General features: G+C 46.7%; 34 protein-coding genes and 3 pseudogenes (1 of these 37 running past the window's edge). 10 read left to right on the top strand and 27 right to left on the bottom strand.

The annotated features are described in order from the left end of the window. The 3 genes in view from E0496_RS21745 to E0496_RS21735 are tightly spaced (at most 22 nt apart) and all read right to left on the bottom strand, a layout consistent with a single transcriptional unit that may run on beyond the window. Window positions 1-1,182: the 5' portion of a DEAD/DEAH box helicase family protein gene (locus tag E0496_RS21745; RefSeq protein WP_141503891.1), read on the bottom strand. The gene continues 1,257 nt to the left of window position 1, outside the view; the window shows 1,182 of its 2,439 coding nt (coding positions 1-1,182); the start codon lies at window positions 1,180-1,182; its stop codon lies beyond the left edge, outside the window. Beyond that, window positions 1,175-1,501, bottom strand: a complete 327-nt coding sequence (locus tag E0496_RS21740) for a nucleoside triphosphate pyrophosphohydrolase (RefSeq protein WP_141503890.1) — start codon at window positions 1,499-1,501, stop codon at window positions 1,175-1,177. Before E0496_RS21740 ends, E0496_RS21745 begins: the two co-directional genes overlap by 8 nt. A 22-nt stretch (window positions 1,502-1,523) precedes the next feature. Continuing rightward, window positions 1,524-3,389, bottom strand: a complete 1,866-nt coding sequence (locus tag E0496_RS21735; protein ID WP_206669832.1) for a DUF2075 domain-containing protein — start codon at window positions 3,387-3,389, stop codon at window positions 1,524-1,526. Between the two features lie 227 nt (window positions 3,390-3,616). On the opposite strand from E0496_RS21735, the gene E0496_RS36245 reads away from it, so the two are divergent. Further along, complete coding sequence (locus tag E0496_RS36245) at window positions 3,617-3,796, top strand: hypothetical protein (protein WP_206669831.1); 180 nt, start codon at window positions 3,617-3,619, stop codon at window positions 3,794-3,796. Between the two features lie 229 nt (window positions 3,797-4,025). Here the strand turns inward: E0496_RS36245 and E0496_RS21725 are convergent, their stop codons facing one another. Beyond that, window positions 4,026-5,729: a glycoside hydrolase family 2 TIM barrel-domain containing protein gene (locus E0496_RS21725; protein WP_141503889.1), complete on the bottom strand. Its 1,704-nt coding sequence runs from the start codon at window positions 5,727-5,729 to the stop codon at window positions 4,026-4,028. 119 nt (window positions 5,730-5,848) lie between these two features. Between E0496_RS21725 and E0496_RS21720 the strand changes: the two genes are divergently transcribed. Beyond that, window positions 5,849-6,676: an AraC family transcriptional regulator gene (locus E0496_RS21720; protein WP_161601516.1), complete on the top strand. Its 828-nt coding sequence runs from the start codon at window positions 5,849-5,851 to the stop codon at window positions 6,674-6,676. Between the two features lie 2 nt (window positions 6,677-6,678). Here the strand turns inward: E0496_RS21720 and E0496_RS21715 are convergent, their stop codons facing one another. The 4 genes and pseudogenes from E0496_RS21715 to E0496_RS21700 all read right to left on the bottom strand — a co-directional run bounded on the left by E0496_RS21715 (window position 6,679) and on the right by E0496_RS21700 (window position 9,700). Then, a complete protein-coding gene (locus E0496_RS21715; RefSeq protein WP_141503887.1) occupies window positions 6,679-7,557 on the bottom strand; it encodes a glycerophosphodiester phosphodiesterase in 879 nt (292 codons plus the stop codon). Window positions 7,558-7,666: 109 nt separating this feature from the next. Then, complete coding sequence (locus E0496_RS21710) at window positions 7,667-7,954, bottom strand: hypothetical protein (RefSeq protein ID WP_141503886.1); 288 nt, start codon at window positions 7,952-7,954, stop codon at window positions 7,667-7,669. Window positions 7,955-8,025: 71 nt separating this feature from the next. Further along, window positions 8,026-9,168 (bottom strand): annotated as a pseudogene (locus E0496_RS21705) (DEAD/DEAH box helicase); the annotation flags it as partial. 55 nt (window positions 9,169-9,223) lie between these two features. Next, window positions 9,224-9,700 carry a GCN5 family acetyltransferase gene (locus tag E0496_RS21700; RefSeq protein ID WP_141503885.1) on the bottom strand — a complete coding sequence of 159 codons (477 nt, stop codon included), beginning with the start codon at window positions 9,698-9,700 and terminating at the stop codon, window positions 9,224-9,226. Between the two features lie 476 nt (window positions 9,701-10,176). On the opposite strand from E0496_RS21700, the gene E0496_RS21695 reads away from it, so the two are divergent. Next, window positions 10,177-14,046, top strand: coding sequence for a glycosyl hydrolase family 18 protein (locus tag E0496_RS21695; protein ID WP_241674925.1), 3,870 nt, complete (start codon window positions 10,177-10,179; stop codon window positions 14,044-14,046). A gap of 66 nt (window positions 14,047-14,112) precedes the next feature. Here the strand turns inward: E0496_RS21695 and E0496_RS36940 are convergent, their stop codons facing one another. The 5 genes from E0496_RS36940 to E0496_RS21675 all read right to left on the bottom strand — a co-directional run bounded on the left by E0496_RS36940 (window position 14,113) and on the right by E0496_RS21675 (window position 24,588). Then, entirely contained in the window at window positions 14,113-14,235 is a 123-nt protein-coding gene (locus E0496_RS36940; RefSeq protein WP_256709976.1) for a hypothetical protein, read from the bottom strand. Window positions 14,236-14,381: 146 nt separating this feature from the next. Next, entirely contained in the window at window positions 14,382-14,963 is a 582-nt protein-coding gene (locus E0496_RS21690) for a GNAT family N-acetyltransferase (protein ID WP_139991844.1), read from the bottom strand. 375 nt (window positions 14,964-15,338) lie between these two features. Continuing rightward, a complete protein-coding gene (locus E0496_RS21685) occupies window positions 15,339-15,794 on the bottom strand; it encodes a macro domain-containing protein (RefSeq protein ID WP_141503883.1) in 456 nt (151 codons plus the stop codon). Window positions 15,795-16,031: 237 nt separating this feature from the next. Next, window positions 16,032-23,048 (bottom strand): S-layer homology domain-containing protein, encoded by a 7,017-nt coding sequence (locus tag E0496_RS21680; protein ID WP_161601515.1) that lies wholly within the window; start codon window positions 23,046-23,048, stop codon window positions 16,032-16,034. A gap of 289 nt (window positions 23,049-23,337) precedes the next feature. After that, window positions 23,338-24,588, bottom strand: coding sequence for an APC family permease (locus tag E0496_RS21675; RefSeq protein ID WP_161601514.1), 1,251 nt, complete (start codon window positions 24,586-24,588; stop codon window positions 23,338-23,340). Between the two features lie 187 nt (window positions 24,589-24,775). Between E0496_RS21675 and E0496_RS21670 the strand changes: the two genes are divergently transcribed. Next, on the top strand, window positions 24,776-25,753 hold the full coding sequence (locus E0496_RS21670; RefSeq protein ID WP_141503880.1) for a LysR family transcriptional regulator: 978 nt from the start codon (window positions 24,776-24,778) through the stop codon (window positions 25,751-25,753). Between the two features lie 38 nt (window positions 25,754-25,791). Next, window positions 25,792-26,004: a sensor histidine kinase gene (locus E0496_RS21665; RefSeq protein WP_241674924.1), complete on the top strand. Its 213-nt coding sequence runs from the start codon at window positions 25,792-25,794 to the stop codon at window positions 26,002-26,004. Window positions 26,005-26,059: 55 nt separating this feature from the next. On the opposite strand, the gene E0496_RS21660 is transcribed toward E0496_RS21665, so the two are convergent. The 3 genes from E0496_RS21660 to E0496_RS21650 all read right to left on the bottom strand — a co-directional run bounded on the left by E0496_RS21660 (window position 26,060) and on the right by E0496_RS21650 (window position 27,458). Further along, entirely contained in the window at window positions 26,060-26,452 is a 393-nt protein-coding gene (locus tag E0496_RS21660; protein WP_141503878.1) for an iron chaperone, read from the bottom strand. Between the two features lie 23 nt (window positions 26,453-26,475). After that, window positions 26,476-26,664: a hypothetical protein gene (locus E0496_RS21655; protein WP_139991829.1), complete on the bottom strand. Its 189-nt coding sequence runs from the start codon at window positions 26,662-26,664 to the stop codon at window positions 26,476-26,478. Window positions 26,665-26,804: 140 nt separating this feature from the next. Continuing rightward, window positions 26,805-27,458, bottom strand: a complete 654-nt coding sequence (locus tag E0496_RS21650) for a M48 family metallopeptidase (protein ID WP_141503877.1) — start codon at window positions 27,456-27,458, stop codon at window positions 26,805-26,807. A 590-nt stretch (window positions 27,459-28,048) separates the two neighbouring features. Here E0496_RS21650 and E0496_RS21645 point away from each other — a divergent pair. Next, the gene (locus tag E0496_RS21645; RefSeq protein WP_141503876.1) at window positions 28,049-28,288 is read left to right on the top strand and encodes a hypothetical protein; all 240 of its coding nucleotides are present in this window, start codon (window positions 28,049-28,051) and stop codon (window positions 28,286-28,288) included. Window positions 28,289-28,365: 77 nt separating this feature from the next. Then, window positions 28,366-29,820: pseudogene (locus E0496_RS21640) on the top strand (MDR family MFS transporter). Window positions 29,821-30,338: 518 nt separating this feature from the next. On the opposite strand, the gene E0496_RS21635 reads toward E0496_RS21640, so the two are convergent. The 3 genes from E0496_RS21635 to E0496_RS21625 form a co-directional block, all read right to left on the bottom strand. Then, complete coding sequence (locus E0496_RS21635) at window positions 30,339-36,848, bottom strand: S-layer homology domain-containing protein (protein WP_141503875.1); 6,510 nt, start codon at window positions 36,846-36,848, stop codon at window positions 30,339-30,341. Between the two features lie 453 nt (window positions 36,849-37,301). Further along, window positions 37,302-37,787, bottom strand: coding sequence for a GNAT family N-acetyltransferase (locus E0496_RS21630; RefSeq protein WP_141503874.1), 486 nt, complete (start codon window positions 37,785-37,787; stop codon window positions 37,302-37,304). Window positions 37,788-38,190: 403 nt separating this feature from the next. Then, window positions 38,191-38,484, bottom strand: a complete 294-nt coding sequence (locus E0496_RS21625; RefSeq protein ID WP_141503873.1) for a hypothetical protein — start codon at window positions 38,482-38,484, stop codon at window positions 38,191-38,193. A 350-nt stretch (window positions 38,485-38,834) separates the two neighbouring features. On the opposite strand from E0496_RS21625, the gene E0496_RS36615 reads away from it, so the two are divergent. The 3 genes and pseudogenes from E0496_RS36615 (at window position 38,835) to E0496_RS21615 (ending at window position 42,521) form a co-directional block, all read left to right on the top strand. Beyond that, window positions 38,835-38,969: an IS110 family transposase gene (locus tag E0496_RS36615; protein ID WP_241674923.1), complete on the top strand. Its 135-nt coding sequence runs from the start codon at window positions 38,835-38,837 to the stop codon at window positions 38,967-38,969. A 216-nt stretch (window positions 38,970-39,185) separates the two neighbouring features. Beyond that, a pseudogene (locus tag E0496_RS21620) lies at window positions 39,186-40,744 on the top strand (IS3 family transposase). Window positions 40,745-42,098: 1,354 nt separating this feature from the next. Beyond that, the gene (locus tag E0496_RS21615; protein ID WP_421924418.1) at window positions 42,099-42,521 is read left to right on the top strand and encodes a hypothetical protein; all 423 of its coding nucleotides are present in this window, start codon (window positions 42,099-42,101) and stop codon (window positions 42,519-42,521) included. A 403-nt stretch (window positions 42,522-42,924) separates the two neighbouring features. Here the strand turns inward: E0496_RS21615 and E0496_RS21610 are convergent, their stop codons facing one another. From E0496_RS21610 to E0496_RS21575, 8 genes are all read right to left on the bottom strand, one after another. After that, window positions 42,925-43,941, bottom strand: a complete 1,017-nt coding sequence (locus tag E0496_RS21610; RefSeq protein WP_241674922.1) for an S-layer homology domain-containing protein — start codon at window positions 43,939-43,941, stop codon at window positions 42,925-42,927. Between the two features lie 136 nt (window positions 43,942-44,077). Beyond that, a complete protein-coding gene (locus tag E0496_RS21605; RefSeq protein WP_141503871.1) occupies window positions 44,078-48,373 on the bottom strand; it encodes a LamG-like jellyroll fold domain-containing protein in 4,296 nt (1,431 codons plus the stop codon). A 305-nt stretch (window positions 48,374-48,678) separates the two neighbouring features. Then, the gene (locus tag E0496_RS21600) at window positions 48,679-49,953 is read right to left on the bottom strand and encodes an ABC transporter substrate-binding protein (protein WP_241674921.1); all 1,275 of its coding nucleotides are present in this window, start codon (window positions 49,951-49,953) and stop codon (window positions 48,679-48,681) included. Window positions 49,954-50,010: 57 nt separating this feature from the next. Then, a complete protein-coding gene (locus E0496_RS21595) occupies window positions 50,011-51,612 on the bottom strand; it encodes a response regulator (RefSeq protein ID WP_141503870.1) in 1,602 nt (533 codons plus the stop codon). Between the two features lie 20 nt (window positions 51,613-51,632). Further along, window positions 51,633-53,414, bottom strand: a complete 1,782-nt coding sequence (locus E0496_RS21590) for a cache domain-containing sensor histidine kinase (protein ID WP_277755873.1) — start codon at window positions 53,412-53,414, stop codon at window positions 51,633-51,635. Window positions 53,415-53,727: 313 nt separating this feature from the next. Beyond that, window positions 53,728-54,558: a carbohydrate ABC transporter permease gene (locus tag E0496_RS21585; protein WP_141503868.1), complete on the bottom strand. Its 831-nt coding sequence runs from the start codon at window positions 54,556-54,558 to the stop codon at window positions 53,728-53,730. A gap of 13 nt (window positions 54,559-54,571) precedes the next feature. Continuing rightward, window positions 54,572-55,489: a carbohydrate ABC transporter permease gene (locus E0496_RS21580; RefSeq protein ID WP_141503867.1), complete on the bottom strand. Its 918-nt coding sequence runs from the start codon at window positions 55,487-55,489 to the stop codon at window positions 54,572-54,574. Between the two features lie 90 nt (window positions 55,490-55,579). Next, on the bottom strand, window positions 55,580-56,896 hold the full coding sequence (locus E0496_RS21575) for an ABC transporter substrate-binding protein (RefSeq protein ID WP_141503866.1): 1,317 nt from the start codon (window positions 56,894-56,896) through the stop codon (window positions 55,580-55,582). Window positions 56,897-57,671: the final 775 nt, after the last annotated feature.

Below are 57,671 nucleotides of genomic sequence, written 5' to 3'. Positions count from 1 at the left end.
GCGGAATGGCGAAAGCCAGCCTTTTTGTATAGCCTCGATAAAATGCAACTGATAGGCGACGTTCCCATCACAAATAGCATAAACGTCCTTCCCATCCATACGATCAGGCGTTGCGGTTATGCCAAGAAGGAACTTGGGCTGAAAATAAGAAAGCACCGTCTGGTACGATTTTGCCGCCGCATGATGAAATTCATCGATTACAATGAGATCAAAAGCCGCTTGTTCAAAGCGCTCGCGATGCATCTTGGTACTTAACGTATAAATAGAGGCAAATATGAAATCCGTTTCGGTTTCCTTGTCTGAACCATTATATAATCCAGCCGTTTTGTCCGGCATAATATGCAGAAATGAATGTTTAGCTTGGTTAAGTATTTCTTCTCGGTGGGCAACAAACAGAACCCGCTTAAATCTTTCTTTGGCAAAAAAGCCAGCCAGGTACGTTTTCCCGAGTCCTGTAGCCATGACAACCATCGCTTTTTCATATCCCTCGGCATAGGTGTTATCAAGAGCTTCCAGCGCCCCTTGCTGGGCTGGTCTTGGAGATATGACGATTGAATCCCCATTAGCCCCAACATCCTCCTGCTTACTCTCCTTATGGGGGAGCATGAGCTCCGACTCTTCCATTTCCGTTATCACTTGAACGAGCTCTGGATATTTTTGATGATAAGCCTTATAGGCAGTTTCATAATAAGCTATCGTAGTTTCGTTTAAAGGCTGAGTAAACTCGTGATAGAAGTTTTTCATAAAGTTGTCCAGCGCCCGTCGGAACGTGAAGGGCTCGGCCTTGGCGTTTACAGCAAGGTTCCATTCCACGCCCATACGAAAAGCAGACAACGACAAATTGGACGAGCCCACAATGAACTGTCCTTGTCCGTCACCATAATCAAATAGGTATGCTTTTGGATGAAAGGAAGCCCCTTGGCTCCTCCATAATCTCGCTTCAATATCCGGGTGAATGTTCAACAATGATTTCAGGGCTTCCGGCTGCGAGACGAATAAATAGTCACCCGCCAGCAACTTGACCTCTGCTCCCCGATCCATTGCCTCCCGCAGATACGGCGACAAGAGCCTTACACCAGAATCCATTACAAATGAAGTCAAAATATAAATGCCAGATGCTTTTCCAATACTCGGAATCAGCTCATCCGCCAAATTTTCCGTAATGAGCTTTACGTCAGGCATCCTCCACCTCGATCAGAAAGACTCGCTCTTTAAAACCGCCTCGCTTGTCTGCTTTCTCTGCGCGTATTCGCTCCAGCTCTTCTACCGTCACGCCGTGAGCTTCTGCAAGTGCATGAAGGAGCTCCATTATATCTGCTAGCTCCTCTACCGCTTCAGCGCTGTTATTTGCTGCAAAGAACTCATATGTCTCTTCCCGAAGTTTTTTGCTTAGCTCCGAAAGATACTCATTAGAATCTAATATTCTTGTATCATAAGATAAACCTTGCTTCTGTATAATTTCCGGTATACGATCACGCACTAATTTATTATAGATTGGCATGGCTTGCCTCCCATTATTATTCTTAAATTAATGTCTGAGTAAACTTATCCATAAAGTATCTTTGAAGTGATTCATCCCTGCAGAATATGTAACATCCTTTCATTCCGCGAGACATAAGTACCTTATAAATATTTTTGACAAGAGCATTAAGTTTTTCTGGATTGTTTTTAAGACCTTTCTTTCCAGTTTTATCTTTATAGTCTGTATAATTAGAGCTTAATTCTCCAGACTCAACATTGTACTTTAAGTCGTAACCAATAATAACTCCAACGTAATCAAATTCAAGTCCTTGTGTTGTATGGACACAACCTACCTGATTAATACCATCGGGATGAATTGCCCATGACTCTCGGATTGCATAACCATTCCATGGCAATCTAAAATCATACTCGTCCAATTTAACATCCGATATTTGTCCGTTTGTATTTCCCTGCTTAGGCGCAGTCCAGTCCCATGCATAGCCTGCCAATATCCTTGCTTTATGACCTTTCATTTGTTTATCTTTAATGAGATCATACAACCGATGAGGAGAGTCTACCAATCGAAAATCAAAAGATTCTTGATCCCACCCATTAAAATTACCCGTATCTCGAATTTTCAGCAAATCATCAATCCAGTTTAAATAACCTTCTGCACCTGCACATCTAAACTGTGCTTGCAAAGTATATTCATGGATCTCACTATTCTCTTTCATAGCAATTCGTTTGATCTCTTCATTCGTACCGATATCATCTGGTCGAATTCTTTGATTGTCATCGATAAAAAAAACACTCGTTCTAGCGCTTTTTATGATATCCTCAACTTGATTTACTCCTCTATACATATAACTTCCTTTTCCCTTTAAGCGGTGTGCTTCATCTACAATTAATACATCGAATTGATTTTCTTCCGTTTCCACAAAACTACCTGAGCCCATAAACAAGCTTTTGGTTCGCATCTTTGACCTTGAACTCTGCTTTGTAAGCATTTCAACCATTACATTTCTAAATGATGAATTAGGTGCTACAAATTTGGTATTCAAGTTATTACGTAATAAGCCTCCAAGGGAATTCATAGATATAACTGACTTCCCGGTACCTGGTCCACCATTTATTATGATGGTTCGCTTCTTATCTTGCTTCTTTGCTAAAGATACAATTGTTTCATAAGCAATTTTTTGTTCGTCCAATAAAACAAACTCAGAATTACCTTCAAATAATGCATTTATATGATCAATTAATATTTTAGAAGGTGTTATCCTTCCAGCTTCAATATCATAAAGAAGTTGAACTCCATCTCCTCTACCCACATATTTAAAAATAAATTGTTGCAGCTTTTTTGTTTCGTGTTGTAAAAACAACGGAGCTTCCAGTATGGTCTTTTCATACTGTTCAGCCTTTAATGGTTCCGGTGTCTTCTCACGATAGTTATGCAAAAATGCCACGGAATGTGCGGTCACTTCTTTGTCGTATACAGCAGAATTCATATCCAGTATAAACTGTCTATATGACCAGGCTTGATAAGAAGGATGGGTTGTTTCTCTAATTCCACCATTTATAGAGGTTTTAACGATATCCTCTTTATCTGTAGACCATGCTTCCTCCCATTGCTTTAGTTCAACAATGATAAAATTTTTATGCTGCATCTCATCCTTACCTGCGATAATAAAGTCTACTCTTTTACTTGTACTTGGAATGTTATATTCAATCATAACCCCGCAATCGTCCGCAACATTTGAATTGCGTATGATGCGCTCCATAAATTGCATAGAATTGTTCCATGATCGCCATTCCGAAGGGGAAGGACGTTTACCTAATTTCTCAATGAATGCCAATTCAATGTTAATAGCGATTTGATTATCATCAACCGCTTTTTTAAATTCTTCAACAGAGCTACTGTATACAATCACCTAGTCACCTTCTTATGTTAGTAGATCTATTATTTAGTAGAGAGCAATATGAGAATATTAAACATATATATGGTATCTTTCGACAAACTAGGTACTGGGTCCTGCTTAAATAGTTTTCTCATAACCCCCTTACCCACAAAAAAAAGAAGCAGCCCCAGCTGCTCCTCCCTTAACGATTCCGAAACCGCTGAAGCAACAAATAGCCGCTTACATTGGACGTTTTTTTCTTGTACACGATTTTGAAATCGTCTAGCAAGCAGGCCAAAGCTGCGCTGAGCAAACCATTGGGCACTAATGTTGCTTTGCAGGGCTCAGCGCTGCCAATCACACGTACAGAAATTATTCTGCGTGCGGAGCCGGGGACAAGGGGATTTCTTGACCAAGTGATTAACACTAAATCAGGCTGACGAACAGCTTTTACACAAGCCATATCGAACACCTCATTCCTCTTAAACTTCTCTATATCAAATGCTAGAAGCTTGTAAATGGTGCTAGAGTAGAGGCGGAGATATGAAAACAGTTCAGCACAGAAAAAAGACTCATCCCCTAGAATGAGTCCCTACCGTCCCTACCTTCTTATCCCTATTCCCTTAATCTCTTATGCTCTTACGCTCCTAAGCTCGTACTCCCATCCCCTCACCGCTCCGACCGATAAATCTCCTTCACCAATCGATAAGCCAGCTTCGGCTTGCGATACTCGCTCAGCAAACCCTTGTTATTAAAGCTCCGCGCGCGATCGCGGAAGTAAGGCCTGTCGCTTCGCACATCAACGCGAATATCAGCGAAGTGCCAAATGAGCGTGCCGACAATGCGCGGATCGTCGCGGAATATTTTCAACGCACGCGTCACCACATCCGCCTGGTAGTCTTCGCTGAACAAGCGCGGCTCCCAGCCGGCATCGCCGAAGATCCCCGCCGCGCCGAACTCGCTCATGATGACAGGCTTGCCGCCAGCGCCTTGCTTCTCCGCATTCGTATAATAATTCTTCAGCATCGTGCTGAAGCCATCGACGCTGCCCTCGTACCAGCCATAATATTTATTAATGCCGATTACATCGAAGTAGGACAGCACGATATCCTCCTCCGGATGCATAGTTGCATAGGTGACGAGCCTGCTGCTGTCCATGCTGCGGATTTTGCCGACGAAGGCTTTCGTCAGCTCCAGCGCTTCCTCCATCCGCGTATCGATCTCATTGTGGGCGCCCCAGAAAATAATCGATGGGTGATGATAGTCACGGGTGATCATCTCCTCCAGCATATGGATGCCACGTTCGATAAATATCGGGCTGGCGAGCGTCTCCCTGCTCATAAAACAGCCCCACATCGGTATCTCGCTCCAGAGCAGCATGCCATGCTCATCGAGCAAGTCGATCCAGAACTGGCTCTGCGGGTAATGCGAGCCTCGCACGATATTGCAGCCCATGTCGGTCAAAATATCAAGATCCTTCAGCATCAGCTTCGGCGGGAACGCAAATCCCCACTCCGGATGCTCCTCATGCCGATTCACCCCTTGAAGATAGACCTTCTTCCCATTCAGCAGTATGTCGCTACCCTGCACTTCAACCGTGCGGAAGCCCGTCCGATCGATAAGATCGTCCTCCCCCGCCTGAACGGTGAACGTATAAAGCGCGGGCTCACCTACCTCCCACCTGCGAACGTTCTCCAGCTTCCCTTGAAGCGTCAGCGTAGCTGCATCTCCAGCAGCAACATCAACCTGCGACGAAAGAGAAAGTCCCTCTGTGGAAGCTTGAACCTCCACCTGGCAAGCTTCCTTGCTAAGTGATCGAAGCTGAACCTGCAGTTGAATATCTGCGGCAGCATCCTTTAGCTGATAATCGATTTTCATGGAATCGATGTACACATCCGGCAGCTCCTGCAGCTCAATAGAACGAATAATCCCCCCATAGGAATGCCAGTCCGCAATATCCGTCGGCAAGGTTTGCCAGTCAACCGTGTTATCTACGCGAATCACGAGCTCATGCTTGCCTTGAGCCAGATGGGGCAGAACGACAGAGAACGACGTAAAGCCGCCAAAATGATAGCCGATATGCTGGCCGTCCACGTACACATCCGCATGATGAAGGATGCCTTCAAACACCAAGCGAATATTCGCTTCCTGCAAGTTATCAAAATAAGTACGGTACCAAACTGCGCCAATATAATCATAAGTCCCCAATTCATTATTCCAACAGGATGGAACAACATGCTTCCTGGACCCTTCCGGAAATGATGAGGCCCAACCCTCTTCCATGCCTTTATTATCAGAATCGGTGATGAAATCCCATAATCCATCCAAAAGCCTTGTAGCCCGCAGACTATGCTGCTGAAAAGCTCGTATCACAACAATCAAGCCCCTTTCATGTATGCTTCGTAAAGCGTATCATAAATGATGAGCCTGCTTGAATGGATAAACCTGATCACCCTTTGTCAAAATCGCTACAAGGATGGTGTTCTTTTAACATGAATAACCACCGGCTTTACCATCATCGGCTTTCCTATGAGAAACCGCCTGTTCCGGGCTGGAAAGATATTCGCAACACGACGGATGTGCATTCGCTCTATTGGATTCAAAGCGGTGAAGGCGACTTTCTCCATGGATTTGAGGAGGAGCAGCTGCATGTGAAGGCGGGGGACTTATTGTATTTGAAGCATGGTTTTCCGCTAACGATGTTTTCCTCTGTGGACAAGCCGCTATGTATTCGGATGCTGCTGTTTGATGTGCTCGATATCCCTTATGAAATAGATCAATGGCAGAAGCCCATCCCTGTTGATTCGCTGCATGTGCCTTTCTATAAGTCGTACTCGCCTGAGCAGGCGGATTGGCTTGAATCGCAGTTCTCCCGCATCTGGTCGATCCAAGGGACCGATCCCCATGAGCGGCAAGCCGAATTCCAGTATGTGCTGTCGCGTTTGATTTATTTTATGAAAGATACGAACATATCCCAGAATCCTTACCTGAGAGCCTTCCAGAAAGCGAAGCTTTGGATGGAAACGAGCTATCATCAGCCGATTCGGCTGGAGGAGCTGGCCCGCGACCTTAGCATTTCCGTCTCCCAATTACGCAAAATGTTCATCAAGCATACCGGCCTCTCGCCCAAAGCTTATTTGAATAAGGTTCGAAACGAACAAGCGAAGACGCTGCTGCTCCTGACGGATGAGCCGATGAAGGTGATCGCGGATGCGTGCGGATTTGCGGATGAATTTCATTTTGGCAAAATGTTTCGCGTCTGGAACGGGATCGCCCCTGCTCGCTTTCGGGCCATGAACAAATCGGAGCGCCCGTCCTGACCTCACCCGGGATAATCCGTAATGACGCCATCGACGCCAAGCTGCTTCATCCGCACTAATTGCTCGTCGCTTTGGATCGTCCAAGCAATGACCTTCCGGTTGCGATCATGAATTTTCTTGACGATCTCTTCATCCAGCAGGTCTTGCGTGTAGTTGATATAAGCGGCATAGGAGGTAAGCTCATCGAGCACCTCATCAGACAGAGGATGCTTGTCCTCGTGGATCAGCGCTGCAACCGGAACGTCCGGCAGCAGGGAGTGAATCAGGCGCGTCGATTCGAAATCGTAGGACTCGATCATGATGGCGGCGGTGTTTTTCAGCTTCTTCATCCCATGAATGCTGCCCGCTTGGCCAAACGCGGTATAGTTTAAGCGGAACTCGTATTGACGCACCACGTTCGCGACCTTCTCTTCTACGCCCGGCTCATTCGGCGACTCCTTCACCTCAATGAGCATGCCCATTTTGCCTGCGAAGCGCTCCATGACGGCCTCGAACGATACGAGGTTCGTGGCCTCGTCGTCGGTATCCGTCGTTTTGCCTGCGGGCGCATCCATCTCTTCCAGCTCCCCAAGCGTATATTCATCCACTGGGCCTGTATGCTCTGTCGTGCGGTCCACGGTATCGTCATGTATGACCACGAGCTCCCTGTCCTTGCTCAGCTGCACGTCAAACTCGATGTAATCGGAGCCCAAACGTTCGGCCTCCTCAAAGGCGGCCATCGTATTCTCAGGCTCGTTGCCGGAAGCGCCTCGATGCGCAATGACAAGAAACCCTTCAGGCGTATTCGGATTGGCCGCGGAGACGATCAGCACCGCGCAGCCAGACACGATCAAGAGCAATCCTGCCCTGCGCCAAAAATAAGCTGTTTTTAGTCTGCTCATGCTTCCACCTCCTGTAGTCCTACTACTTTAAACACGCGCCGCTGCAAACGAAACAAAAAAAAGGAACAACCTCCGCATGGGGGTCATTCCTTTCTAATTGTGCACACGATTATTTCGCCGAATACTCCGATGTAGCTGTATCCAGCATCGACTGCCAGTTATCGAACTTCGTTTCTCTGGCTACGTGGCGGTCAAAGAGCTCATCCGGAATATCTTTAATATCCTCGCGTGTCTGAACTTGGAAGTTGCCCTTCTCCAGAAACTCGCCAAAGCTGTTCCAGTTCGAGTGCTTGCTCATGAACGCTCCGTTAAACAACGCCTCCAAGGAGACATGGTCCGGATCCTCCTGAATCGTTTTCTGACCTTGCAGCTCTTTCAATAAATCCTCAAATGACATTGGCTTTTGCTTTCTCAGACGATCACCCCTAGTTTTAGTTAAACTGTTCTTGCTATTGTAACGTCATCTTAGCTTATTAGCATCGGATCCGATTGGTCCGTCACTACGGGAATCGTTTTTTTGATCATTTTCTGAATGTCCTTCAAATATGGCAATTCCTCCGACTCGCAGAAAGAGATCGCGATACCGCTCAAACCGGCTCTGCCCGTTCTTCCAATGCGGTGAACGTACGTTTCCGGGATGTTCGGCAGGTTGAAATTGATCACATGGGAAAGCTCATCGACATCGATTCCTCTTGCTGCGATATCCGTGGCTACCAATACTCGTGTTGCTCCGCTTTTGAAGCTGCTTAGCGCATTTTGGCGGGAGTTCTGTGATTTGTTGCCGTGAATGGCTTGCGCCGTAATGTTCACTTTATTCAATCCGCGCACCACGCGGTCAGCCCCATGCTTCGTACGGGTAAATACGAGCGCCGACACGATGGAGGGATCCTCCAGCAAATGGTTCAGCAAGCCCTGCTTATCGCTTTTCTCTACATGATACACAGATTGAGCGATTCGATCCACCGTGGAGGAAGCAGGCGTAATTTCTACTTTCACGGGGTTGACCAGCAGCGCTTTGACCAGCTTGGAAATTTCCGGCGGCATCGTAGCCGAGAAAAATAACGTTTGTTTTTTGCTAGGCATTTTGGTGATAATTCTCTTCACGTCGTGGATAAAGCCCATATCGAGCATCCGGTCCGCTTCGTCAAGCACGAGAATTTGCACATGCTGCAGGTTCACAAACTTCTGATTGATCAGATCAATCAGCCTGCCCGGCGTAGCTATTATAACATCTGCGCCGCGTTCAAGCGACCGCTCCTGCGCTTTTTGTGAGACGCCGCCCACGATTGCGACCGAACGCAGATCCGTAAACTGGCTGTAGGCTTGAATATTTTCCAAAATTTGCAAAGCGAGCTCCCGCGTAGGCGTCAAAATCAGGGAGCGCGTACGGCGCACGCCTTGCGGCTTGCCCTGCTGCTCGCTCAGCAGCTGAACGATTGGCAATGAAAAAGCTGCCGTCTTCCCCGTTCCCGTCTGGGCGCAGCCGAATAGATCCTTGCCGGTCAATACGACTGGAATCGCCTGCTCCTGAATGGGTGTCGGTGAGGTGTAGTTTTCTTTGTCCAGCGCTTTTAATATCGCCGGTGAAAGCTTAAGGTCGTTAAATGTCATTTTGTCTCCTTCATTTTGCAACACACGAATTCTAATGCCTGTAGCCTGTTTTCACTTAATTAAAGGTCATCCATGCCGTTTGGCCGAGCACTTCAAAGCCTTGTTTATACCAAAAATTACGCGTTACACCTAGTGTGTATACGTACATTTTTTTGCCAGGATATTTCGCTTTCAGCCAGTTCGTAAAGGAGGCCGCATAGCCCTTGCCTTCATATTCCTTGAGCACATCCAGCGCTTCTATAAAAATAAAATCCTTCTTGTTCTTAATTTCGATATAGAAGTCCTTCTGCAGATATTTCTCATCATCGCTAAAATAGTCCTTCTCGGCCTTCTGGATGAGCTGCTTCCCGTTCTCGTACTCCCAGATAACGCCGTAGCCGACCATCGTCTCTTCAGCTTCTATGAGATAAATCTCTTCCGGCAGCTCCGCTTGCTCCCGCTTGCTCAGCTCAGCCGCATGATAAGCGGTGACGATCTCGCCAAGCGCGGCTTGCATTTCTTCATCAAAGGGTCTAGCTATAATCGTAGACATTCCTGATCTCCTTTTGCTTCTTGAAGCATATACCGTCTCTAAATAAAAAGAAGCAAGGGTACTGCTTCGTTCCCAGCTTCTTCTATTGGTTGTTGTATATTCTATTGTCCTTAGCCATCTTACCATAAATCAGCGCTGTCAACTAGTAAATATCGCTTCCATACGATCCCAGTCGTGCAAGCTATGGTCAAATTTTACCCCCTGTGAAATGGAAATATCCCCCTTCCCAACCTACGCGGTTCGACTCATGATTATAGTAGGTACACAAAATCTTAATAAATCTCGCAAGGGAGGTGCAGATTCAACGAAGCTCTATCGCCATAAGGATGGACTTTTGCTGCTATCCATTTGCAGCCCCGCAGCACCCCACCATGATCAAACACCGGCACCCAGACCTTTATTCCCAAAGGCTACTGCAATGTTCGAATATGAATAATTGAGGTGATATGGTGAGTTTTTTGGCCCAAAAGAAGAATATGAAATTTTACGCCCTTATGCTCAGCTTCGTTCTTTTGTTTATCCCCTTATTGAATGCCTCCGTGTCTTATGCCGAGGACGGCGGCGCTCCCGCGCTAGCAGACCCCGCTGCCCCGCAAAACCTTAGAGTAGCCCAAGATTCCATCACGGCTACTGGCGCAACGATTAAATGGGATATCAACCCTGATATTAACGATATTGATGTATGGAATGCGGACAATAATGAATATTTAGACTGGGGCAACAGCGGTTCCCGCACCTTTGATAAGCTGAAGCCCAATACGACCTATCGGATGTACGTCACCTGGTACGAGAGGCCCGCAACGAAAGCGCATAAGAGCAATATCATCGAATTTACTACCCCCGATGGCGAAGTCGTAGCCCCTCCAGCCGTTGGCGCCAGAAATTTAACCGTGCTGGATGTTACTCATAACACCGTTTCATTGGCATGGGACCCCGCTCCCGGTATCGCGCATTATTGGATATGGGACGTAAACAACAAATACATTTTATGGGCGAATGACGGCGCGCAAACCGTTGGCGGCCTAGAAGCCAATACCACCTATACTTTTTATGTCGGACCTGACGGCATACAAGCGGCAAACCTGACGCCTGAGCAAAAAAGCAATCTCGTGACATTCACGACAACGGAAGATGAGAGCGAATACGCGGAGCCTCCATTAACGCCTCCGCAGCATTTGAAGGTGTCATCGGTAACCGATTCGAGCGTCACTTTAAAATGGACCGGTAGCCCCGGCGCAGACGGCTATGACCTGTACGTGGACGGCGGCTGGAAAAGCGGCGTATGGGACGGCTCCAATACGGTTACTTACACGCTCTCCGAAGAACAGACGGTAGCCGGTTCGGTTTATTTTGAAGTCGGCGCACAGAATTCCGTCAACAAGAAGGTATCCGCGAACAGCAATGCGGTAGCCCTCACTTGGGGCGAGCTTCTCGCTCCGCGCGATGTCCAGATCGTAACGGCCAACCGTACGACGGTTGCGCTAGGCTGGGCCCCGACACCGGGCGCCACCAGCTATGCGATTTTCCAAGATGGACAGCAAGTAGGCACTAGTGATACGAACCGCTATGCGGCTACTGGCTTAACGGAGGGCCAAGCTTACTCCTTTGCCGTAGTTGCCAAGAACAATCTGTGGGAATCACCCGAAAGCGCTAAGCTAACAGCCGTTCCGGGCAGCGATTATAACATCGTAACGTATTACAGCTCATGGTCCGTCTATGAGACTGGGCGCAATTACAAGCCCACGGACGTCGACGTTTCACAAGTGACCCATATCAATTACGCATTTGCCGATCTGTGCTGGAAGAAGTATGGCACAGGCGCAACCGCCTGCCAGAACGAGAATATCCCGCTGCAAAAGGATTATGTCTATGACGGGGAGATTGTCGTAGGCGACCAAGAGTTTGATTTGAGCAATTTTGCAACGTTCGCAACGATCAAAGAGAGCAATCCGCATCTGAAAATGATGATTTCGGTCGGCGGCTGGTCCTGGTCCAAAAACTTCTCCAACATGGCTGCCACCGAAGAAACCCGTCGCCTATTCGCTGACTCCACCGTCAAGTTCCTTCGCGAATACCAGCTCGACGGCGTCGATATTGACTGGGAATACCCGGTAGAGGGCGGAGAAACGCACAACATCCATCGCCCAGAGGATAAAGAAAACTTCAAACTTACGATGCAAACGATTCGCGAAGCTTTGGATGCGGCAGGCACCGAGGACGGCAAATATTATTTGCTGACGATCGCATCCGGCCAAGGCGATAACTTTGTCGTAAACGCCGATCTTGCGAATGCATCGAACGCTTTGGACTTTATTAACATTATGACTTACGACTACAGCGGAAGCTGGGAGCTGCTTGCCCATCACAACGCTCCGCTCTACGCAGACAAGAACCATCCGAAGGATACCGCGCCACGGAACAATGTGACTGGCGGCGTACTCGGCCATCTAAGCGGCGGCGTGCCTGAGCACAAGCTTGTGCTTGGCATTCCGTTCTATGGCAAGGCTTGGAGCGGCTGCCCGGATAACGGCGAATACGCGACCTGTACCGATATCCCGGCAGGATCGTGGGAGAAGGGCATTTTCGATTATTCCGATTTGGAAAATAATTTCGTGAACAAAAACGGCTTCGTCCGTCACTGGAATGAAGCGTCTAAGGTTGCTTACTTGTACAATAGCGAGACTCAAACCTTCATTACCTATAATGATCAAACCTCGATGAAGTACAATGCTTCTCTCGTGAAGTCGCTCAACTTGGCGGGCGTCATGAGCTGGGACAACAGCGGCGACCGCAATCTGACGCTCGCCACTCAGTTGGTGCATGATTTGCCGATTGACGGCGTCGTAGACGCGTCTGCCTTGCCAGCGCCAGCTAAGCTGATCGCAGCTGCAACGGAGCAAAATGCGATTCACATCCAATGGGATGCCGCGCTGGGAGCCAACGATTATGAGGTATTCGTTAATCAGCAGTTTATTGGCCACACCAGCGACACGAAATATACGATAGGCTCGCTGATCTCTGGCACGAGCTATAAGATTCATGTGCTGGCCACTGTGAAAGAAGGAGAGCACATTGTGAAAGTATCCGCAGCTAGTCCTGTGCTTTCCGTGACGACAACAGCTGCCCCTCCATCCGGAGGCGGCGGAGGATCGGTTGTAACGCCAAGCAGAGACAAGGATGAACTCGATACCACAATTACAAAAGACGGCAGCAAATGGACGGTGACTGTGCAGAGCGATACCGCTGTGAAGACCATTGAGGCTTCAAGCTCCGCTGCTTTCACTGTAAAGATAGGCAATGAAGCCAAGCAAGCAGGCATCCTTGTCTCCAAGGCGGTGATTGAGGCAATTGCCAAAAAAGGAGACCATGCCGCGCTTACGATTCTATGGAACGGCATCTCCTACAGCATTCCAATTCATGCCGTCCATCTTTCCGCTGACATTCGAATTACAATTAGTTCGCCAGAGGCGAGCGTCATTGATCAGATTACTGCTTTGTCGGAGAAAAGCGGGCTGAAGCTCCTTACAGCGCCGATTGACTTCAAAATCGAACAGCTCAAGGCTGATCAAACCTATGCGGAAATCACCAATTTCGGCAAGCATCCGTTTAGCAGAAGCTTTACCTTAAACGGCAAAGACGTGAACATCAGCCGCGCCACAGGCGTCGTTTACCATCCTGAGACGGGTACCTTCCGCTCTGTTCCAACTAAATTCAAAAGCAACACGGACGGAACGGTAACGGCAGAATTAAGCCGCAACGGCAACAGTGTCTATACGATCCTAGAATCCAATTTCAACTTCAAGGACGTAACGGCGGAATGGGCGCGCAAGGATGTCGAGCGTGCAACTGCCAAGCTGATCGTGTCCGGTGAAACGGCGGATCGGTTCGGCGTTAACAGTGCGATTACCCGTGCAGAGCTGATATCGATCATCGTCAAAGGGCTGGGCATCTTGCCGGATATCGCAAGCCAACCTTTCCATGACGTAGATGCAACATCCAAGTATGCCGGGGACATTGTGGCTGCGAAGAAGCTCGGACTTATTAAAGGGACCAGCAATACAACGTTTAATCCAAACGGCACCATTACGCGCCAGGATTTAGCCGTTATTTTGGCCAATGCTTTGCATTACGCAGGCCAGAGCGGTCAAGCGGACCTAGCTACGCTCAGCCGCTTTAAGGACCACGCAAAGATTTCCGGTTATGCGAAGGCCTCGGTTGCTTTGGTCGTGGAGCAGCAGATTATGCTAGGCGTCTCCCCTACTGCGTTTGATTCGTTGTCCAAGGTGACCAAAGCGCAAGCCGCGGTAACGGTAATGAGACTGCTGGATTCGCTTAAATTAACGTAGGAAGCAGCAGCAATTGAAAGAAGCCCGAGCAGACGATGATCTCTGCTCGGGCTTCTTTTTGTTTTGTTATCGATTCTTCTTCGTAAAAGATTGAACCGCATGCTTCAGCTTATCGCGCGCATCTTTGTTTCGCATCAGATAGGTGACTCCCATTCCGATTGCAGTAAACAACACCTTTTTCTTGCTCATGATGGCTGCCTCCTTGGGTATGTCTTTTTATGAATATACCCTCTTGGACGCTGTTCTAAGCAGGGAAATTAGACTGGACTGCAAGAAGCCATCGGTGGAAATCTTATCACCAATGCTAACTTGAGTGCTGCTTACGCTAAGGTCTCCTAGGAGCGAGTGCGCTTAAGGCCGCCGTGAGACTTGACTAGCTTCTCATATTTATTAAACTCGCCAGAGGCGTTCGTCGCCGAGCCTATGAAGGTGTAACCACAGTTCAGGTAAAAGCGGTTCAGCTTCTCATTGTTGGCGATGCAATCCAGCCGGATGCGGTCCTTGCCTGAAAAATGGATACCCGAATCCGCCCAATGTACGATGGCCTCGCCCAAGTCCTTGCCGGCCGCCTCACGGTTAATATTAAGGCGGTGCAGATACACGGAGTTCTCATGCCCCTCGTCGCCCCAAAGCTCCCGGTCCCACGCGCTTGCCTGCTGCATTAGCATAACCATCCCTACCAACACACTGCCCTGTATGAATATGTAGACTTCGCCGCGTTTAATTGCTTCCGGAGTCTGATGGGAATCCACGCCATGCAGCAGCCCGCCCCATTGCGTAGAGCCTTTGCTCTTCAGCCATTGCGCCGTCTGAATCAGCAGCTCAAGTACCTCCGCCGTATCCTCTGGCTTTGCTTGAAACACTTTAATATCGTTTAGTATGGTCCCAATCGGATCCGTGTGCGTATTCGCAGACATGCGTCTTACCTCCATTACCTTCACATTCGTCTTATCAGCATACCTAGAACGAAAAACTTGCGTTTAGTCGCTGCGGGAATTGATTATTCTTACGATAAAGGCTCCAGCCCGATTCTTTGATCATGTTAGACATTTAAAGGTAAGAATCCAGTTGCAATGGCAACCTTTTCATTTCTCCAAAACGATCTCCTCGCTATGCAAAAGCTACATTTCTTTCGTTCAACCAATATAGCGGGAATTTGTCCCTCTATTTTAAGGGATTTCGGCTGTTTGATGCATTTAGATGCAATTATTCCCCTACTCCTACTAAGGGGCTCAACGAATCTTATCGCAACGGCGAAGCTCCTAACGCTTCATTACGCTAATTTCGCTCCATTACAATTGATACAACGTTACCTCATAGTCCTCGAACACTTCTGCAATGATGTTACTCACAACGTTCCAATCTCCATTCGCCAAACCGCAGCCGATATTATAAGGCAATGCCACGCTCAATTGAGCTTCGGCTGCTTTTTGTTTAAGCGTCGTTAGCGCTTTGCGCAAGGCATCATAATCGGTATAAAGTTGACTGCTCTTGCCATAATAAAACTGACCAAACAGGTTGGCTATCTTCTTATCGCCCTTGCCGTCGATCAAATGACATTCGCCTAGCAGCTTTTTTTTATTTGACGTGCTTTTGGATTTCTCTATAAAAGCATGATAAGCCTCCGGATATTTCGTTCGAATGACTCTAGCGATGCCGGAGCCCATGACGCCCTGGCAGTTAACCTGATGTCCTAGAATATCCTCCTTAGCATTCGTTAGATCGCCTTGGATTATTTTTACGGCCATTCTGCTCACAACCTTTATTGGATATGGATTCATTTTGCTATATGAATGAACTTCTATCATAACATAATGCTATTGAGGTGGAGGTTCGGAATCCTAATCCTAATCATGTTTGATCTTCTATTAAAGAAATTTTAATTGTAGTTATGAGACAAGAAACAAAAAAGGTTATCCCTCTAGCAGCTTTCCAGCTGCTTTTGGGATAACCATCTTCGGGATGCTTCTGTTTACATGTTAGATTTAGATCAGATCAGATTTCTGCAGCAACCGTTGGACGATCGCCGCTACCTCTGCACGGGTCATATTTTCTTTAGGTGCAATCCAAACGCTGCTTCTGCCTGTAACAACTCCTGCTTGCAAGCAAGCTAGAACGCTGTCTTTGGCCCATGCGGAGACGCTAGCCATGTCATTGAATGGAGTTAGCATTTCCGCCGTGCCTCCTGCTGCAAGCTTCGATTGAAGCTCGGTAATCTTCATCGCTTTGGCGATCATGACCATCGCTTGCTCGCGTGTAATCTTTTCTTGCGGTTTAAAGGTACCGTCCGCGAATCCGGTGATTATTCCATACGAGTAAGCAGTCTGTATAGCTGCTGCATACCAGTCGGAGCTTTTGATATCCGAGAAAGGCGCGGTTCCTTTATCCAATTCAAGTCCTAGTCCACGTACGATAATAGCCGCAAATTCGGCGCGCGTAATATCTTGGTTAGGGTTGAATACGTCATTCCCAACGCCGTTGATGATGAGTCTTGAACCCATATCATTAACCGCATCCTTCGCCCAATGCTTCGCTACATCCGTAAACTCGATTGGATGCCATACAACCGTATATGTGCTGTTTGTAAGGCTGTTCACGATGGCAAAATATTTACCTTCTTCTTTCACGATCTTCGTCGGCACGTGGCGTACCGTTCCATCCGGCTCAACGACGATACCCGTCGTAATTTTATTAGGATCTACATTGTCCGGCAAAGCAATCTTGCGCTCGATATAAGCATTAAACTTGGTGATGTCTATAACCTTTGTTCCTGATTGGGCTGTAACTGTAAAGTCCAGCGGAGGAAGTACAAGGTCAAACTCACCTTTAAGCGCTGCATTTTCAACCAATTTAAACGTGTCTGCTAATGGAACTGAAATCTCAATATGAATAATAATATCCTGCAGCGCTACGTTTGTTCCAAGCTGAGCAAGAATAGCATTAATGTTTATTTGCTCCGCAGGCAGCGTGTATGTCGCTTTTTCTGTCCTAATTTCCAGAACGGCTTGCTTGTTCTCCATGTTTTTGATCATTTGGCCGTTCAATTCGCCTACGATAACATCGGATTTCACATTCACCGGAATGGTAACCACGGAATGCTGTCCTTCTGCCGCAAGCTTCTCATCCAGCTTCTTCTGGTCAACAGCTATCGTCGTAACCGATTGGTTATTTACTTGCGTCGTTGTAGCTGTACCTGCTTTCTCGATCTTGCCATTCACCAAAACATCCACATCCGTTGTAGATGCCGGAGGCGTTGTGGTGACAGGAGGAGTCGTAGGCGTCGGTGCAACAGGAATCACAGCCTGAGAGGCTGCCGAAGCGGCACTTGATCCCGATGCGTTGATAGCCTTCACCGTGAACGTATAGCTTGTACCGTTAGTCAAACCTGTGAAAGTAACCGTGCTCCCTGTTCCCGTTAAAATAAGATTACCAGGCAGCGCCGTTACCTCATAACCCGTAATCGGGCTATCGCCGCTAATTGTCGGCACTGTAAACGTAACGATTGCCTGTCCATTTCCAGCAGTCGCCGATACATTCGTTGGCGTTGACGGTAGATTTGGAACAAACGTCAATATGGTTTCTGCGCCCGCTGGAGTACCCGTTGCAGCATCTGCTGCAATACGTACAAGCACAGTATTCGTGCCTGTTAAATTCGGAGCATTCGTTCCGTCATACTTCACATAGCTGCCACCGTCCACTTTAAACTCCATCGTCGTATTCAAGCCCGTGATGGTGTTCGTTGTGTCATTTGCTGTTACGCTAGGTGCTGCTGGCGCTGGCGGGTTTGGCGTAAACGCCAAGGTCGCCGCGGCTCCTGCTGGCGTTCCGGTTACCGCATCTTCCGCTATGCGTACAAGAACGGTATGTGCTCCAGATAAATCTGGCGCATTCGTTCCGTCATACTTCACATAGCTGCCACCATCCACTTTAAACTCCATCGTCGCATTCAAGCCTGTGATGGTGTTCGCTGCATCATTCGCTGTTACGCTAGGCGCAGCTGGCGCTGGCGGGTTCTGTGTAAACGTGAGGGTCTTCACTGCTCCTGCTGGCGTACCCGTCGCCAAGTCTGCTGGGATACGTACAAGCACGGTATGCGCTCCAGACAAGTCTGGCGCATTCGTTCCGTCATATTTCACATAGCTGCCGCTATCCACTTTAAACTCCATCGTCATATCCAAACCATTGATGGTGTTCGCTGCATCGTTAGCCGTTACGCTAGGTGCTGCTGGCGCTGGCGGGTTTGGTGTGAATGTCAGCGTGCTTGCTGCTCCCGCTGGCGTTCCAGTTACCAAATCTTCGACTACGCGAACAAGTACAGTGTGCGCACCTGACAAGTCTGGCGCATTCGTTCCGTCATATTTTACATAGCTGCCGTTGTCTACCTTAAACTCCATCGTTGTATTCAAACCTGTGATGGTGTTCGCTGCATCGTCAGCCGTTACGTTTGGTGCGGCTGGTGCTGGCGGGTTCGGCGTAAACGTCAACGAGATTGCTGCTCCTGCTGGCGTGCCGGTTAACGCATCTTCCGCTACGCGTACAAGGACGGTGTGGGAACCCGCTAAATCTGGCGCATTCGTTCCGTCATACTTCACATAGCTGCCGCCATCCACTTTAAACTCCATCGTCGCATTCAAGCCTGTGATGGTGTTCGCTGCATCATTCGCTGTTACGCTAGGCGCAGCTGGTGCTGGCGGATTCGTTGTAAATGTCAGGGTCTTATCCGCCCCTGCTGGCGTGCCTGTCGCTAGGTCTGCTGGAATTCGAACAAGTACGGTGTGCGCACCGGATAAAACTGGCGCATTCGTTCCGTCATATTTCACATAGCTGCCGCCATCCACTTTAAACTCCATCGTCGTATCCAAACCATTGATGGTGTTCGCTGCATCGTTAGCCGTTACGTTTGGCGCGGCTGGCGCTGGCGGATTCGTTGTAAACGTCAGGGTCTTATCCGCTCCTGCTGGCGTACCCGTCATTAAGTCTGCTGGGATACGGACAAGCACGGTATGCGCTCCAGTTAAATCCGGCGCATTCGTTCCGTCATATTTCACATAGCTGCCGTTGTCTACTTTAAACTCCATCGTTGTATCCAAACCATTGATGGTGTTCTCTGCATCGTTAGCCGTTACGCTAGGTGCAGCTGGCGCTGGCGGATTCGGTGTGAAAGTCAAAGTCGCATCCGCTCCTGCTGGCGTTCCAGTTAACGTGTCTTCGGCTACCCGAACAAGAACCGTATGCGAGCCAGATAGATCTGGCGCATTCGAGCCTGTGTATTTCACATAGCTACCACCGTCCACTTTAAACTCCATCGTTGCATCCAAATCTGTGATGGTGTTCGCTGCATCGTTAGCCGTTACGCTAGGTGCAGCTGGCGCTGGCGGGTTTGGTGTAAACGTTAATGTCTTCTCCGCTCCTGCTGGCGTTCCGGTTAGCGTGTCTTCGGCTACGCGAACAAGAACCGTGTGCGAGCCAGATAGAACTGGCGCATTCGAGCCCGTGTATTTCACATAGCTGCCGTTGTCCACTTTAAACTCCATCGTTGTACTCAAACCTGTGATGGTGTTCGCTGCATCGTTAGCCGTAACGTTTGGCGCAGCCGGTGCTGGCGGGTTCGGTGTAAACGTTAATGTCTTCTCCGCTCCTGCTGGCGTTCCGGTTAACGTATCTTCGGCTACGCGAACAAGAACCGTGTGCGAGCCCGTAAGATCTGGCGCATTCGAGCCTGTGTATTTCACATAGCTGCCGCCATCCACTTTAAACTCCATCGTTGTATTTAAGCCCATAATGGTGTTCGCTGCATCGTTAGCCGTAACGTTTGGCGCAGCTGGCGCTGGCGGGTTTGGCGTAAACGTTAATGTCTTCTCCGCTCCTGCTGGCGTTCCAGTTACTTCGTCTTCAACGATACGAACGAGGACGGTGTGCGAACCAGCCAAATCCGGTGCATTCGTTCCGTCATATTTCACATAGGCGCCGCCATCCACTTTAAACTCCATCGTGGTATTCAAACCTGTGATGGTGTTCGCCGCATCATTAGCTGTTACGTTCGGTGCAGCTGGTGCTGGCGGATTTGGCGTGAATGTCAACGTCGCATCCGCTCCCGCTGGCGTACCTGTAGTCAAGTCTGCCGGAATACGCACAAGCACAGTATGCGAACCCGTTAAGTCTGGCGCATTCGTTCCGTCATATTTCACATAGCTGCCGCCATCCACCTTAAACTCCATCGTGTTATTCAAACCTATGATGGTGTTCGCCGCATCGTTAGCCGACACGCTAGGCGCGGCTGGTGCTGGTGGATTTGGTGTAAATGTTAGCGTGGTTACTGCTCCCGCTGGCGTTCCAGTTAGAGCATCTTCAACGACGCGAACGAGGACGGTATGCGAACCGGACAAATCTGGTACATTCGATCCGTCATATTTCACATAGCTGCCGCCATCCACTTTAAACTCCATCGTGTTATTCAATCCTGTGATGGTGTTCGCTGCATCATTTGCCGTTACGTTAGGCGCAGCTGGAGCTGGCGGGTTTGGCGTAAACGTCAACGTCGTCGCTGCTCCTGCCGGCTTTCCGCTTGCTGCATCTTCTGCTACGCGAACAAGAACCGTGTGCGAGCCAGAGAGGTCTGGCGCATTCGTTCCGTCGTATTTTACGTAGCTGCCACCGTCCACTTTGTATTCCATCGTGGTATTCAAACCTGTGATCGTGTTGGCTGCATCATTTGCCGTTACGCTTGGCGCAGAAGGTGGAGCCGTATCTCTCACTGTAACTGCGAGCGGCTGGGCAGCGCCCGCGCTAAATTCAAACGAAAGGCTCAATAGCCCGTCAGCCTGACTTGCCAAATAAGCTTTATGAATCGTTACTACATCGCCGGAAACCGTATAATCGGTCCCCAGAGACAAGGGGGATGCACCGTTGCTTATTCCCGTTAACGTATTGCCATTCAATGTCAGGGTGACACTTACGTCTGCTTGAGCGGATGCTTCCTTATCAAAGCTAGCCACGCTTGTACTAAGCGTACTATCTGTAACAGGAGCAGAGCCGGAAGTTGCTATCACTAATTGAGATGAACCTGAGATAATTACTCTATTAGCCATTTCCATTAGGGCCAGCGGGTAGTTGCCTGTAAATGCAACGCCAGCATCCTGCCAGTTTTGGCCTTGATCATTAGAATAATAGAGTACAGGGAAATAATTAGCATCGGATACGATCGTGTAAATGTTGCTGCCTTTCTGAGCTACCATCGTGGATGCGCCATAATAAGTGTAAGCATCGGTGACGGAGGCAGCGCTCCATGTTGTCAGATCATCGCTTGTACGCGAGAGCACATTATAATCCCCGTTGTTGCCTAATAAGATATACTTGCTTCCATCAAAAATAATATTAATTAATCCATCCGTCGGCTCTGGATAATTGCTAGAGCGATCCGTCCAGGTTTCACCATCCGCAGATGTCCATATCGCTACAGCTACCACATGACCTTGGTTATTATAGCTATTGCCTAAAGCGATAAACATATTGTTAGCGTAGGTTACCGAATAGAGGCTTTGTATGGATGTTGAAGGAATTTGTGCAGGCTCGCTCCACGTTATGCCGTCCGAGGACGTCCTTATCGCTTGGTGAGCTCCTTCAACCCCAACAACAACGAATTTCCCATTCCCGAAAGCCAAGTCATAAGCGTTCACTGTGTTGGATAAACCTGTACCTTGCGTCCATGAAGTACCGTTGCTAGAAGTCGCAAGGCTTGTTTTCCACGTGGATGAGGGATTTTCCCCGCCTACAGCAACATATATGCCATTTCCGATGGCGGCAGCCTTGAAAGCTGTCGTCCAGGCTGCCAGAGGCACCTTGCTCCATGAAGCCAAATCGGTCGACGTCCAGATTGTTCCATCGTTCCCTTGCTGTCCTACAGCAATGTACTGCGTTCCGTCATAGATAATTTCGTTGAAGCTGCCGCCCCACTTGTGGCTCCAATCGCTTCCATTGGATGCAACGAGCAAGCCTTCGTTACCTGCTCTGAAATATTTTCCATTTACATAAAAAGCCCGCTGGGCAACAAAACTGTTCGTAAAGGGCTGCATTGTCCATGCCGTACCATTCGCCGATGTGTACACAGCGCCATAGCCGGTGGTACGGTCGAAACCGAACATATAATAATTGCTTCCGTCATAGAAGCCATCAAACATTTGATTATCGACCTGCATAGCCGTTTGTTTAAAAGGAGCGCCCATTAAAGTGAAATTCACCAAATCAGTAGACGTCCAAATATAAGCGCTTGGGTCTGAAACAAAATAACGATCCTTCATCCAGACAAGCATGTTCGTGCCGGTAGACGGCGCCGAATTAGGCTGCATAGGTTGCGCCGAAGTCCATGTCGAACCATTTGTCGTAGAATAAATCTTGCCGCGGTCGTCGCCAACCGCCAATTTCGTTCCGTTATTGCCTACTGTTACTCTCGTCAAAAAGTAATCAGAGTTCAACCCCGTAGGGGTAAGCGTAGTCCAGGTCTGCCCGTTCGCCGAGGTTAGCAATTTCCCTTTAAGGAGCGCATAGAACGCACTGCTGCCATTAAACGTCAAAAAGACAACGTCAGAGATACTTGCCGATACTGTGGATACTTGCTGAGTCCAGCTTTCCCCGTCAGCAGACGTTAAAATAACGCCTTCGTTGCCAACTGCGACAAATATTCCGTTGCCATATGCAACCCCATTAAACATAAAGCTTTCTGGAGCTGTAACGCCTGTATACGTAGTATTATCTGCTTTAGTTTTTACATTTTTCCATTGCTCCGCATCTAGCGAATTAATGATTGCGCCGTAATATCCGACCGATACGTAAATATTGTTGCCGTAGGCTACCGACTTCATCGAAGAACCTGGCAGCATCGTCTCGCTGTGTGTCGTAAAACTATCCGGCCCGGCCGCAGCATATGTACTAGGAATAATAGCGGACCACACGATAACAATCGTGAGCAATAGGGATAATAATTGGCTTACTTTAAAAATTTTCACTAGTCTACCCTCCATGTTTATCTTATTTTCAAAACGCCAACCTATCCGATTCCTTTCTGTCCGATTCCCCCTCGATCAACTAACAAGATTCGACAAATACAAGTATCAAATTCGACATCCCTCTTGGAAATCCTTTAGCATTTTATGCCTCTTTTCACAAAATTTTTTCTACACTTTTTCTTGCACTTTTTTTCAAAAAAAGAGTCCCGGAAACCGTTTACAAATTAGGAACTTATATTCCAAATGCAAACAAAAAAAGAGGAGCTCAGCCCCTCACCCTCTACATTTATTATGATGAAGCTAACCTTACTTTTTGCCGGTTGGCAGCCATTTGTTTGTAGCCATAATATAGTCCCAAGACAACAATAATAGCTATGGATAGGATAGAAGAATGAAAGGCTAACATGCCGATAATAAATAAGGCAAGAACCGCTCCGCTAAGCTTAATGAATTTGTTCTTAATGAGGACGATTCCGGCCAAGATACCAATCAAGGCGTTGATGGTCAAAAAGCTGTTAGCGAATGCCACAAGCTTCTCTAAGTCGAAAATCTTGACTTGAACAAGTAGAAGCACGATGGCATTCAACAAGACGATCGCAATAACCGCAACATACGGCACCTCCTGCTTCGTACGTTTGCCTAATAGGGAAGGAAGCACCTTCTCTTTTGCCAAGGAGGCCGCAAGCCTCGATATCCCTCCGACATATAGAAAATAGGTGGATGAGCAAAGAAATAGCGCAAGCACCGCCATAATGAGATTACTCATCTTTCCAAATAAAGCGTAGAGAATGACCGTTATCGTTAATCCACCATCCCCATACATGCTGGTATCTGTCCACTGGATGGAAGCCGCCACCACCAAATTAACGGCTGAAATGGCGATAATGCTAATAAATATTGCTTTGGTGATCGTTTTCTTAGGTTCAATCACATCCGCACTGTAGTTACCGATAATTTCCCAGCCAAATATGGTCCAAAACAAAATAAGCAGCGCATAACTAAAATCCGAAAAGTCGAAGCTTCTGGCAATCGCCATCGATTTAGGATGATCCAGCAAGCTTTTTGCACCGCCAAGAAACAATACAGCAGCCGCAATGATGGACATGACAAACGCGATTTTTCCTAAAATATTAATTCGTGCCAGCAACATCCCCGTACAGATCGGCAGCAAGAAGTAACTAACCGTTAATGCTGATGCAAAATTCAGCTTCTCCATATATTGCCCAGCCGTAAGCAGCACCGCAGCTGCGCCAAAGGTAACCCCAATAATAAGATAAAAAGCCGCTAACCGTTTCACTTGGGCACCGAAAACACGCTCAATGGCCTGGGTGGCGCCGCCATCTCCCGGAAATTGTATACTAATAAATCCAAAGATAAAAGCGACGATAAAACTGACAACGATGATCAATGCCCATGCCAGAATGGCCCAATCCTTCGCTATGTTATGTACGATTGGTGGTAAGATTAAAATACCTGATCCTAATATGGGGCCGATGATCAAGCCGCTCAGCCCGAATGCTCCCATCTTCTTCTGCTTCATTCCCTTTACGTCCCTTCTGCTAGAAAACCTTCTCATGATAGGTTTCAACTAAAATTATACCGTGACGATCAGTCATGCGTTTAAACATAAAACACATGGTTTGTTATCGATTTTACCGATAACAAATTGACCCTCGATAGGGAGTGAAATAGAATGATATTAACGATAAGCAGGAGGATGACGAGGCATGACCTTTCAGCAAATGAAATACGTAGCCGAGATTGCAAGGTGCGGCTCGATTAACAAAGCAGCGAGCAAGCTGTTTGTCTCTCAATCCAGTATTAGCAGCGCTCTGAAAGAGCTTGAAACGGAGCTTAATATTTCTATTTTCAAACGAAGCAATCAAGGAGTGGAACTAACGGTAGAAGGGCGACAGTTTCTAAGCTACGCAAGCTCTTTGCTCGAGCGTAAGGAATACATCGAGAGCCTCTATGCTTCCAATCATTTGGAGCCCGAGGCACAGTTCTCAATCTCTACCCAGCGGTATCCCTTCGCCGTGGACGCCTTTGTACAGCTGGTCAACCAGATGAATAACCCCCGCTTTAACTTTACCATTCGGGAAACAAGCATGGATAAAGTGATTGAAGACGTTTATTCATCTATTTCTGACATTGGCGTCATCTTCACCTCAAATTTGACGGACAAGGTGATCAAGCGGTTTCTCGCTTTACGCGGCCTTGAATTTCATCTCTTGAAGAAAATTCAGCCCTGCGTTTACGTTCGAAAGGGGCATCCCTTATCGGTGAAGAAAGCTTTGAAAGCGGACGAGCTTTACCCTTTTATCTATATGTCGTTTGAGCATAAGCAAGGAGAGTCGATTGATTTCTCAGAGGAGTTTAATTTGATTCCCGCCCGCCAACCGGATAGGATCATCGTCGTCAACGACAGAGCTACAGCCGTAAACATGATATGCAACACCGATGTCGTCTCCACAGGCAGCGGACTTCTTGTCGAAGAGTTCATGGATAGCCGCATGATGTCCATTCCTTTAGAGGATTATGGGGACACCATGCGGCTCGGCTGGATCAAACTCAAAAACCGAAATTTAAGCACGGAATCCGAAATGTTTGTGGAAAAGCTGAAGGACTCTATTGACAAAGCGATCCTTTACACCGAGAAGGTTAGAGCAGTTGAACAAAAAAACAGCAAGCCTACACTTGCTTAAATGGACCACTTTCACAGCCATAGTATGATACCATTCAAGTGAAGGATACGGGCTCTCGCAATCCTGAGGATGAGCAAGCGAAGCTTTTTGAAAGGTTTTACCGGGGGACGAACAAACAGCTTGAGGTGCGCGGGCTCGGACTTGGGCTGACCTTCAGCCAAATGCTTACGAACGCCATGGGCGGAAAGCTTGCCTTGGAGGAAAGCTCGCCTCAAGGAACGGCGTTCCAGTTGCTTCTTCCCAAAGCTTAAGAAGAACGGAATAGGGAGATTAGATGCGGCAGAGGAACCACAGCATCTAATCTCCCTATTTCTTTTTTTTCACTTTCTTGTTCGTGGCTTTTTCAATATTCTCAGCCACTCTGTATTTTACGATCTCACCAATTAATTCGTAAGGTATCGGCTCGTCTAAAGGGAAGCGAATCGACCCTTTTGCCCCTTTAAACGGGGATAATTGCTGTTTAAAGGCCTCAATTCCGCTTGGAGCCGGATATAAGCCGATATGATTTTTGTAAGCTGCAAAATGAACAAGATTCCCATGGAGCACGAAGGTCGGCATTTGATAACCGATTTTTTCAGTAGCTTCCGGTGCAGCCTTCTTTATCACACTTCGTATCTTCTCCAATATATCCTGAATCTCGGAAGGGAAATTAGCGATGTACTGATCAATCGTTTCAAATGTGGTTTTATTTTCTTCCATGGCTGCTCCTTTCGGGACCCTTGTTATTTGCGGCGCTTCTTAGCAATTCTCGAATAAATGATAACTGCTGCGATAAGCATGCTAATGAAACCGAGATTTTCTGCCGGTCCCTGTTCCATCCCAAACACCATACAAAGATTCGTAATCAAGCTTTTGACAAGCAGTGCTATGACGATCAGCATTAACGGGCGAATAAAATTATATCTCTTCATCTTTTATACCACTCCTGACGACACACCGTAGTAGATTGGCACCCTTTTCCACTGACGATTGAAATCGCTTTAATGGGAGCAATCCCGGCAAGTATACCAGTTTCCTGCCCGATCGTCCAACCTTTCCGGACAGCTTCGCTCTACAGCGTCATCGCCTGTCCGTACCTGGCCAGAAACTCCTCTTTTTCTTTGTAATCCGGCATGATGCTTCCTACTCGCCGCCAAAAGGAACGGTCATGATTCATATGCGTAAGATGGCAAAGCTCATGGATGATTACATAGTCGATCACCTCAAGTGGCGCCATCGCCAGTCGATAATTAAAGGTTAGATGCTTATCCGAGCTGCAGCTTCCCCACTTCGTTCGCGACTCTACAATCTCGATGGTTTTGGGCTTCACTTTCAGTTCGGTTTGGTAGGTCTTGATTCGTTCAGCGATCAGCTTCTTGCAGCTGTTAAAATAAAACTTCTTCAGACTCGCTTTTAGCTCGTCTTCGTTTAAGTCCTTCGTCTCGATCAGCTCGTGGAGGTAATAGTATTTACCAAGGTGCAGGAACTTTCCCTCGTCTTGATATTCCTTTGTTTTCGGAGCTGAGCGTGCGTTTTCTATCGCCTGTAATTTCTGCAGGATTCTAGCTCCGTGACGCTCCACCGCCTCCATCACCGCTGCATCGGTTGTCCCATTCGGTGCTTTAATGGTAATGTGGCCCGTAGAGTCGATATGGATGGACAGTTTTTTTCTATTTCCGTAAAGCACATTAAAATCAATTGTTTGGTTTTCAAATTCGATTCTCATGTTAACCTTCGTTCCTATAAATTAATTTCCTCAGCTCGGCACAAAGAGGAGACAGAGCCTTGGGCAAGGATTGTTCCTCTCCTATTGTAGCAAATATAGAGCCTGTATAGGCAGCATTCCGCTTATCGTTCAGCTGTTTTTTCAGCAGAAAATAAAGTGGTCTGTCAGACTCCAAGAAATAAGTTTTAGACTAACCTAAAAAATGGAATCAGCGATAGACAGGGACGAAAAATAAAGTCCTAGTCCGTCGCTGTATATTTGAAATACCGTCATCCGTTATCCTAATCATGTTCTTATGGATTTTTAATTTAAATATGCACATCAGGCTGACAATTCGCTGCCGACACACTCGAAAAGTCGGCCTTTTTATTGATTTGCCTTATTGAAAAAACCGGCACGTTATCATAATCCCCAAATCGCATCTCGTCAAGAGAAAATGTGCGAATGAGCGACATAACTAGAGCCCCCCCTTATGCTTACTAAATAAGAACGAATTTCAGAGTATTTAGGGCGATATCGCTTTTTCCAATTCATCCGGTGTCATGTAAAATATTCTTCAGATTGATGAATGTTCAGGAAAGGAGAGCTGCATGAACAGTGTAGACAAAATCAAATTTTTGCTCTTTTTCGGTGAAGCTCCCGTGGCAACTTGTTACGGGTATATGGAGCTGGATCGGGATGGCGATATGATCGCGCTCTATAATAGTTACGGCGAGGAAATCAACATGTTTGGCGAACATGAATTTGTCAGGATACGGGCGCTTGGAAAATTCGATAATGAAGACCGCGATAATTTTTATTCCTTGCTAGAAAGTGATGGTGTAGGATAACTTTCACGACAGACAGGTGAAAATTCGGTGTCAAGAATACGACGTGGAACGCAAAAGCTATTCTCGGGAGGCGGAAGATGAAAAAACGGGTTCAAGAGGCCAGCGAAATAAAGAGAGGGGCGATGTTAGCTGCCCTGCTCATCGGTGCATTTATTGCGTTTCTTAACGAAAATTTACTTACCAATATTTTTCCCGGATTAATGCGTGAGTTCAGCGTAGCTGCTTCGACCATACAATGGTTATCGACCGGTTAAATGCTGATGATCGGCATACTGGTGCCGGTGACCGCATTGCTACAGCAATGGTTCACGACTCGCCGGATGTTTATGTCCGCGATGGTGTTATTTTTAGCAGGTACCTGCTTGTGTGCAGTATCCCCCGGATTCGAAGTTTTACTGATAGGCAGGGTTGTTCAGGCTTGTGGGACAGGATTGTTGATTCCGTTGATGATGAATACGATTCTTGCCCTCTATCCTATGGAACGCAGGGGAGCCGCCATGGGTCTCATGGGGCTTGTCATCATGGTCGCTCCTGTCATCGGGCCAGCTTTGTCGGGGTTGGTTATCGATACCTTACACTGGCGATGGCTGTTCTACATGGTGATTCCTATCGCATTGTTTTCTATTATTTATGCATTCAATTACTTAAAGAATGTTACAGAAATAACCAAGCCAAGGGTCGATTTTTTATCCATTGTTATGTCAACCGTCGGGTTTGGTTGTGTCACCTACGATTTCAGCCAAACTGGTAACTGGGCTGCTCCTGGTAGTTACAGTTTGATTGCCATAGGCGGCCTCTTCTTGCTCTTGCTTATTTGGCGGCAGCTCAAGATTAAAGAGCCTTTGATTGATCTTTCCGTATTCCGATATCCCGCATTTTCTTTGGTAGCGATATTAATAGTAATGCTGATGATGGTTTTATTCGCCACCACGACATTGCTGCCGATCTATATGCAGGATGTGATGCAGTTGACAGCATTCGCGACAGGTTTACTTCTAATGCCAGGCTGCATTTTAAATGCAATGATGATGCCTGTGACGGGAAAATTATTCGATAAATTCGGACCGAGATTTGTTATCATGCCCGGACTGATCATGATCGCCTTTTCACTGTGGCTGTTTACCGGTATCGACAGTGATACAACCCGAGGCTCCGTTCTATTCAATCATGTCCTCTTATTCTTAGGCATATCGTTTGTCGTCATGCCGGCTCAGACAGCAGGAATGAACCAACTTCCACGTCACCTGGTCCCCCATGGCACAGCCATTTACAATACGCTCCAACAGATTGCCGGGGGAATCGGCATCGCTTTGTTCGTCGGTATCATGTCTTCCGGAGCCAATCGTAATCTTCATCATTCGTTCGAGCCCGCAGCGTTTCAAAATAAAACACATAGTATCGTGGCCGGTTTGCAAACGGTTTTTTGGATTGAATTTATTTTCGCCATAGTTGTTTTGATGCTGGGCTGGTTTATAAAAAAGCCATCTGTACAAAATGAGATTGATTCCTTAGAGACAAGGAATGAGAGCTGACCCTGTATCAAACAACAGTGTAAAAGAAACCTGATTTTATTTGTTCAGTTCAGACGACTTTATGTTGGAATCAAGTTGAAATCAAAAAAAATGTTGGGATGAGTAAAAGCGTAAAAATGAACATCTCCTTAGCCACAGTCTAAAGAAAGTGGTTACTTAGGAAAAGTATGGTTGCAATTAAGGATCTCCACATACGGTTTGAAAGAGTTCGAGTTGTTCGTATACTGTCTTCGGAAAATGATGTCAGAACACGGATGCGGAGACACCATGGTAGGTATGGAACCTACCGGTCAGTATTGGCTGATTTTCGCACACTACCTGAGAGAACAATAATTAGAGGAAGTTAGTTGCCGTTGTCATGGGTTAATACCATTATAGACAACTGAATGCATAATATTGTTTCGTTTTGCATGTAGCCTGTCACATCGCTTAATAAAAATGGGAGTAGTCTGCCTATGGCAAACTACTCCCATTGTTCATTGAACTAAAGCTTCCCGTTAGTGAACATGCAACAGAGTTTAATCGATATTTTGCAGGTATTGCAGGAGCCTCTTCAGCATAACGGCCGCCTGCGCCCGCGTTGCATATTCCGTCGGCCCGAAGCGTCCGTCTTCCATCCCCTTTATGATGCCGGCTTCCGATACAAGGGCTACCGCCGATTGCGCCCAGGAAGAGATGGAGTCGCGATCTGTGAACGCAGTAAGCGGACTGTCCGCTCGCCCATCATCACCGGTTACATGGCCGGTGAAGGTTAAGGCTCTGCCGATAATAACGGCCATTTGCTCTCGGGTAATCGGGTCGTTTGGCGCGAAACGGTCCGCACTGATGCCGGTCGCCAGTCTGTTCGCCACCGCCGCATTGACCGCTGGTGAATACCATGCGGATGCAAGGACATCTGCGTAATGGGAACTGTCCTCACCCTCCTTCACCGACAGCCCCAGCCCTCGAACGAGCAAGGCCAAGAATTCCGCCCGAGTAATGGTACCATCGGGCGCGAAAAGGTCGGCCGTCGCGCCGTTCACCAACAGCTTGGACGCTAAATGATCCACATCCGCCTTCGCCCAGTGTCCGGTTAAGTCGGCGAAAGTTCGGGCCTTCACGTCTACGACCGTGTAGAGGCTGTTATGCGGCACATTCAGAATCGCTTCCGTTGAGCCGTCGGGTCTGGTGCCCAGCCGCGCAGGAACAAAAACGACTTTTCTGGTCGCCGGATCATACTGAACAGCAACCAGATTGCGGCTTGCCACCTCCCCGTCCAGTTTGATCGTCCGAACCATATAGGTTCCCCCGAAATCTTGCACTTCCATCGTTTGCCCGTTCGATTCCACCGTCACCTTATAATCGATGACGCCACCGAATACGGTAAATCCTTGAGAGACGCCGATCCGTTCGATTTCATGTCGAATATCCTCTCCAGCCTGCTCCTGAATGATGCTCACGGTCAAATCCGATGCTTCCGCATCGAGACGTTCCGCCAAACCGGGCAGGTCGAGCACACTTATTCGCAATTGGTAGCTGGATCCATTAATCTTCACCTCAATAATCGCATTCGGATAACCTTTGGCCATCTCCATGATCCAAGCAGCCGGAAGGCGTGTCTGCACGACATGCTCTCTATCGTTTATCTCAATCGTGATAATTGGTTCCTTCGCCTCTCTCAAAAGCTCCAGCACTCGTTCCCGCATCCGTTCGGAGAGGATGACCTGTTCGATCACTGTGCCGTCAGGACGTGTGACTTGTTCGATGTCGGACGAACCAACAAGTGCGGTAATCCCGCCATCCGGATTAATTGTCACGTTGGAATTCGATGCCGGTCGATCACCGCCAACCGAAGGAGACGGTGTTGAGATACCGGAAACGGTAAACACCTTCACTGCATCATTGCCTGCCTCGTCTCGGGCAAATACGGTATAATCGCCGTTCTCAGAGACAGTGAATCGAGGCTCAGACAAAATATCGGTTCCGCCTGTTCCGTCGGTGAAATCAGCCGCGTTGAGATTGCCCTTCAGCCATCGGAGTACCGTCAGTGTATTGCCCGCCGATTCACCGTATACGCTTGCAACCGCTCTGATCACTTGCCGCGTCGATCCGTCAGGCTCAGCCGTCAGCGTCACTACGGGCGGCATCGCCACAATGTATATTCCACTCGTATCCGGCGTCCCGTACGCCAGCGAAGCCGCTCCGCCGGAGGCGCGTACGATGCTGGCGCCGTCCGGAAGCTCCAGTGCAGCGGCAACTTCGATGCCATCCGCATCCGTAATTCCGGATGGAACTTTGTATTCAAAGGTCAGCACCGTCAATGACTCGTTACGTGCTCCCGTATATGCCGCGTACACCGTACGAGTATCGGAGCTGGCTCCAATCTTAAGCGGAATAACCGGCATCCCCGCAACAATTACTTCGTATCCATAGCGTACCGTAAAGTGAAGGATATTGTTCGGACCGTACAACTTATTGGCCGGTGCCGTCAGCACTAACCCCACCAAAGCGGCTTCGAACGTTGCCTTCGCCGTTTCTAGATTGGCGATGGCAGCATCCAACTGATCCTGAGTTTGGTTCAGCGCATCGTTGGCGATTGCCTGCGCGGCGTTGATCGCTGCCTGCAAAGCGCTGCGATCGCTCGCCGACGCTTGCCCTACGCCGGTGCCTTCTGGATGGTTCGCCAACGTCTGGACAGCATCCACCAACAAATCTTTCAGATCCGTCCCATTTCCTGCCGGAATAATCGCGGCTTCGAACGTAGCCATTGCCGTTTCCAAATCAGCAACGGCAGCATCCAACTGATCTTGAGTTTGGTTAGGCGCATCGTCGGCGATCGCCTCCGCGGCGTTGATCGCTGCCTGCAAAACGCTGCGAACATTCGCCGACGCTTGTCCTACACCTGCGCCTTCTGGATGATCCGACAACGTCTGGGCAGCATCCACCAACCAATCTTCCAGATCCGTCGCATTTCCTGCCGGAATAATCGCGGCTTCGAACGTAGCCATTGCCGTTTCCAAATCAGCGACGGCAGCATCCAACTGATCCTGCGTTTGGTTCAGCGCATCGTCGGCGATCGCTTGCGCGGCATTGATTTCGGCTTGCAAAGTGCTGCGATCATTCGCCGACGCTTGTCCTACGCCTGCGCCTTCTGGATGGTCCGCCAGCGTCTGGGCAGCATCCACCAACAAGTCTTCCAGCTCCGTCGCATCTCCTGCCGGAATAATCGCGGCTTCGAACGTATCCATTGCCGTTTCCAAATCAGCGACGGCAGCATCCAACTGATTTTGCGTGTAATCGCTCGCGTTATCCCTAATTTGCCGCGCCTTATCGAGGGCTGTTCCCAGCGCACCGCGATCGCCAGTTGACGTCTGCCCTACTCCCGTGCCTTGCGGATGCTCCGCCATCGCCTGTTCCGCAACTGTGATCGCTACACCCAGCGCCGTCGAATTGCCAGGTCCGATGATCGCAGCTTTGAAGGCTTGAATCGCTGAACTTAACGAGCTGACGGCAGCATCCAACTGATTCTGCGTGTAATCGCTCGCGTTATCCCTAATTTGCCGCGCCTTATCGAGGGCTGTTCCCAGCGCACCGCGATCGCCAGTTGACGTCTGCCCTACTCCCGTGCCTTGCGGATGCTCCGCCATCACCTGTTCCGCAACGATGATCGCTGCACCAAGCGCCTTCGGATCGCCGGGCCCGATGATCGCGACATTAAAGGCTTGAATCGCTAAACTTAACGAGCTGACGACAGCATCCAACTGATCCTGAGTTTGCTTCAGCGCATCGTCGGCGATCGCCTGCGCGGCGTTGATCGCTGCCTGCAATGTGCTGCGATCGCTCGCCGTCGCTTGTCCTACGCTTGTACCTTCTGGATGGTCCGTCAGCGTCTGGGCAGCATCCACCAACAAGTCTTTCAGGTCCGTCGCATCTCCTGCCGGAATAATCGCGGCTTCGAATGTATCCAATGCCGTTTCCAATTCGGCGACGGCAACATCCAACTGACCCTGAGTTTGGTTCAGCGCATCGTCGGCGATCGCCTGCGCGGCATTAATTGCTGCCTGCAAAGCGCTGCGATCGCTCGCCGTCGCTTGTCCTACGCTTGTGCCTTCTGGATGGTTCGTCAGCGTCTGGGCAGCATCCACCAACAAGTCTTTCAGATCCGTCGCATCTCCTGCCGGAATAATCACGGCTTCGAACGTAGCCATTGCCGTTTCCAAATCAGCGACGGCAGCATCCAACTGACCCTGAGTTTGGTTCAGCGCATCGGCGGCGATCGCCTGCGCGGCGTTGATCGCTGCCTGCAATGTGCTGCGATCGCTCGCCGTCGCTTGTCCCACGCCGATGCCTTCTAAATGGTCCGCTAGCGTCTGGGTTACATTCACCAACAAGCCTTCCAGATCCGTGGCATCTCCTGCCGGAATAATCGCGGCTTCGAACGTAGCCATTGCCGTTTCCAAATCAGCGACTGCAGCATCCAACTGACTTTCCGTGTAATCGCCCGCGTTGTCCCTAATTTGCCGTGCCGTATCGATGGCTGTTCCCAGCGCGCCGCGATCGCCAGTTGACGTCTGCCCTACTCCCGTGCCTTGCGGATGATCCGCCATCGCCTGTTCCGCAACGATGATCGCTGCACCAAGCGCCGTCGGATTGCCGGGCCCGATGATCGCGTCATTAAAGGCTTGAATCGCTAAACTTAAGGAGCTGACGGCAGCATCCAACTGAGCCTGAGTTTGGTTCAGCGCATCGTCGGCGATCGCCTGCGCAGCGTTGATCGCTGCCTGCAAAGCGCTACGATCATTCGCCGATGCTTGTCCTACGCCTGTGCCTTCTGGATGGTCAGCCAGCGTCTCGGCAGCATCTACCAACAAGTCTTCCAGATTCGTCGCATCTCCTGCCGGAATAATTGCGGCTTCGAACGTAGCCATTGCCGTTTCCAAATCAGCGACGGCAGCATCCAACTGACCCTGAGTTTGGTTCAGCGCATCGTCGGCGATCGCCTGCGCGGCGTTGATCGCTGCCTGCAATGTGCTGCGATCGCTCACCGTCGCTTGTCCTACGCCTGTGCCTTCTAGATGGTTCGCCAACGTCTCGGCAGCATCCACCAACAAGTCTTCCAGCTCCGTCGCATCTCCTGCCGGAATAATTGCGGCTTCGAACGTATCCATTGCCGTTTCCAAATCAGCGACGGCAGCATCCAACTGACCCTGAGTTTGGTTCAGCGCATCGTCGGCGATCGCCTGCGCGGCGTCGATCGCTGCCTGCAATGTGCTGCGATCGCTCGCCGCCGCTTGTCCCACGCCTGTGCCTTCTGGATGGTTCGTCAATGCCTGCCCAGCGTTCGTCAACCGCATATTAAGCATTGATGAATCGCCAACCGGCACGATGGCTTGCTGGAATGCCGTGATCGCTGCATTCAATAAGCTTGTTGCCGCATCCAACTGAGCCTGAGTTTGGTTCAACGCATCGTCGACGATCACCTGCGCAGCGTTGATCGCTGCCCGTAAAGCGCTGCGATCGCCAGTTGACGTCTGCCCTACTCCCGTACCATGCGGATGATCCGCCATTGCCTGTTCCGCAACTGTGATCGCTGCACCAAGCGCCGTCGGATTGCCCGGTCCGATGATTGCAGCTTCGAAGGCTTGAATCGCTGAACTTAACGAGCTGACGGCAGCATCCAATTGACTTTGCGAGTATTGGCTAGCATTCTGGAGAATCTGCTGCGCCATATTAATCGCCGTCTGCAACGCGATGAGCGTTCCCGACGACGTTTGCCCCACGTTCGTTCCTTGCGGATGATCAGTCATCGCCTGCTGCGCATTCGCTAGCGTATTGCCGAGCGCCGTCGGATCTCCGGCCGGTATAATCGCAGCCATGAACGTATCCATCGCTGCATCTAACTCAGCGGCTGCGACGTCCAATTCATCCTGCCGGTAATTGCCGGCCTGATTATAGATTTGCCGCGCCGCGTCGATCGCGGTCTGTAGTGCGCTGCGATCACCCTCCGATGTTTGTCCTGCGTTCGTGCCTGCTGTATGTTCAGTGAGTGCCTGCCCCGCTTCAGTCAGTGTCGTCCCCAATGCCGCAGGATTGCCCGCCGGGATAATCTGCCCCTCGAATGCCGAGATCGCCGCGGTCAATGGGATTGCGGCAGTAACCAAGTCGGAAGCGACGGTCGCGTTCCCAATTCCGTAGATATATGCCATGGCGGCGTTATACGCCGAGGTCAAATTGCTATGAGTATTAGACGGCACTTGTCCTACGCCGGTACCCGGCAGATGATTTATCAACGATGCTTTAGCAGTCGCAACCGCTTGAAACAACGCCGTTCCGTCAACAAACGTGTGACCGTTATTCGCTGCATAAGCGGCTGCAGGAGAATTCGCGACTCCAAATAGTTTGAGATTCCCCGGATTGCTCGTAAAGACACCTGTCCCAAAAGATGTCACAGCGCCTAACACCGTTACGCTGGTCAACTTATTAGCATAGAATGCAGAACTCTGAACATTCGTCACGCCCGCCGGGATGACCAGTCTGGTGAGGTTATTCGTGTCGAAAGCCCCTCCTGCAATGGTCTTCAAATTTTCCGATAAAGTAATCGATGTTAAACCATTCATGTAAAAAGCATAGTTTCCGATCATCGTCACGCTATCCGGGAATACGACGTTCGTAAGTGGATTGTTCTCGAAGGCGCTGGAGCCGATCGTCAACAAGTTGTCCGGAAGGTCTATGGAAGTGAGGCTATTATAACGAAAGGCATACGTTTGAATCTCCTTCACGCTATTCGGAATAACGACGCCTGTGATTTTAGGTTTGACCGTCCCATTGGTATCGAACGCCGATCTCCCGATCGAAGTTACCGCCACCCCCGATAACGTGGCGGGAATGACCACATTCAAATCCGTACCCGAGTAACCTGTAACGGTGGCGCCATTGCTGCTCGTGGTGAAAACAAATTCTTCTTCGGCCGCGTGCGCGATTTGAATTTGCGATAATGAAGTCCCGAACGCTGTTAATGCAATCAATAGGCATATTAGTAATTTTCTCATGTTATTTCTCCTTTACGAATGAGCTTGTCGAATAAACGGGCACCACATTTCATTATAGAGAAGGCCAATAAATAAATAATGAAAGATTCAGCCGAATCCGCGTAGTATCAAGCTTTGCGAGGTTTTGAATTTTTTGTGAAGTCGATATTCGAATCATGTCGGTTTATCTGTAAGGGTTAGTGTAGAGTCTCATATGGTTAATTCTTTAAAAATCACCCTTTATATAACAAACAGCAGCCCATCGTTTGATGAACTGCCGTTGTGCCCTTATTGAGCAAAATTTCACCGTTAGGGTTCCTGTAGAGCGTTATTCCTCTAAACAAAACTGCCCAATACTTCAAAGTTACTTAGCTGGCTTTCCGCTATGCTATACTCTCCATTAGCGTAATGAAGCAGCCGACCATTGTGGTCGGCTGCTTCCGTGTTTTTATTGAACTATCGTTCCCAGTTAGATTAGCAATATCGTGAGATGAATTCTAAAGAAGGATTCCCTGCCTGTACGGATTCTGAACACTTACCGTCCGAGTATTCTATAATTGCTTTCTTCCAAAATATCTTTGCAGGCAAATTTTTGTCCAACCAAGAAACGCTCCAATTACCTTTAAACATCCCAAACACTTTATGCGCTACTTCTTTACCAATTCCTTGCCCTCGGTACTTTCTTAATATGAAAAACTCTGCAATTGAGAATTTTGGTGATTCATCGTCAGCAATTTTCCTAACTAAAGCAAAACCAGCCATCTTACCAGACTCCATAATAAAGAAGGGGAAACGACCTTCTTCTGTCCAGTAATGGTCGAGGTACTTGTAGTCAAAAAGACCATATTCATTCACGTCGTTTTCACTAGCATCTTCAAATTGACTCATATCGTACTGATATAATTCCATGAGGTTACGCAATATCATTTTCTTTTCAAAGGAAGCCTTGATTAGTTCCATACAATACCCCACCTCGTATTTCTTCATTATAGGAATGCTGCCTGTTAGCTTAATAACTTTGTGCATAAATGTGTTCAGAATCGGTATCAATTACGATATCTGATCGGATACTCTCCAGATATGATGAAGGCACACGCTCAAATTGAAAAAGCCTGCAAAAAACATCTGTAAACTCACTCATGCTCGTACATTGGTTTTTGGATATTCTGTACTTATCACTTAATTCCGTTATTGAACATGTCTTGCCGATAAGAAATGAATTCAAGAAAAAACCATCAATTGCAACTACCACATAATCACCGTCGGTGGCTAACCAGCCTATGAGCTCAAAGGTATGGACCGCTTTATCTTTTGTTTAACTAACAGATCAGTGCAGTTACCATCCAGTTATACTAAATTCCAACTAAGTCTTTTCCATAGAAACTGTTATTGCTACATCGGCCATTTCCTTTAGTTTATTAGTAGATAAATCTTTTACTTCAAAATCTCTAGCTATTTCATCAAAGTAAGACCAATCATCATTTTCCTTAATTAACTGAATTTCTTTTATCAATTCTGAAAACGTGTCAATGCCTTCAATATCTATGTACAACCTTGCTAAATTCTCGAATCCATTTTTATCTGGTGTTTGTCCTGTGCTATAAAAACTAACTATGTAGTGTTCAAAGTAATTCTCTGGATACTTATTATCTTCCATTACAATCACACCTCTTCTTTCTTCATAACAGGAATGCTATCCGTTAGGGTTCCTGTAGAGCGTTAATTTTGCGCTTTGTACAAAAACGAGCGATTCCGGTACGATGGGTTAGTCACGGGTCATAGCCCTTTAACCATCTTAAGGAGGTCGCTCTATCTTGAATTCTAAAGTTCAAGCCAAACAAAATCAACTACTCGAACGCATTTCAACCCAGCACCTTGTCGTCAGCAACGACATCGCCCGGCAGTCCCATGTTGCTCGTGCTGTCAACTTTCGTAGAATCACTCACGCTTGGCGCTCCGCTTCACTTCTCCAACAACGATGCCAGCTTTAGCTAACTGCTGCAGTGGATGAAGGATTTACAGGAAACGCACAAACTAAGCGATGCCAGCATCGGTATGGAACCAACCAGCCACTACTGGCTCAGCCTCGCCGCCTGGCTCAAAGACCGAAGCCTCGAAGTACTAATTCATCTTCTTTCTTAAGTATACTTATAAAATCCTGCATCAGGAAAAACTCATTCTTATAATGAACATGAAGATGTGAAATGTAAGCATAAGTTCTTGAAATATCCTCTAATTTGGCGAAGTTTTTTAGTAACTCTATTCTTGAAATCAACAACAGCCCCCTGTGTCAGACTAGTTGTCGTACCCCTCTCTTGAAAGTATAGTGAATAGAAAGAGAGACTGAGGTGGATGACAATGACTAACCCGAGTAAAGAGATGAAGCTTAAGATACTGCAACGAATGATGCCTCCGAACAATGAGTCTGTAAGTCAGATCGCAAGGGATAGTGGACTATCCGAAGGAACATTGTATAAGTGGAAGAAGTTAGCTCGGGCACAAGGGTTTGCAATGCCTGCTGGGGAATTGGCAACAGAGAAATGGAGTACACGAGATAAGTTCTCTATCGTTGTGGAGACCATGACGTTAAGCCAGATCGAGTTAGCGGAGTACTGCCGTTCGAAAGGATTGTATGTCGAGCAAGTTGAAGCTTGGCGAGATGCATGTATGCAAGCCAATGGCGGTGTTGCTGAGCAAGCTACAAAGCTACAAAAAGAACTTCGCATCAAAGAACAAGAAGTGAAAGTACTCTCTCGTGAGCTGCAACGGAAGGAATCTGCCTTAGCGGAAACAGCTGCCTTGCTCGTGTTGCGAAAAAAGGCCCAAGCGATCTGGGGGGACCAAGAGGACGAATGATCAGTGCCTCAGATCGTCAATTAGCCGTATCACTGATTCAGGAAGCCGTAGAAGCCGGTGCAAGGGAATTCTTAGCGTGCAAAGCGCTTAAACTTACACAAAGGACTTTACAACGTTGGCGAAATCAAGACGTATGTGAGGATCAGCGAGCTCATGCAAAACGACAGTCACCAGCCAACAAGCTTAGCGATTCCGAGCAACAACAAATCATTACCCTCATCCATCAACCTGAGTTTAGGAGCTTACCGCCTAGTCAGATTGTGCCTAGACTGGCAGATCAGGACACGTATATTGGATCAGAATCTACCTTCTATCGCGTCATGCACCAAAACAAGTTACAGCATCATCGTGGGAAAAGTGCAAAACCAACATCTAAACCACCGACGAGCCATTGTGCAACAGGGCCAAATCAAGTCTGGATGTGGGATATTACCTGGCTCGCAGGCCCTGTGAAAGGCTTCTATTTTTATCTCTATCTTGTCATCGATTTATTTAGTCGAAAAATCGTGGGCTGGGAAATTTGGGAGGAAGAATCCGCAGAGCATGCAAGCCAATTAATCCATAGAACCGTGCTAAGTGAGCAATGTCTGATCCGCAAGAGTCCGCTCGTGTTACATTCAGACAATGGCAGTCCCATGAAGGGCTCAAGTCTGCTAGAGATGCTGTATAGTCTTGGCATTACACCGTCGAGAAGCAGACCACGAGTCAGTAATGACAACCCCTATGCGGAATCCATATTCCGAACGTGTAAGTATCGTCCTGAATACCCCACAAACGGCTTTGAGAACATACATAAAGCTCGTGATTGGGTGCTGCGTTTTGTACATTGGTACAATGCAGAGCATTGTCACAGTGGGCTTAATTTTCTGACGCCTAACCAAAGACACCAAGGACTAGCGAAACAGATATTTGAGAAACGACAACAGGTCTATGAAGCAGCAAAAGCCTTACATCCAACACGTTGGTCAGGAAGTACCCGCAGCTGGAGTTTAGAAGAAGAAGTCTGGCTAAACCCCGAAAAAGTGACACCTATTCAAGCTGGGCAAAATGCTATAAATTAATCGCTACTTTTTTCAAGAGATCACGACAACTACCTTGACAAACACCGACAGATTTAAATTTCTTATCTACAAAACCTTCCTCTAAGGAAGATTCGTTTACAAAATTAGGACCATCATTTGAATTTATAATTGATCTCCAGAGGTGATTGCGCTATTACATCTCTGATTACAAAAGATTCATAAAGACATTCCAAGCTAACTTTACCTATATTAAAATTTTCTCTGTAAACCTCAGTAGACTCTTATCAGGCTCGCAGCTTTCCTCCTGTAGCTTAAAACGTCTCGCTCTTGCCAAGAAAGATTCTAACATTATTGCTGTTACGAGAATAATTGATTTGGAGAATCCATTCTAAAATTGAGAGGTTTGCACCTCATTAAACGTTGATTTATATTTTGATGTTCGAATAATGAGACTATCGGATCTAAGTAAGATTGTCCAAGAACCGTTATGTACTCATTTTTCATGTATTCATCTTCCTGATGTAATCTGTCTACTTTTCAATATTAGGTACAAACCATGGATCCCTTTACTTAAAACTTTACTTTCCTTTACTTCATCGAACAACGGCAGCCAATCGTGAGACCGGCTGCCGTAATGTCTTGTTGTGCTATAGTTCCCCATTATAGTAACAATTCGTCTGAGCTTACTTTTTCAAATAAAGCGCTATAATGAGTTAGTCCGAAGTCCCTTTCAAGACCAGCTATTTTTCCCCAGAACTCGTCCTCGTTAAATCCTACAAAGTCCTCCATTATGAACAAGGCAAGATTATGAAAAACATGTGCTATTCGAAATACGTGATTAAAGTTATCAATATTGAATTCACCACTGTTTTTGATATCTAACAACGCTTGATAATTAAGAGCTAAATAGGCTTTTCTTCTGTTTCCCTCCAATTTTATCCACTCATTTCAACTTAGTTTTTGAATAATCATTATATAAGAGGTGATGGTCTCAACACCTATCTACACCGTGAGTCCTTTAAGGTAATCTGCCCGTGGGACCCGATCCCGAGAGCTATAATGTTCACCCCTACTTGTCATGACCATGATTGAAGCTGGTTGGGACGGACGCTAGATCCCGTATAACAAGTGATGCTATGGAGCAACAAGAAGAACCTTAGGGGATGCCGGTGAATCTAAACTTACTGGGAGAGATGAGATGAAATGAATCCAGTTGTCGGTCTAGATGTTTCAAAGGAAGAAAGTCATGGACAAGCCTTTTTAGCGCGCGGAAAGCCTTTCAGAGGGACGTTCCACTTTGAGCACACACGTGATGGCCTAACAAATCCACAACTATAAGGAAGAGTTTGAACCTTTTAAGAAAAGAGGCGTGCAACTAGGTGTCTTTGGAGCTATGTATTCAGGCATTTCACTACGGTTTTTAAGTAATTTCCCTACCTCATATTCGGTTTTGAAAACGGACGAAGAACCTTTTCATGCTAAAATCAAAGAAATGCTTTCAACGAAACGAGGTCGTTCAGAGGCTTGGGTTAACGAACGAGTAAAGCGGCTACTTCATGCGGCAAAACAAAATCCTTTCGAGCAAACCGTGTATGCCAGCCACTTTAACGTGGTTCCAGACAGCTTCGTTATGCGCTGGTTTTTGGCCGTTCAATGCGGACTTATCCGTTGTCGCAGTACACGAATTAAAAAGTTTTATGATCGAAAAAGGGCCGAAGGAACACCGCATAAAGTAGCGCTAGTCGCATGTGCAAATAAGCTTGTTCATTGGCTCCATGCTATCTTGAAAAACAAAAAGGCATTCCGTCCAACTTAAAGAAATTCCATCGGTATAACCTTCCAAGACGTAGGAGCAATTGGAGGATTATTTGGCATGCTCATTTGTAACTATAACATATGATTTCAATTGACTTTACTGGTAATCTTGACAAGCTATTAGCTGGTATAGCTATCGTGATCGTATCATGAAATTCCCCTTTCATATACAGAGCATCTCGCTGTAACCCTTCTCGTTTAGAACCGATCTCGTAAACATGGATTGCTCGCGGGTTAAACGTATACATCTCTATCAACACGATCGTTGTTTATGACGCTGATTTTCCTAATCCAAGCGGCAATTTCATCACGAGTGAATTCTCTTTGTGAGCCCGTCAGTCAGCCAGCCGCTTTAATGACCAGCTAATAAAAGAAGCCGCGATTTACGCGGCACTTAATGAAGCTCATTTTTCTATCGTCATATTATCTAGTAATCTCAGGATCAGCACCACGGCTTCCGCGCGTGTAGCAACGCCATGAGGAACAAATCGGTTATTTCCTCTGCCCTGTACGAGACCTAATTCCGTGGCGGATACAATGGCCGGATACGCCCAATCCTGAATTTGCTCCGCATCTCCGAAGGCCAGTTGCTTACCTGCACTATTCTTCTCGTCGTAGCCGATTACGCGCATCACCATAACAGCGATTTCAGAGCGAGTAATGAAGCGTTGAGGACGAAACGTATGATCCTCAAAGCCCTTCACGATGCCTGCTGTCACCGCTTGCGACACATGCGCTCTCGCATAGCTTGGAATTTGTTCAGCATCCTTGAAGGTAGTCGGTTTTCCCTCACTAGCAGAAAGCAAGAGCGCTCGGGAGAGCATTGTCGTCAATTGCGCACGAGTCACCTTATCCTGCGGTCGGAAGCTGCCATCCTGATATCCATTAATCCAGCCCGCCTCAGCCGCTTTCATAATTTCGGCATTCGCCCAATGATTCTTGATATCGTTAAAGCTTATCTCGTTTTCAGAAACAATTGATGTTATAAATGATAGCTTAGGCTCAAACGTAGCGCTAACAGCCTTGCTGTCCACCAACTTGACACGAGTTAATTGGATTGCAGCCTCCCCTTTTGCAGTAGCCTTAAACTGCAGGGTTGCCAATTGCAACGCGCCATTCTCGCCCTTGACATTGCCAATCTTCGTATTCGCGAAGGTCAGCTCCCCATCCCGAGCAATGGAAGGAATCGAAAACCCTCCCAAGGTCGTAGTCGTCTTTTGGAATTGCAATTTATTCGCATCGTAGGAAAGACGCAATTCGAAGCCGTACATATCCTTCAGATCCTCTCCTCCTACGCGAATCTCCACGATGCTTCCCACCTTGAATTTCACCTTAGTGTCCTTCACGGAACCATTGATAGAGAAGACAGGCTTCTCTGCAGCGAATGCCATTGATGGAATTAATGTGAACATTAACATCATAGATAACAGTAATGACAACAGTCTTATATTCAATCGCATCTTCTCCCTTTTGCGATATTTTTGTTTTACCGAGGGGTCAAGCCGTTTAGGGGCATCAACCTATGTCTGGTGATGCCCCTGAACGCTCTCAACCAAATTAATTAGCGAGAATTAACCTTGCCAACAACACTAGATCCTCAATGTCAATGATATCGTCATTATTGAAGTCGTATTCCTTCACTTGATTCCAGTCTGGGCTTGTAGCCTTCGACTTGCCATACACTTTAGCTAACAGCGCTAGATCGCCTACGCTTACTTTATTATCGTTATTTACATCGCCAGGTATTTTCGTCTTCTGAATTTGAACCGTATGCGTTGCACCGCTAACATCCGTCTCAATACCCTCTTCATCTGCGATAACAACACTGGAAACCCGAATATCGGCTGCTCCAATGATATCCTTCGCTTGGAAGCTAAGCGTCAGGAGATCCCTATTAGGATTCGTCTGATAATCATCTTGATGGATGCCGATAATACGAATCCATCCCGGTCCTTCTTTGTATTCGTGAACGAACTTCGCCTCATTCAACGTGACTGGCGCGCCTACAAGCTGAAGCTTGTCAGCATCGTACTCAATCATTAGATCCTGTGCCATAACCGTCTGCGTTATCCCTTTCAGACTATAAACCAAATCAAAGGTTTGTCCCGCTTGTACAGTCTCCTTGCCTGATAGAACTGCCGAGCTAACAGCAGCTACTGATGGCTTTGGTATATAGAGGTCAAAACGGTCAAAGGCTGGTGTATATTGATTTGGAACTGCGGTGTAATGGTTAAATCCTTGCGTGCCTGCACCATTATTGCCGCCAAACGGGTTGGAGCCGCCATTATACGTATTATTATTTGAGAACTTAATCGTATTGGCGCCTTTCTTCAGTTCTACATCAATGGTTTGTGTAGCAAATTGCTGCCATGAAACGGTATTTTTAAAGTGTACCATTCTCGCTTCACCGCCATTAACGCTGATCTGTGCATATCTCTCCACAACATCATTGTTATAGGAATGCGTACCCGTGCTTTCACCATTCGCATATCGAACAACCAGCTTGTAGTTTCCATCCTCAGGAACTACGATATCTTCAATGGCAAGATATCTTTCCGCAGCATCAAAAGAGGTAATGCCGCTGACATACTTACCGCCCGATGCATATTTTGCAAAGGCGTCGTTACGTATAAGCGGAAGCTCTGTTCCTGCTGGAGTTCCTACAATCACAGCATCCTCAGCTTCAATAGAGAAGATCGAATCTGTATTAACGAAGGCTGCATGAATAGCATCCAAATGAAGTGCTGCATTCGATTTGATATCAATCAGGTTGATGCCTGTGCGCAGGAACATGCGCAGCTTTGCTTCCGCCCATTGACCTTTCGTATTGGATACCGAAACATCCACTACTGGCTTGCGATCATGACCTACTTTGATGACGCCATTGCCGCCAGACGCATATCGAATCGCTACATCATACATCCCATCATCAAGCACACTTACGACAAAGCGAGTATTCGCATTAGGGTCTGTGCCGTAGCCAGTCACATAGCCCGCTCCTTCAAAGCCTGCAAGGCTGTCTCCGCGCGATAAGCCCTTCGCTGAATCATAATCAGCAAATTCCGCCTGTACACGATAATTCGGAAGCGCTCCTATCGCGCCACTATACGTTAACTCGAACGCGTCAAGCGTAGATTCGCCCTGACCCTCTGCACCCGTATCCTGATTGAATTTGCTAATGCTAATCGTATGCTTTCCGGCTTCTAGATCAACAAATGTCGTAGTTCCGCCTAACAGCTCATAGTTGTAATCTGCACGAAGAACGATCTTTTCGGATGGCCGATCATCAATTTTGATGAACCATTCCGAATTGATGCGTTGGTTCGCATTCCCGGTATTGGCTTGATTACGCATGCTTGCCGTTGCTCCGCTGCCGCCAATTAATTCCATTCGGTACCTTCCGTCAGACGGTACTGTAACATTGGTCCATTTTACAACACTCGTTTGTTGCTTAATACCTGAGATGTACTGACCATTGGAAGCTGAACGACCGGAGTTGCTAGCGCGCGGATAGACACTCGTCGTCGACACGTTTGTCAGCACCTCAGCATTCTCCGCTTCAAAGCGGTCAAACCAAACCTCATTGGATACGTTGCTTACTGCTGGAGTAATGACAGCGAAATAAGCCGATGTATAATCATCCAACTTCACATCAAGCGTGACTGAACCGTTCTTGACCGGATAATTACGATCAATAATTTGTGTAGGCTCTACAAGAAACCCAGTCAGACCCGTATAACCTGCATGCCATACGGTAACATGCACTTGCTCTGCCCCTGCTAAGAACGCTGGGCTGTTCGCATGGCCTGTCACGTTATTGAAAACGATCGAGCCGTTGCCTTCTGTACCACCGAACGCAATGCCAACCTGCTTCTTCTCATCCTGAATCGAGGACAGGCCATACAAGCCAGGACCGAAAGCGTCTGTCTCACTTCGTGGGGTAACGACGCTAATCTTGGCCATATCGCCGCCCATCATATCTGCATACCATTTATACAGCCACCATGCACCATTCGGTTCATTCTGTCCGGCTAGCAAAGAGCCGTAGGAATTGGCTGTATTCCAGTAAGGCAACATACTGTTCATCTTCAATTCGTCATACCGCGCGATATACTGCACAAGCGATCCACCTACAGCTATCTCTGCCGTAGCGGCATATTCGTTAATATCCACTTTGATCGGAAACGGAAGCTCGCGATCTGGATATAGTTCCTTGTACTTTGCTGTATTCGCTTGTTCTACAGCTCGGTAAGTCGCAATATTGCCCGCTGTAGCGTTAAACGCTTTGTTCCACAGCATATGCCAGCTGGTGATATCAGGGAGGCAATCATTAATTACGCAATAGGCAATAAAATCTTCAAACACCTTAGTTCCATACTGAGTTAGATTGACTCCTGAAATAACAGCGCCATGATCAATTTCTTTAATTTTTTTCGTTACCGCCAGCCAATCGCTGTTAAGTATCGCTCTTGAGCTTTTGCCCGTAGCGTTGTCGGACAGCAATTGCGGATAACGTGTATTATTTTGTTCAGGCTCATTGAAGGGAATATAAATGAATTTCTGATCCGGATCTTGACCGGGGTTTTCAGCACCCCATTTCTCCTTAAATGCCTTAACGGCCGTTGTAATCGGAATAACGGCTTCGTTAATATATTCTGTCGCCGTCCTTGAAGGATAGTACCAACGCTGATAATAATCCTGCATAACGATGTTAACGACTTCTCCGCCAGCCTCAAAGAAATAATCGGCTACTCTCAGAGCATCTCCTGTCGGATGCTGAATGCCATTCGGCGGCTTCTGCGAAATGTGCGAAGGCTTGATCGGAATAAGCGTGTTAATGTCTGGTACGTTGGGCTCGCTTATCGCATATAGTGCCCCGGCAGAGCCATGGAACACTTGTCCTAGCGAGCGATCTGCCAGATTCACATTGATTTTCGCAGGGATCTCTACGGTGTTTACCTCTGGCTTCGTTGCTTCATACAATGAGCTTATCTGATCCGTAGTCAATTTTGCGTTATAAACCCGGATATCGTCGAATTTCCCTTTGATATCTCCGTCCGATGTATAGAGAGATCTGCCAAAATCATTGAACTGCAACGCATTCAGAAAGTCACGATTAAATAATTGTGCCATCGTTGAGAGCATTGTCGCCCCGGAGGAGCTGTTGCCTGCTTCTATGCTGCTCGCTGCAAGCACCTTCCCATCCAGATACACCTCGTATGCGCCAGCTTTATTCATGGTTATCGCAATGTGCTGCCATTTGCCTCTGGAAGGGTTGGCATTCCACACGATATCTCCGCGGTAGCTAGCAACCGCTGCTGGATCTGTGCCCGTATACACCCGGTTATTAAACGATCCGCCGCCGGCAATCACAACAAACTCTGAATCACGCCATCCGTTTATTCCGCTGTTTGTCAGTCCTTTTGCTCCAATCGTAGAGGAGAAAAGTCGTGTATAAGCGTTTGCCCCTTGATCAATATTTACCCATACAGAGAAGGTAAGCGCTTCCTCAACTTCACTGTACAGATTCTTCGGCAGCTCCAGCCATGCTGTACCATTAGAACCTCCAGACAGGGATAGCACGCCCCCCCGCTGTTCATCGTTCACAATCGCCGCCGTCCCTTTAAGCACGGCATAATCGTCACTGTCTGCAGGATTTGCACTATTCTCAATGACCGTTCCGTTCTTTACCTGATTCTCATCAAATGACCAGTTGAAGATTGGACTTGCATCAGCCATCAAGTTCACTACCGGTTCTTGATCATCTGTCGTGGAAGCGCTTACCATCGAGATCGGCAACATAATCAATAAGGCTAGAATAGCTGCAATCGAACGCTTAACATAGGGTCTCAAAATAATCTCACCTCTTCATTTTTTTGTACAACCTGTTCCTCAAGCAAAATTACACTGGTATGAAGCTTGGCTTAAGCCAACATACCTGCTTCAACCTCCCCTTAGTCACTGTAATCTATTATCCCCAATGAAAATGATACGGTAGTACGTAGATTTAAGAAATCAAAGTTTTTTACTTCTCATGCTCCTTTCTTTACGATCTTCTACACTGCTACGAATGGATAACAGATGTCTTGTACTTTTTTTATTTGTTTCTATCTTTTTTTGACCATAACGAATTGGCAGCCTTAGGAGACTATCAAATACTAGTATTCACTTCGCTCATCGTCAATGGCTTGCTGAATAATAGCCAGAACTTCTTCCAGGTCTGTCCCTAATAAGTATTGATTTACACCTTCTAAAATTTTGACCTGCAAGGTTTCCGTCGATACGGTATGCGGCCAGAAAACCATGGCGTCCTCCCGAGTAACAACCTCTGCGATCTTCTCAATAATCGGATGATTCACTTCATAGCCCTTGACGGATGGAACTGCCAATGCGCCTAACGCCAGCTTCTCCTGATTTATTTTGCCATTCATGAATGCTACGAATAGCTTAGCTTCCTCTGGATATTCCGTATTCGAATTGATGACGCGATAAGTCCCAATATTAATGTTAGGAACCGCCCGCTCATCACCAGGAACAATCATAAATCCAATGTCAATATCCGAATTACGTTCCATAATACTTGGCAAGTCCCAAGTTCCCGCAGCAATCATTGCCGCTTTGCCCTGTCCCACTAAATCCTTCGATTGCTCATGTTTCAGACTAAGCCAATTTTCCGGCACATAACCACTCGTCACCAATTGATTCGTTTTCATCATGGCATCAACGAAGATCGGATGCGATACCTTCGTCTCTCCGCTCTCCAACTTAGCCGTCCAGGCAGAATCCGCACCGTTGCTTGATAGTATAGAGCCAAAGATAAATTGCGGAACCCACCATTCAGAATCAAGCGCAACGGGTATGATGCCTTTAGCTTTCAGCGTATCGCATAACAGCAGAAATTCATCCCATGTCTGTGGCACTACTAATCCGTGCTCCTCAAACATGGTTTTGTTATAGATTAAGCCGTCACTGTGCATAACTTCTGGAACGCCGTATATTTTGCCATCGATCGTTACCGGCTCAAGAGAGGAGGGAAGAAAATCCTGTAAAAATGTAGAGTTCGTCAAGTCCAAGTAAATATGATCGCCGAGTCTCAAAAACTCTCTAAACAGGCTTGGCGACCAAGTATCGAATACATCTAGCTTTTCTCCGCCTAGCAATCTCGCTTTAATTCCCGCTGTATAATAAGCATTCTGAATAAAGTCTGTTTCGATCTTAATCGTTGGATTAAGTAGCTCAAACTCTTCGATCGCCTTGTAATACGTTCTGCCTGCTTGAGCCGTATCCAGCAAATAGCTGGAATAACGCAAAACCACCTGAGCAGGCTCCTTGGTAGCGATCGTGCCGCGAGAGCCAATATTGCCTTCGTGCGTACATGAAGATAATATACAAATAGTTACAACAAGGAGCCCGTTAATTGCCCACCTTTTCAAAGATTTTTTCTCCTCTCTCCACCATCTGATAAGCTTGTTGCTGTAGAGCAAGCTGGTTTAGCCCCGATACTCCTCCGGACTTACGCCTACTACCTTTTTGAATATCCGGCTAAAATATGAATAATTGTGATACCCGATTTTCTCTGCAACCTCATACACCTTTAACTGTTTATTTTCCAATAAAAGCTTTGCTTTGTTGATACGAATCCCTGTTAAATAGCTGACAAAGTTCATCCCCGTCTCCTGCTTGAATATTCGGCTCAAATAAGAGGGGTTGACATTAATCTGCTTGGCGACGCTTTGTAAGGAGATATCCGTGTTGTAATACCGATCCATAATTTGAATCGCCATATCTGCATACGTTAGCTGCTCACTATTTTTGGACTCGCTTTCAAATAATGCAAGCACATAATCAAGCACGAGAAAGTGAATCTCCTCCCACGTTCCGACCTTGAGAATGGTTTCGTATAGTGACTTGTCGTCGGAAAGGAAGCGTGATCGCACCGTTATGGATAAATATGTATTCACAGTCTCAATCAAGGAAATATAAATGCCTCGAATTTCCTCCGCACTTGCTTGCTCCCGATGCACAAAGTTCCAAACATCCTCCATAAAGGCATGCAGCCGATTCACATTTTTACTCTCAATAATATTTTGGTATTCATGCTCTTGATTTCGACTCAAAGAAACGCCTGGACCCGTATGATTCGGATGCTTTGAAATCTCCTCAAAGTACAGCACCTGCCCAGCACCCGTGTAGAAGCTCTGCTGCAAGGCAAGCGATGCTTCCTGATACGCCAGCTTGATGTAGCGATACCCTTGTACAGGCGTACTCATTCCAATGGAGACACGCAAATTCACAAAATCCTTTATCGAGCGAATGATTTTGACACAAAGCTTATCTAATTCCGCTCGAAGGGACTTGTCCACCTCCGGTATCGTATTCATAATAACCAAATACTCCGACGAGCTTTCAACGACAATCTCGCGACTCCACTTATTCGGAATGATCTCCTCAAGCACATTAACGATCGAGAATCGCAGCAGCTTCTCGTCCTTCTCTACATATTTTTTCTGAACCTCTTCAAAATGCTCAATTTTTATTTTTGCTATGACCATCTCTGCAGGACGCAGACGTATGTTTAGAGGCTCGACCTTGGCGATAATATCCTGCTCCGACTTTAGCCCACTGATGGCTTCCTTGAACAGCACTTCCTTCAAATAGGTCAGACTTTGCTTATAGTAGTCCTCCGGCAACTGCGACAATTGATGCTGCTTGAGATGAGAATACTGTTGCCTAAGTTGGCTTAATAGCTGAGCTAATATATCCGGCTTGATCTCACATTTAATCAAATAATCAGAAGCGCCTAATTGCATCGCCTCTTTAACATAGCGAAACTCATCAAAATTGCTTAAAATAACATATTTGCAATTTTTCAAAAATTTACTTGTTTCCCTTATCAATTCCAAGCCATCCATGGTGGGCATTCTGACATCTGTAATGATAAGGTCAGGCGATGCCTTGGCGGCAATCTCCAATGCCTCTTTGCCATTCGAAGCCTCTCCCACAATTTGAAAACCATGCTCCTCCCAATGAATCAATGATCGAAGTCCAATTCGCATAAGAAGCTCATCATCAACAATAATCAGTTTTAACATGGCCTGTACTCCCTCCAATCCTAATCGCCTGGAATTGTAATGGTAAACGTCGTCCCGTTACCTTGAATACTAGTGAATGTCACACCATACTGATCTCCAAAATGAAGCTGAATGCGTCGATGCACATTTTGCACTCCAATTCCATATTTTTGCGAATGGCGAGCGGATAAGGCTTGTTCCAACGAACTCATGGTTTCCAAATCCATGCCAATTCCATTGTCTCCAATATGAATCTTGATTTTGCGATCTTCTTTACAAATGTGAACGATAATTGTACCGTCCTCCTCAGAATCGGCAATACCATGAAAAATAGCGTTTTCAATTATTGGCTGTAATGTTAGCTTGGGCACGTAATGATCAAGTAAGGCATCCTCCACTTCCCATATCATCTGAATACGATTATAATAGCGCACATTTTGAATTGTCATATAGTTGCTGATATTGTCCATTTCATCACGTATGCTCACCATCGAGCTTTCATGCCTAGCCGCATATCGCAACAGAGAAATAAGCGCCTCCGTCATATCAACGATCTTGTCTGCTTGCTGCATAGATGCAATCCACTTAATTGAACCCAGAGTATTATATAGAAAGTGAGGATTAATCTGCGACTGCAGGGCTTGTATTTCGGCGGCAGCTTTCTCCCCCTCTTCATGATGAATACGTTCTACCAGTCGCTTCAGCTCACTAGTCATTTGTTTAAATCGATTGGAAAGAAGCCCAATTTCATCGCGTGAGCGGATAGTAGGCAAATGATCAAATTGACCCAATTCTACCGATGTCATATTGCGCATTAGGCTCTTAAGAGGTCTTGTAATGACACTGGAAGAATAAAAGGAGATAATGACCGAGAAGACTAGCATTAAGGATGCAAGAATAATTAAATTTTGTTCTAAAATATCGCCCTCGGCAGAAACCTCATTTAGCGGCAAATAGAAATAGGTCGTCCACGGGAGTTCCTGAAAGGAGCTTTTCGCAACGATATAGTCCGTATCATCCGAACGAACGACACCTGCCCCCTGGGCATCCAGTTGACTGCTTAAATCTGTAGGGGAAAAATAATTAGAAAAAGGCTGCCCGATTAGAGACGTATCCGCATGATAAATAATATTATTATTTTCATCCACGATAGCAAATCTCGAACGCAAGCCTTCTTGCAGAAGATCATTCACAATATTGATAAAATCAATATCGATACTGGTCACCATTACTCCAATAAGCTTGCCATTATGAATATCGAAAATTTTGCGTGCTTGAAGAATCGCAAGGTGATTATCCATTCTAACCTGTAAATCTGCTGCTGTGCTTAATATTGTAACTTTACTGTCCGATTCCAAAAACCCCTTAAACCATTGTTCTTCAACCGCCCTGTAATTATAATCAATGGGAAGATGAGAGCTAATGTAAATATCCTTGCCACCATTCAAATTATAAATATAAATAGAAAACAGACGATCCTTCAACAAAATGTAGTTCATCAGCATCCGATAGACGATACTTTCGTTCAATTCACCGCTGTCTCTGAGATAATCCTGAATGGGGTAAGCCTCATGCGATGAAGCGGATACATAACTGTTCATCCCATAGCTTGCAACGAGTGACAGCTTCTCTACTTCCCTCAGAAACTCTCCAATACGAATCGTTGATTGGCTCGCAATATCCAACATCAAATCTGAATATTTGCGTTCCAGAAGATTCTGGGAGGTGTAATACGAATTAAGTGTCATCGTAAGGAGCGGGATAATTATACAGCATAAGAAGATGATAATAAGCTTGGTATTTATACTAATAAATTGAAACATTCTGCTTATATTCATCACTTCATCTCATTCCATCTCATTAATATGGGTTAAGCGTTGACGGAGAACTATAAGCTCTTTATATGCGAACAAACTTATAGATTCTTATATTTTTTTAAAAAGATAGATATTAATACCATTCTACCAAAGATCACAGAGTCAATAGCAAACAACCGTTCATGGCTACTATTATTTTTTTCTATGGTATTTAGCAATAAAGAGCAGAGCGAGGGACAGCCCCCATCTCTGCTCCTTATTGCAACGATACGCTTGGCCTTGGTATCGGATGTAATCCGCTAGACTGTCGCACGAACGCTTACAGCTTGCCTCCTGATGTTGAAATTCCCTCCACAAATTGCTTCTGAAACACCATAAAGATCAGAAGCATCGGCCAAATTGCCAAAACGGAGGCAGCCATCAACTCAGGATAATGCACAGAGATAGCGCTCTGGATCTTCGCCAGTGCCGACGAAAGTGTCGCCGATTCCGTGCTTGTATTAATAATTAGCGGCCACATCATATCCTTGAAAGCAAACAAAGAAGTAAAGATTCCTAAAGCGATCAAGCCTGACCTGGTTAATGGAAGCATAATGCGAACGAAGGTTTGACCAATATTGCATCCGTCCAGCTTCGCAGCCTCTTCCAGCTCTTTCGGCAGATTAAGGAAAAATTGCCGCAGCAGGAAGGTTCCGAATGCACTCACTATTCCCGGGAATACCAGTGCAAAGATCGTATTGCGCATGCCTAGCGCGTCTACCATTAGATACTGAGGAATAATGAAAATTTGAGTTGGCACCATCATTTGAAACAAAACGATGCCAAACAGGAAGTTTCTTCCTGGAAATTGCAGTCTAGCAAACGCGTATGCAGCCATCGCGCTAAAGAGTAGCGAGCAAATCACACGAAACAATATCATCGCAAATGTATTATAGTAGAAGGCAACAAAGTTATTTTTCTCAATGACTTCCAAATAATTTATCCATTTCACTGTGTTGGGGAAAAACACAAAGGGATTCATCGATGTGGACTCCGCAACTGTCTTGAATGATGTGAGCAACATCCAAAGAAATGGCAAGATCATCAAACAAGCACCAACTGTCAAAAAAGTATAGGCTAATACTTTAGCGAATTTCCCAACCTTTCCCATTAAATGATACCTCCTACATGTAATTGACCCATTTTTTCTCTGCTTTGAGTTGAATATACGTAATGATCATAATAATAACAAGTAAAAGCACAACAATGGAGGAGCCATAGCCTTTATCCATATATTTAAAAGAATTATTATAGAACAAGTATACAAGAGATACCGTATTCTCATAGGCAGGATTTGCTACATCTATCATCATATAGATAACGTCAAACACCTGCATGGACTGTATAATTGTTGTCACACTTACGAAGAATAGCGTTGGCGTCAGAAGCGGTAAGGTAACGACAAAAAATTGTTGCATCTTACTAGCTCCGTCAATTTCTGAAGCTTCATAGTAATCCCGCGGGATTTCCTTCAGGCTCGCCAGCAGCAGCACCATATTGTACCCCACAATACTCCAAATCCCAATGATCGAAATGGCGATCAATGCAACTTGGGGATCGGTCGTCCACTTTACAGAATCAAGCCCTAATCGATTAAGGACATAGTTTATTAATCCAAACTGAGGATTATATAACCATCTCCATACCATAGTTACAGCTGCTGGCGCTGCCATCATGGGAATGAAATAGATCGTCCGAAAGAAAGATTTGCCCTTAATTTTCCCGTTAAGCAAAACTGCGATGATAATGGAAAATACAACACTGAATGGAACAACAAGCAGCGTATAAAGAAGGGTATTTGCGACAGCATGCCAGACCTGCGCATCCCCGAACATTCGGATATAATTATCGAAGCCGACAAATATGTTGCCTCTGCCAAAATCTCCGCTTTTAAACAAGCTCAAATAAATGGTTTGGAAAATCGGAATGATATTTAGAAAAATCAAACCTATCATCGTGGGTGCGACCATGAACCAACCCCATAACCACATGTTAAGCTTGCTCTTCGACACTTTTTTTCGAGTGCTTATTATATTATTCATCCTAAACTCTCCTACTAAATGACGGTAACCGTGTATGGTTACCGTCATTTGGATTCTTTGAGTCGGAGCTACCGCACCGGAATACCGTGCTTACTCAGCTTCAAGAGACTGATTCATCGCAGCAGCCGCTTTTTTAGCTGCCGCCTCAACCGATTCTTTACCGCCAAATGCCGATTTTAATGCTTCGTATGCTTTGTCCTCCCAAACAATTGTTGTGTTGGAATAAGGACGAATAACACCATATTTCACCATATCAACAAATGCTTTTACGTTAAATGTTGTGTTGGAAGAAACCCACAAATCTGCTGCGCCTTCATAAGCTGAAATAGCGACTCCCAATTGCGCTTGTTTATCTTGTCCTTCCTTTGAGCCCAGGTATTCAACAAACTTCCAAGCTTCCTCCGGATGCTCCGTATTGTGAGCAATGGAATGAGCTAAGCCGTTATAAATAGAAGCTTGCTTCGCTTGTTTCGGAAGTACAGCTACATCAAAGTTTTTCGCAAGGAATTCATTTGCTGTAAAGCCCGCCAGGTTCCATGAACCGAACAGCCCCATAGCTACAACCCCATTTTGCAAGGCTTCCGCACGCTCTGAATCAGCATAAACTTCTGGAGACAGACCATCACGGACAAATTTCACATAGTACTCCAACGCCTCAATGGTTTTCGGATCGTCGTAACCAGATTTTTTGTCATCTGTGATGATGGTTCCGCCATTTTGATATACGAAGTTGTAGTAACCCTCTTGATTATGAAGCGGTGCCAGCATACCATATACGCCATCCTTCGTCAGCGCCTTGGCAGCATTGTACAAATCGTCCCATGTCCAAGTCTCATCCGGATAACTCAACTTAGCCGCATCGAACAAGGTTTTGTTGTACCAAAGGCCAATGGTGTCGAAATCCTTTGGCACGCCATATTGCTTATCCTCGAAATTGTAAATCTGTACAATTCCTTGAGGAAACTTAGACAGATCCACCTTCGAGCTGGAGCCGATTTGGTCGTTCAAATTCATCAGCATCCCATTCGAGGCATAACGATAAATTTCGTTGGAATGCATCCAGAATACGTCTGGCAAGGAGCCACCTGTTGCACCTGCCTCCAACATTGTCCAATAATCGGACCAGCCAATGACTTCAATATTAATTTTGATACCCGGATTTGCAGCTTCGAACTCATCAGCCATTACGCGAAGGCCCTTCGCCTGATTGGAATCCCAAACGGCATATCTTAGCGTTACATCACCTTTGTTATTGCTCGTATCACTATCTTTTCCTGTCTGCTTTGGAGCTTCTGTCTGTTTGTTCTCATTGTTTGCGGGAGACGTATTCTTATTTCCCGCACACGCTGTTAAAGCAGTTAAACTAAGTACGAATACAAGCATCAACAGCAAAACTTTGTTCTTCATCCTGTAAAAACCTCCCTAAACTGTTTGCGTTCTCTTTCATCTACAATAGTAGGCTATACGGGAGGCTCTTGAAATTAACGCATTTTACGACTCATGTACCTTTCTTTACTACCTACCCAAATGTCTATTCCCTCCCTCAAGTTTTTTTGCACTTCTTTTACTTTTAAGATTCATTTTTTTACTTATACAATGGAATTCCTTTAATTGCGGCCATGGTCGAGCCCACCGAGATAATTTCACCCAGCCTCTCAAAGAAAAGAAAGTGAAGATTTCCCTTCATCAGCTGCAATACGCAAAACCCAGAATGGTTTGCTGTCCACATACTTCTGACTCATGACATGCCCCCCATTGGGCGGGGATGCTCAGGAGTCACCTGAACAGGAATGAAGATCGCCTGATTATTGGGAGAAAACAGAGCCTGCTTCTTCAACCAAACGTAAAGATGGCGTCGGTCGAAATGATTGGCTTTGCACAAATGCATCGGCAGCTCGTCACTTGCACGGAATGTCTCGACACGAGCTTCTCAATCCATAAAAAAATCCTCCTCTGAAAGTCTTTTGAGGAGGGTTTTCGGCTACGTTTGCTCGATTTGAAGGTGGTGACGCTTGATGCTTACATCCCAGGCGTTTTAGAGAAAATGGATAAAATTGTAAATGCTAATCTAAACATGTACAGAAGTGCTTGAATAATAATGTACAACTTTGACGAGATGAAACATACTGGTCTCAAGGGAGAGATGAGTATGTACATCACGTTGAATGTTCAATCCAACATC

Origin of the sequence: Paenibacillus luteus (assembly GCF_006542765.1) — a bacterium.
GTDB classification, from domain to species: Bacteria; Bacillota; Bacilli; order Paenibacillales; family Paenibacillaceae; genus Pristimantibacillus; species Pristimantibacillus luteus.
Note: the sequence above shows the minus strand (reverse complement) of the source record. Positions and strands in the feature narration are given on the sequence as shown.

Coding starts and splice junctions, on each gene's coding strand:
- E0496_RS21675 (WP_161601514.1), bottom strand. CDS start 24,588: ATGAAGCAGAAGAAGATGGGAGCATTCGGGCTGAGCGGCTTGATCATC.
- E0496_RS21585 (WP_141503868.1), bottom strand. CDS start 54,558: ATGGGAAAGGTTGGGAAATTCGCTAAAGTATTAGCCTATACTTTTTTG.
- E0496_RS21660 (WP_141503878.1), bottom strand. CDS start 26,452: ATGGAAGAAAATAAAACCACATTTGAAACGATTGATCAGTACATCGCT.
- E0496_RS21645 (WP_141503876.1), top strand. CDS start 28,049: ATGAACAGTGTAGACAAAATCAAATTTTTGCTCTTTTTCGGTGAAGCT.
- E0496_RS21715 (WP_141503887.1), bottom strand. CDS start 7,557: ATGAGCAGACTAAAAACAGCTTATTTTTGGCGCAGGGCAGGATTGCTC.
- E0496_RS21635 (WP_141503875.1), bottom strand. CDS start 36,848: ATGAGAAAATTACTAATATGCCTATTGATTGCATTAACAGCGTTCGGG.
- E0496_RS21695 (WP_241674925.1), top strand. CDS start 10,177: ATGAAATTTTACGCCCTTATGCTCAGCTTCGTTCTTTTGTTTATCCCC.
- E0496_RS21630 (WP_141503874.1), bottom strand. CDS start 37,787: ATGGAACTAATCAAGGCTTCCTTTGAAAAGAAAATGATATTGCGTAAC.
- E0496_RS21595 (WP_141503870.1), bottom strand. CDS start 51,612: ATGTTAAAACTGATTATTGTTGATGATGAGCTTCTTATGCGAATTGGA.
- E0496_RS21575 (WP_141503866.1), bottom strand. CDS start 56,896: ATGAAGAACAAAGTTTTGCTGTTGATGCTTGTATTCGTACTTAGTTTA.
- E0496_RS21590 (WP_277755873.1), bottom strand. CDS start 53,414: ATGTTTCAATTTATTAGTATAAATACCAAGCTTATTATCATCTTCTTA.
- E0496_RS21700 (WP_141503885.1), bottom strand. CDS start 9,700: ATGTCTACGATTATAGCTAGACCCTTTGATGAAGAAATGCAAGCCGCG.
- E0496_RS21740 (WP_141503890.1), bottom strand. CDS start 1,501: ATGCCAATCTATAATAAATTAGTGCGTGATCGTATACCGGAAATTATA.
- E0496_RS21690 (WP_139991844.1), bottom strand. CDS start 14,963: ATGTCTGCGAATACGCACACGGATCCGATTGGGACCATACTAAACGAT.
- E0496_RS21655 (WP_139991829.1), bottom strand. CDS start 26,664: ATGAAGAGATATAATTTTATTCGCCCGTTAATGCTGATCGTCATAGCA.
- E0496_RS21650 (WP_141503877.1), bottom strand. CDS start 27,458: ATGAGAATCGAATTTGAAAACCAAACAATTGATTTTAATGTGCTTTAC.
- E0496_RS21720 (WP_161601516.1), top strand. CDS start 5,849: ATGAATAACCACCGGCTTTACCATCATCGGCTTTCCTATGAGAAACCG.
- E0496_RS21670 (WP_141503880.1), top strand. CDS start 24,776: ATGACCTTTCAGCAAATGAAATACGTAGCCGAGATTGCAAGGTGCGGC.
- E0496_RS21625 (WP_141503873.1), bottom strand. CDS start 38,484: ATGGAAGATAATAAGTATCCAGAGAATTACTTTGAACACTACATAGTT.
- E0496_RS21610 (WP_241674922.1), bottom strand. CDS start 43,941: ATGATGTTAATGTTCACATTAATTCCATCAATGGCATTCGCTGCAGAG.
- E0496_RS36615 (WP_241674923.1), top strand. CDS start 38,835: ATGAAGGATTTACAGGAAACGCACAAACTAAGCGATGCCAGCATCGGT.
- E0496_RS21615 (WP_421924418.1), top strand. CDS start 42,099: ATGTATTCAGGCATTTCACTACGGTTTTTAAGTAATTTCCCTACCTCA.
- E0496_RS21710 (WP_141503886.1), bottom strand. CDS start 7,954: ATGTCATTTGAGGATTTATTGAAAGAGCTGCAAGGTCAGAAAACGATT.
- E0496_RS21685 (WP_141503883.1), bottom strand. CDS start 15,794: ATGGCCGTAAAAATAATCCAAGGCGATCTAACGAATGCTAAGGAGGAT.
- E0496_RS36940 (WP_256709976.1), bottom strand. CDS start 14,235: ATGAGCAAGAAAAAGGTGTTGTTTACTGCAATCGGAATGGGAGTCACC.
- E0496_RS21580 (WP_141503867.1), bottom strand. CDS start 55,489: ATGAATAATATAATAAGCACTCGAAAAAAAGTGTCGAAGAGCAAGCTT.